The sequence below is a fragment of the Caballeronia sp. A2-2 genome (genome assembly GCF_057612605.2).
Genome location: NZ_JBVFIR010000004.1, coordinates 57,672 through 115,342 on the forward strand (window position 1 = coordinate 57,672; position 57,671 = coordinate 115,342).

49 protein-coding genes (2 of these 49 cut by a window edge) are annotated in these 57,671 nt (G+C 60.0%); 40 read left to right on the plus strand and 9 right to left on the minus strand.

Annotated elements, in window-relative coordinates; all coding sequences use genetic code 11:
- The 3 genes from ACZCWR_RS31215 to ACZCWR_RS31225 form a co-directional block, all read left to right on the plus strand.
- On the plus strand, positions 1 to 16 hold the end of the coding sequence (locus tag ACZCWR_RS31215) for an AAA family ATPase (protein ID WP_487306547.1). The gene continues 1,187 nt to the left of window position 1, outside the view; only the last 16 of its 1,203 coding nucleotides appear in the window; its start codon lies off the left edge, out of view; it ends in the stop codon at positions 14 to 16.
- Positions 13 to 1,653, plus strand: a complete 1,641-nt coding sequence (locus ACZCWR_RS31220) for a cobaltochelatase CobT-related protein (RefSeq protein WP_487306548.1) — start codon at positions 13 to 15, stop codon at positions 1,651 to 1,653. Before ACZCWR_RS31215 ends, ACZCWR_RS31220 begins: the two co-directional genes overlap by 4 nt.
- Positions 1,654 to 1,724: 71 nt before the next feature.
- A complete protein-coding gene (locus tag ACZCWR_RS31225; RefSeq protein ID WP_487306549.1) occupies positions 1,725 to 2,492 on the plus strand; it encodes an SDR family oxidoreductase in 768 nt (255 codons plus the stop codon).
- A gap of 870 nt (positions 2,493 to 3,362) precedes the next feature.
- On the opposite strand, the gene ACZCWR_RS31230 is transcribed toward ACZCWR_RS31225, so the two are convergent.
- Positions 3,363 to 4,259, minus strand: a complete 897-nt coding sequence (locus ACZCWR_RS31230; RefSeq protein ID WP_487306550.1) for a LysR family transcriptional regulator — start codon at positions 4,257 to 4,259, stop codon at positions 3,363 to 3,365.
- Between the two features lie 195 nt (positions 4,260 to 4,454).
- Between ACZCWR_RS31230 and sdhC the strand changes: the two genes are divergently transcribed.
- The 7 genes from sdhC to ACZCWR_RS31265 all read left to right on the plus strand — a co-directional run bounded on the left by sdhC (position 4,455) and on the right by ACZCWR_RS31265 (position 10,467).
- Complete coding sequence (gene sdhC, locus ACZCWR_RS31235) at positions 4,455 to 4,865, plus strand: succinate dehydrogenase, cytochrome b556 subunit (protein ID WP_487306551.1); 411 nt, start codon at positions 4,455 to 4,457, stop codon at positions 4,863 to 4,865.
- 4 nt (positions 4,866 to 4,869) lie between these two features.
- Positions 4,870 to 5,238 carry a succinate dehydrogenase, hydrophobic membrane anchor protein gene (gene sdhD, locus ACZCWR_RS31240; protein ID WP_487304126.1) on the plus strand — a complete coding sequence of 123 codons (369 nt, stop codon included), beginning with the start codon at positions 4,870 to 4,872 and terminating at the stop codon, positions 5,236 to 5,238.
- A 4-nt stretch (positions 5,239 to 5,242) separates the two neighbouring features.
- Positions 5,243 to 7,018, plus strand: a complete 1,776-nt coding sequence (sdhA, locus tag ACZCWR_RS31245; RefSeq protein WP_487306552.1) for a succinate dehydrogenase flavoprotein subunit — start codon at positions 5,243 to 5,245, stop codon at positions 7,016 to 7,018.
- Positions 7,019 to 7,037: 19 nt separating this feature from the next.
- Positions 7,038 to 7,742 carry a succinate dehydrogenase iron-sulfur subunit gene (locus tag ACZCWR_RS31250; protein WP_031362534.1) on the plus strand — a complete coding sequence of 235 codons (705 nt, stop codon included), beginning with the start codon at positions 7,038 to 7,040 and terminating at the stop codon, positions 7,740 to 7,742.
- 2 nt (positions 7,743 to 7,744) lie between these two features.
- Entirely contained in the window at positions 7,745 to 8,026 is a 282-nt protein-coding gene (locus ACZCWR_RS31255; RefSeq protein ID WP_487306553.1) for an FAD assembly factor SdhE, read from the plus strand.
- A gap of 221 nt (positions 8,027 to 8,247) precedes the next feature.
- Positions 8,248 to 8,994, plus strand: coding sequence for a glucose 1-dehydrogenase (locus ACZCWR_RS31260; RefSeq protein WP_487306554.1), 747 nt, complete (start codon positions 8,248 to 8,250; stop codon positions 8,992 to 8,994).
- Positions 8,995 to 9,078: 84 nt separating this feature from the next.
- Entirely contained in the window at positions 9,079 to 10,467 is a 1,389-nt protein-coding gene (locus ACZCWR_RS31265) for an FAD-binding oxidoreductase (protein ID WP_487306555.1), read from the plus strand.
- Here ACZCWR_RS31265 and ACZCWR_RS31270 read toward each other — a convergent pair.
- Together ACZCWR_RS31270 and ACZCWR_RS31275 are read right to left on the minus strand one after the other, a co-directional pair.
- Positions 10,445 to 11,179, minus strand: a complete 735-nt coding sequence (locus ACZCWR_RS31270; protein ID WP_487306556.1) for a hypothetical protein — start codon at positions 11,177 to 11,179, stop codon at positions 10,445 to 10,447. The genes ACZCWR_RS31265 and ACZCWR_RS31270 overlap by 23 nt on opposite strands.
- Before the next feature lie 5 nt (positions 11,180 to 11,184).
- Positions 11,185 to 11,373, minus strand: a complete 189-nt coding sequence (locus ACZCWR_RS31275) for a hypothetical protein (RefSeq protein ID WP_487306557.1) — start codon at positions 11,371 to 11,373, stop codon at positions 11,185 to 11,187.
- Between the two features lie 190 nt (positions 11,374 to 11,563).
- Between ACZCWR_RS31275 and ACZCWR_RS31280 the strand changes: the two genes are divergently transcribed.
- On the plus strand, positions 11,564 to 12,421 hold the full coding sequence (locus ACZCWR_RS31280; RefSeq protein WP_487306558.1) for an MOSC domain-containing protein: 858 nt from the start codon (positions 11,564 to 11,566) through the stop codon (positions 12,419 to 12,421).
- Between the two features lie 854 nt (positions 12,422 to 13,275).
- Here ACZCWR_RS31280 and ACZCWR_RS31285 read toward each other — a convergent pair.
- On the minus strand, positions 13,276 to 14,592 hold the full coding sequence (locus ACZCWR_RS31285; RefSeq protein ID WP_487306559.1) for an MFS transporter: 1,317 nt from the start codon (positions 14,590 to 14,592) through the stop codon (positions 13,276 to 13,278).
- Positions 14,593 to 14,696: 104 nt separating this feature from the next.
- The gene (locus tag ACZCWR_RS31290; RefSeq protein ID WP_487306560.1) at positions 14,697 to 16,580 is read right to left on the minus strand and encodes a diguanylate cyclase domain-containing protein; all 1,884 of its coding nucleotides are present in this window, start codon (positions 16,578 to 16,580) and stop codon (positions 14,697 to 14,699) included.
- Positions 16,581 to 17,638: 1,058 nt separating this feature from the next.
- Here ACZCWR_RS31290 and ACZCWR_RS31295 point away from each other — a divergent pair.
- The 9 genes from ACZCWR_RS31295 (at position 17,639) to ACZCWR_RS31335 (ending at position 32,197) form a co-directional block, all read left to right on the plus strand.
- Positions 17,639 to 18,580, plus strand: a complete 942-nt coding sequence (locus tag ACZCWR_RS31295) for an FkbO/Hyg5 family chorismatase (protein WP_487306561.1) — start codon at positions 17,639 to 17,641, stop codon at positions 18,578 to 18,580.
- 371 nt (positions 18,581 to 18,951) lie between these two features.
- Positions 18,952 to 21,567 (plus strand): bifunctional glycoside hydrolase/polysaccharide deacetylase family protein, encoded by a 2,616-nt coding sequence (locus tag ACZCWR_RS31300; protein WP_487306562.1) that lies wholly within the window; start codon positions 18,952 to 18,954, stop codon positions 21,565 to 21,567.
- Positions 21,557 to 25,378 carry a tetratricopeptide repeat protein gene (locus tag ACZCWR_RS31305; protein WP_487306563.1) on the plus strand — a complete coding sequence of 1,274 codons (3,822 nt, stop codon included), beginning with the start codon at positions 21,557 to 21,559 and terminating at the stop codon, positions 25,376 to 25,378. Before ACZCWR_RS31300 ends, ACZCWR_RS31305 begins: the two co-directional genes overlap by 11 nt.
- Positions 25,379 to 25,410: 32 nt before the next feature.
- Positions 25,411 to 25,953 (plus strand): penicillin-binding protein activator LpoB, encoded by a 543-nt coding sequence (locus ACZCWR_RS31310; protein ID WP_487306564.1) that lies wholly within the window; start codon positions 25,411 to 25,413, stop codon positions 25,951 to 25,953.
- Between the two features lie 30 nt (positions 25,954 to 25,983).
- Complete coding sequence (locus ACZCWR_RS31315) at positions 25,984 to 27,351, plus strand: PelD GGDEF domain-containing protein (protein WP_487306565.1); 1,368 nt, start codon at positions 25,984 to 25,986, stop codon at positions 27,349 to 27,351.
- Positions 27,344 to 28,354: a hypothetical protein gene (locus ACZCWR_RS31320; RefSeq protein ID WP_487306566.1), complete on the plus strand. Its 1,011-nt coding sequence runs from the start codon at positions 27,344 to 27,346 to the stop codon at positions 28,352 to 28,354. The genes ACZCWR_RS31315 and ACZCWR_RS31320 overlap by 8 nt, the downstream gene beginning before the upstream one ends.
- Complete coding sequence (gene pelF, locus ACZCWR_RS31325; RefSeq protein WP_487306567.1) at positions 28,351 to 29,964, plus strand: GT4 family glycosyltransferase PelF; 1,614 nt, start codon at positions 28,351 to 28,353, stop codon at positions 29,962 to 29,964. The genes ACZCWR_RS31320 and pelF overlap by 4 nt, the downstream gene beginning before the upstream one ends.
- Positions 29,964 to 31,337, plus strand: coding sequence for an exopolysaccharide Pel transporter PelG (pelG, locus tag ACZCWR_RS31330; RefSeq protein ID WP_487306568.1), 1,374 nt, complete (start codon positions 29,964 to 29,966; stop codon positions 31,335 to 31,337). Before pelF ends, pelG begins: the two co-directional genes overlap by 1 nt.
- 20 nt (positions 31,338 to 31,357) lie before the next feature.
- Positions 31,358 to 32,197 (plus strand): endo alpha-1,4 polygalactosaminidase, encoded by an 840-nt coding sequence (locus tag ACZCWR_RS31335; RefSeq protein WP_487306569.1) that lies wholly within the window; start codon positions 31,358 to 31,360, stop codon positions 32,195 to 32,197.
- 823 nt (positions 32,198 to 33,020) lie between these two features.
- On the opposite strand, the gene ACZCWR_RS31340 is transcribed toward ACZCWR_RS31335, so the two are convergent.
- From ACZCWR_RS31340 to ACZCWR_RS31350, 3 genes are all read right to left on the minus strand, one after another.
- Positions 33,021 to 33,977, minus strand: a complete 957-nt coding sequence (locus tag ACZCWR_RS31340) for a Csu type fimbrial protein (RefSeq protein ID WP_487306570.1) — start codon at positions 33,975 to 33,977, stop codon at positions 33,021 to 33,023.
- A 63-nt stretch (positions 33,978 to 34,040) separates the two neighbouring features.
- A complete protein-coding gene (locus ACZCWR_RS31345) occupies positions 34,041 to 34,928 on the minus strand; it encodes an SDR family oxidoreductase (protein WP_487306571.1) in 888 nt (295 codons plus the stop codon).
- A 98-nt stretch (positions 34,929 to 35,026) separates the two neighbouring features.
- Positions 35,027 to 35,980 (minus strand): oxidoreductase, encoded by a 954-nt coding sequence (locus tag ACZCWR_RS31350; protein ID WP_487306572.1) that lies wholly within the window; start codon positions 35,978 to 35,980, stop codon positions 35,027 to 35,029.
- A gap of 172 nt (positions 35,981 to 36,152) precedes the next feature.
- Between ACZCWR_RS31350 and ACZCWR_RS31355 the strand changes: the two genes are divergently transcribed.
- From ACZCWR_RS31355 to ACZCWR_RS31430, 16 genes are all read left to right on the plus strand, one after another.
- A complete protein-coding gene (locus tag ACZCWR_RS31355) occupies positions 36,153 to 37,547 on the plus strand; it encodes an MFS transporter (protein WP_487306573.1) in 1,395 nt (464 codons plus the stop codon).
- 17 nt (positions 37,548 to 37,564) lie between these two features.
- Entirely contained in the window at positions 37,565 to 38,359 is a 795-nt protein-coding gene (locus tag ACZCWR_RS31360; protein ID WP_487306574.1) for an N-acyl homoserine lactonase family protein, read from the plus strand.
- The gene (locus ACZCWR_RS31365; RefSeq protein ID WP_487306825.1) at positions 38,359 to 39,129 is read left to right on the plus strand and encodes an SDR family oxidoreductase; all 771 of its coding nucleotides are present in this window, start codon (positions 38,359 to 38,361) and stop codon (positions 39,127 to 39,129) included. Before ACZCWR_RS31360 ends, ACZCWR_RS31365 begins: the two co-directional genes overlap by 1 nt.
- Positions 39,119 to 40,468: an MmgE/PrpD family protein gene (locus ACZCWR_RS31370; RefSeq protein WP_487306575.1), complete on the plus strand. Its 1,350-nt coding sequence runs from the start codon at positions 39,119 to 39,121 to the stop codon at positions 40,466 to 40,468. Before ACZCWR_RS31365 ends, ACZCWR_RS31370 begins: the two co-directional genes overlap by 11 nt.
- A 32-nt stretch (positions 40,469 to 40,500) precedes the next feature.
- Complete coding sequence (locus ACZCWR_RS31375; protein WP_487306576.1) at positions 40,501 to 41,418, plus strand: NAD(P)-dependent oxidoreductase; 918 nt, start codon at positions 40,501 to 40,503, stop codon at positions 41,416 to 41,418.
- Positions 41,419 to 41,441: 23 nt separating this feature from the next.
- Positions 41,442 to 41,771, plus strand: coding sequence for an NIPSNAP family protein (locus tag ACZCWR_RS31380; protein WP_487306577.1), 330 nt, complete (start codon positions 41,442 to 41,444; stop codon positions 41,769 to 41,771).
- A 17-nt stretch (positions 41,772 to 41,788) separates the two neighbouring features.
- Positions 41,789 to 43,216: an aldehyde dehydrogenase family protein gene (locus ACZCWR_RS31385; protein ID WP_487306578.1), complete on the plus strand. Its 1,428-nt coding sequence runs from the start codon at positions 41,789 to 41,791 to the stop codon at positions 43,214 to 43,216.
- 42 nt (positions 43,217 to 43,258) lie between these two features.
- Positions 43,259 to 43,654, plus strand: a complete 396-nt coding sequence (locus ACZCWR_RS31390; RefSeq protein ID WP_487306579.1) for a carboxymuconolactone decarboxylase family protein — start codon at positions 43,259 to 43,261, stop codon at positions 43,652 to 43,654.
- Between the two features lie 36 nt (positions 43,655 to 43,690).
- A complete protein-coding gene (locus ACZCWR_RS31395; protein ID WP_487306580.1) occupies positions 43,691 to 45,040 on the plus strand; it encodes an MFS transporter in 1,350 nt (449 codons plus the stop codon).
- Between the two features lie 18 nt (positions 45,041 to 45,058).
- The gene (locus tag ACZCWR_RS31400; protein WP_487306581.1) at positions 45,059 to 45,976 is read left to right on the plus strand and encodes an NAD(P)-dependent oxidoreductase; all 918 of its coding nucleotides are present in this window, start codon (positions 45,059 to 45,061) and stop codon (positions 45,974 to 45,976) included.
- Positions 45,973 to 46,374: a cupin domain-containing protein gene (locus tag ACZCWR_RS31405; protein WP_487306582.1), complete on the plus strand. Its 402-nt coding sequence runs from the start codon at positions 45,973 to 45,975 to the stop codon at positions 46,372 to 46,374. Before ACZCWR_RS31400 ends, ACZCWR_RS31405 begins: the two co-directional genes overlap by 4 nt.
- Positions 46,367 to 47,125 (plus strand): carboxymuconolactone decarboxylase family protein, encoded by a 759-nt coding sequence (locus ACZCWR_RS31410; protein WP_487306583.1) that lies wholly within the window; start codon positions 46,367 to 46,369, stop codon positions 47,123 to 47,125. The genes ACZCWR_RS31405 and ACZCWR_RS31410 overlap by 8 nt, the downstream gene beginning before the upstream one ends.
- A 46-nt stretch (positions 47,126 to 47,171) precedes the next feature.
- On the plus strand, positions 47,172 to 47,846 hold the full coding sequence (locus tag ACZCWR_RS31415) for a GntR family transcriptional regulator (RefSeq protein WP_487306584.1): 675 nt from the start codon (positions 47,172 to 47,174) through the stop codon (positions 47,844 to 47,846).
- Between the two features lie 280 nt (positions 47,847 to 48,126).
- Positions 48,127 to 49,308: an acyltransferase family protein gene (locus tag ACZCWR_RS31420; RefSeq protein WP_487306585.1), complete on the plus strand. Its 1,182-nt coding sequence runs from the start codon at positions 48,127 to 48,129 to the stop codon at positions 49,306 to 49,308.
- Positions 49,309 to 49,388: 80 nt separating this feature from the next.
- Positions 49,389 to 49,838 (plus strand): DUF2231 domain-containing protein, encoded by a 450-nt coding sequence (locus ACZCWR_RS31425; RefSeq protein WP_487306586.1) that lies wholly within the window; start codon positions 49,389 to 49,391, stop codon positions 49,836 to 49,838.
- Complete coding sequence (locus ACZCWR_RS31430) at positions 49,831 to 51,138, plus strand: PQQ-dependent sugar dehydrogenase (protein WP_487306587.1); 1,308 nt, start codon at positions 49,831 to 49,833, stop codon at positions 51,136 to 51,138. The genes ACZCWR_RS31425 and ACZCWR_RS31430 overlap by 8 nt, the downstream gene beginning before the upstream one ends.
- A 10-nt stretch (positions 51,139 to 51,148) precedes the next feature.
- On the opposite strand, the gene ACZCWR_RS31435 is transcribed toward ACZCWR_RS31430, so the two are convergent.
- Entirely contained in the window at positions 51,149 to 52,444 is a 1,296-nt protein-coding gene (locus tag ACZCWR_RS31435; protein ID WP_487306588.1) for a sugar efflux transporter, read from the minus strand.
- A 976-nt stretch (positions 52,445 to 53,420) separates the two neighbouring features.
- Between ACZCWR_RS31435 and ACZCWR_RS31440 the strand changes: the two genes are divergently transcribed.
- From ACZCWR_RS31440 to ACZCWR_RS31455, 4 genes are all read left to right on the plus strand, one after another.
- Positions 53,421 to 54,971, plus strand: a complete 1,551-nt coding sequence (locus ACZCWR_RS31440; protein WP_487306589.1) for a UxaA family hydrolase — start codon at positions 53,421 to 53,423, stop codon at positions 54,969 to 54,971.
- Positions 54,972 to 55,050: 79 nt separating this feature from the next.
- On the plus strand, positions 55,051 to 56,343 hold the full coding sequence (locus ACZCWR_RS31445; protein WP_487306590.1) for an MFS transporter: 1,293 nt from the start codon (positions 55,051 to 55,053) through the stop codon (positions 56,341 to 56,343).
- A gap of 11 nt (positions 56,344 to 56,354) precedes the next feature.
- Positions 56,355 to 57,161 (plus strand): NAD-dependent epimerase/dehydratase family protein, encoded by an 807-nt coding sequence (locus ACZCWR_RS31450; RefSeq protein ID WP_487306591.1) that lies wholly within the window; start codon positions 56,355 to 56,357, stop codon positions 57,159 to 57,161.
- Between the two features lie 23 nt (positions 57,162 to 57,184).
- Positions 57,185 to 57,671: the 5' portion of an amidohydrolase family protein gene (locus ACZCWR_RS31455; protein WP_487306592.1), read on the plus strand. The gene runs 449 nt beyond the window's last position; only the first 487 of its 936 coding nucleotides appear in the window; its start codon is at positions 57,185 to 57,187; its stop codon lies off the right edge, out of view.

Genomic DNA, 57,671 nt, shown 5'->3' on the forward strand with positions numbered 1-57,671 from the left:
CGAACTCGACGCATGAACGCGCCACGCTCCGACCTGATGCTCACGCGGCTCGCGCGCGTGCTGACCGGCGAGCCGCGCATGGAAGTGACGATGAGCGCGGACGGTCCGCGTATCGAGCCGCATCGTATCGTGTTGCCCGAACTCGATCATGCTGATGATGATTTGCTCACCGGTCATCTCGACTTACTTGCAGCACGCGCGAAACATGGCGATTCAAGCATGATCGAGCATATCGCCGCGCCTATCGAACGGCGACTCGCGCAGGCCATCGATGATCGTCGCACATGCGGTTTGCTTATCGCGCGTTATGCCGGTGCACGCCGCTATATCGCGCGATGGCGTGAAGATGCGAGCGATGACATCGCGCATCGCTGGCAAGGGCTTGCATGGCGCGACAAGCTGCTGTGGCTGATCGAACGCGCGTTATGGGATGAAGCGCCTTCGCGTATCGAGCTTCATGAATCGCTTGTTGCTACCTTGCATGCATGTGAGACGCTGATCGACGCGGCGCGGCGTTCGCGCAGCACGGCAGAAAGCGTGGCGGCATCGCGTGCTTTGATCGCGCATGTGCGCGCGCTGGCATCGGATGGTGCCAACACGATGATGTTCACCGCCGACGCCGATGAAGCGCTCGACGCGGAAACCGTCACCAGTGATTTCGATGAAGACGTCACCGCGGCGCACGATCATTCATCGTCGGAGTCCGAAGCAAATGCCGATGCCACTGACGCAGGCGCGTTCGCCACCGATGAGGCGGGCCGTCCGCTGCGCTCCGAGCCGTTCACCACCGCGTTCGATCTCGTCACCGACATGACCGCGAAGGGCGATGCCATTGTCTGGCGCAATCTGCGCGCACTCGCCCGCGACGAAACCGCGCCGCTGAAAACGCGCCTCGAACGCGCGCTGCGCGCGGATGAACAAACGCACTGGCTACGCGAACAGGAACGCGGCACGCTGGACCGTCAGGCGCTCGTGCGGCTCGCGATTTCGCCCGGTTATCGCACGCCGTTTCGCGTGAAGCGCACCGCGAAGGGACGCGACACGGCGGTGACGATCTTGATCGATCGCAGCGGGTCGATGGCGGGCAAGAAGATCGAACTGGCACGACTGTGCGCGACCGCGCTAGCGGATGCGCTTGCTCAGTTATCCTTTCCTTGCGAAGTGCTGGGCTATAGCTCGGTCGAATCGCCTGAAATGCGCGCGCTTTACGATGCTGCGCTCGCGGATCAGACCGCGCTGCATCGCTTCAATCGCTTTGTCGAACGGCTGGATTTTGTCGTGTATAAACGCTTCGATTCGGCGGCGCTGGAAGGCTTGGCCGCGATCCAATGTGGTCACGAAAACCCCGATGGCGAAGCGCTCGCATGGGCGGCTGACCGCCTCATGCGCCAACGCGCGGCACGACGCATCCTGATGGTGTTGTCCGATGGCTTTCCCGCTACCGGCGACGGTCATCCCGTCGTGTTGCGCAACGATCTGCACGAACGCGTGCGCGAGATCACGCAGGCGGGCATCGAACTGATCGGCGTGGGCATTCTCGACGATGCGGTGGAGCAGTTTTATCCGACGAGTATCGTCGTGCGCGCGCTCCATGAACTCCCCGCACAAGCCTTCGATGTACTCGCCAAGGCGCTGCTTCAGACGCAATTTTGATCGCGTTGAATCGTCACCCATCCCACGTATCATCATCGAACATACCGAGTTTCTCCCATGAGGAATCACGCATGACCACGTTGTTCGATCTGAGCGGCCGCACGGCGCTCGTCACCGGTTCGGCACGCAGCATCGGACTTGCGCTCGCGCGTGGACTCGCACAAGCGGGCGCGCGCGTGATCGTGAACGGCACGCGCGCGGATACCGTCGATGTCGCCGTGCTGAGTCTGCAATCGCATGGCTTCGATGTGCGCGGACGCGCCTTCGATGTCACCGATGAAGCCGCCGTTGCCGCTGCGTTCGAAGCTTGGGATGCGGAAGGCGTGCAGATCGACATTCTCGTGAACAATGCGGGCATCCAGTTTCGCAAGCCGCTCGTCGAACTGGCGCTGGAAGACTGGCAGCGCGTGATCGATACGAACCTCACGAGCGCGTTCATCGTGGCGAAAGAGGCGGCGCGGCGCATGATTGCCCGCGGGCGGGGAGGCAAGATCATCAACATCGGTTCGCTCACCAGCGAAGGGGCGCGCGCGACTGTTGCGCCTTATACGGCTGCGAAGGGCGGAATCAAGATGCTCACGCGTGCTATGAGCGCCGAGTGGGGCGCGTTTGATATTCAGGCGAATGCAATCGGGCCTGGGTACATTCTCACGGATATGAACAAACCGCTTGTCGAGAACGAGAGCTTCGATGCGTGGGTCAAGAGCAGCAATCCTTCGAAGCGTTGGGGGAAGCCTGAGGAACTCGTGGGCGCGGCGGTGTTTCTTGCATCGGATGCGTCGAGTTATGTGAATGGGCAGATTATTTATGTCGATGGGGGGTGGCTTGCGGTGCTTTAGATTTTTTTGGCTTTTTTGTCTTTTGTCGTGCGAAGCGTCTCTCGTTTTTGTGCTGTTTATTCAGTAGCCGCCTCCCCGGCGGGGGGGTAACTTTCTTTGCTGCTGCAAAGAAAGTCACCAAAGAAAGCAGCTTTTTACCCCATGCACGATGGCTGGAGAGGGTTGGTCTGGATTAACGGATGCAGTGGCCGCAATCGGACTTCCCTCGGTTGGTTCGGTGCATTGGCAACCTAGCGATTACGCGCTCGAATCACTAACGCTTAGTGGACCGCATTCATTGTTTCGGCCATGCGCTACGCGCGCCGAGAGCGTAAGAACGGAATCCCGCAGCCTATAAGAGCCCAGCCACCTCACACCTCTCCGCAAGATTGCTATTCGGTCCTACCTTGGTTAGTGCTCCGACAAAAGGTGACTTGCGTTGGTGTGCGAGCTTTGCCCAGAAGCGCTTACCAAGGTTGGGCCGAATGGGAGAGGTGCGATGCGGTGTGATGTGGCTGGGCGCTGATACGCTGCGGGATTCCGTTCTTACATTCTCGGCGCGCGAAGCGCATGGCCGAAAGCATGAATGCGGGCCACTAAGCTAATAGAAATCGAGCGCGCAATCGCCAGGTTGCCTAAGCGGCTTGTGATGCGTGGATAGTCCTATTGCGGCCACTGTATCGTTAATCCAGACCACCCTCTCCCGCCATCGTGCATGGGGTAAAAAGCTGCTTTCTTTGGTGACTTTCTTTGCAGCAGCAAAGAAAGTTACCCCCCCGCCGGGGAGGCGGCTACTGCAATAAAGACACAACCAAGAGCAGCCCCTTCCACGAAAAAACAACAAAACCAAACAGATCAACTGCTACTGCCCACCCTAAAAACGCAAGCTTCCTATTGCATCGAAGAAATAAAAGGCCTCGCAGCATCAAGAAAATTCGCGGCCTTAGCCGAAGTAGTCTCGATACGCGAAGCCAACGCAAGCCGAATCGAAATCGGCTTGCTCGATACATCGTGATACACCACGCCTTCGACCTGAATCTGACACACCGAGGCAGGCACCAGCGAAACCCCAAATTCCGCCGCGACCAGATTCACCACTGACGATAACTGCGGCGCCTGCTGCCCGGCCACCGGCTCGAAACCGGCATCCCGGCAAGCACCGACGATCACATCATGCAGCGTAGGACTCGCTTCACGCGGCAGCATAACAAAAGGATCTTCCGCCAAATCCGCGAGATTGATCCTGCGTTTCTTCGCCAGCCGATGCGTGCCCGGCAGCACGACGCGCATCGGCTCCGTGGCGATGTAGTGAACCTGCACGCCCACCGGCGACTGACTGCCCAGCCGCACGAATGCGACATCGACGCGATTGTCATCGAGATAAGCCAGCAGTTGTGCCGTATTGCCTTCCGCCAGCGTGAGCGTGACGTTCGGATAAGCCTGCCTGTAAGAGCGAATCAGCTTGGACACGACCGGATTGAACGCCGCCGATCCGGTAAAACCGATATTCAGTTGTCCGATCTCACCACGCCCCGCGCTCTGCGCCTTTTCCACGGCGAGACGCGTGTCGGCAAGAATGCGCTTGGCATCCACGGCGAAAGCCTCGCCCGCTTCCGTCAATACGACGCCATGACCCGTGCGCCGAAACAACCGCACGCCGAGTTCGTCTTCCAGCGCGTGAATCTGCTGACTGAGCGGCGGCTGGCCGATGCCCAGCCTTTCCGCCGCGCGCGTGACATTGCGCTCATCGGCGACAGCGAGAAAGTAACGAATATGGCGCAGTTCCATGCGATATCTATAAAACGTATTTCAGAAAGACGTGATAGATATTGGACAGTATATCGAAGGCGCGACAAAATAGCGCCATCGCGCAGTCCGGGCGCCCACAATACATCGCTGCCCGAAGCTTTCAAGGCTTTCAGAGCCTAATCAAGGCAGCCCCTCGGAACGCGTACACGTCCTTTAAACGAAGGGGTCTGCTCAATGGCTGAAGCCGTAAAAAAACCACGGCCCGAATTCCGGAACATCGGGATCGGTCAATTATCGAAGTACCGTCTGCCGCTCGCGGGCAAGGTCTCGATCCTGCATCGGGTGAGTGGCTTGTTGTTGTTCGTCTCGCTGCCCTTCATTCTGTATCTGCTCGATCAGAGCCTGACGTCCGAACTGAGCTTCGACGCGTTCAAGGGCTTCCTGGCCAATCCCTTCATCAAGATCGTGACGCTGGTGTTGTCGTGGGCCTATCTGCACCACTTCTGCGCGGGCATTCGCTTTCTTTTGCTCGATACGCACGTCGCGGTGAACAAGGAAGGCGGCAAGCAGACCGCGTTGATCGTGCTCGTCGTGTCGCTGCTATTGACGCTTGCGATGGCCCTCAAACTCTTTGGACTCTTTTAAAAACATGACATCCCCCAACAGAGTCGGCCCCAAGCGCCTGGTGGTCGGCGCGCACTATGGTTTGCGCGACTGGCTCGCGCAACGCATCACGGCCGTGGTCATGGCCGTCTATACGCTCGTGCTGCTGTTCTGGTTCTTCGCCGCACATGCTTTCTCCTACGAAGGCTGGGCGGGCATCTTCTCGATGCAGTGGATGAAGCTCGCCACCTTCGTAGCCTTGCTGTGCCTGTTCTATCACGCGTGGGTAGGCATTCGCGATATCTGGATGGATTACGTGAAACCCATGGGCGTGCGCCTCTTCCTGCAAGTGCTGACCATCCTGTGGCTCGTGGGATGCGCCGGCTACGCCGCACAGATTCTCTGGAGAGTGTAAGAACATGGCTGCAATCAAGACTTCCTTGCCGCGTCGTCGTTTCGACGTGGTGATCGTGGGTGCGGGCGGCTCGGGCATGCGCGCCTCGCTGCAACTGGCGCGCGCGGGCCTGTCCGTCGCGGTTTTGTCGAAGGTGTTTCCGACGCGCTCGCACACGGTGGCCGCGCAAGGCGGCATCGGTGCGTCGCTGGGCAACATGAGCGAGGACAACTGGCACTACCATTTTTACGACACGATCAAGGGCTCCGACTGGCTCGGTGACCAGGATGCGATCGAATTCATGTGTCGCGAAGCGCCGAACGCGGTGTATGAGCTCGAACACATGGGCATGCCGTTCGACCGTAATCCCGATGGCACGATCTATCAGCGTCCGTTCGGCGGGCATACGGCGAATTACGGTGAGAAGCCGGTGCAGCGCGCGTGTGCTGCGGCTGACCGTACGGGTCACGCCTTGCTGCACACGCTGTATCAGCAGAACGTGGCCGCTAAAACGCATTTCTTCGTCGAATGGATGGCGCTCGATCTGATCCGCGACGCCGAAGGCGATGTGCTGGGCGTGACCGCGCTCGAAATGGAAACGGGCGAAGTCCATATCCTCGAAGGCAAGACGACGTTGTTCGCCACCGGCGGTGCAGGACGTATCTTCGCGGCATCGACGAATGCGTTTATCAATACGGGCGATGGGCTGGGCATGGCGGCGCGCTCCGGCATCGCGTTGCAGGACATGGAGTTCTGGCAATTCCACCCGACGGGTGTCGCCGGTGCAGGCGTGCTGATTACCGAAGGCGTGCGCGGTGAAGGCGGCATTCTGCGCAATTCGAATGGCGATCGCTTCATGGAGCGCTACGCGCCGACGCTCAAAGATTTGGCGCCGCGCGATTTCGTCTCGCGTTCGATGGATCAGGAAATCAAGGAAGGACGCGGCGTCGGTCCGAACAAGGACCATGTCTTGCTCGATCTGTCGCACATCGGTGCGGAGACGATCATGAAGCGCCTGCCGTCGATTCGCGAGATTGCGCTTAAATTCGCGAATGTCGATTGCATCAAGGAGCCGATTCCGGTCGTGCCGACCATCCACTATCAGATGGGTGGCATACCGACGAATATGCACGGTCAGGTGGTCGGTACGGCCAACGGTTACAGCGATCCGGTGAACGGCTTCTATGCGGTCGGCGAATGCTCGTGCGTCTCGGTGCATGGTGCGAATCGTCTGGGTACGAACTCGCTGCTTGATCTGGTCGTGTTCGGGCGCGCGGCGGGCAATCACATCATCAAGCATGCGAAGGAACTGAAGGAGCACAAGCCGCTGCCGGCCGATGCCGCCGACTTCGCGCTCGAACGCCTCGCGATGCTTGAACGCTCCACGTCAGGCGAATACACGCAGAACATTGCCAACGACATCCGCGCGACGATGCAGGCGCATGCGGGCGTGTTCCGTACGTCGAAGCTGCTGGAAGAAGGCGTCGATAAGGTCAAGGAACTCAGCGAGCGCGTGAAGCACGTGCATCTGAAAGACAAATCGAAGGTGTTCAACACCGCGAAGGTCGAAGCGCTGGAGTTGGCGAACCTGATCGAAGTCGCGCGCGCGACGATGATTTCCGCCGAAGCGCGCAAGGAAAGCCGGGGTGCGCATGCGCACAGTGATTACGAGCATCGCGATGACGAGAACTGGATGCGCCATACGCTGTGGTTCAGCGAGGGCGACCGCCTCGACTACAAGCCGGTGCAGATGAAACCGCTGACGGTCGAATCGGTGCCGCCCAAGGCACGCACGTTCTAAGGCGCGAGAGGAATACGAAATGGCTAAGAGAACCTTTGAAATCTATCGCTACGATCCGGACAAGGACGCAGCGCCCCGCATGCAGACGTATGAGATCGAGATCGATTCGCACGAACGCATGCTGCTCGATGCATTGCTCAAGCTGAAGTCGGTCGATGAAACGCTGTCGTTTCGCCGCTCGTGCCGTGAAGGCGTGTGCGGGTCGGACGCGATGAACATCAACGGCAAGAATGGGCTCGCGTGCCTGCAGAACATGAACGATCTGCCGCAAAAGATCGTGCTGCGTCCGCTGCCGGGTCTTCCAGTCGTGCGCGATTTGATCTGCGACTTCACGCAATTTTTTAATCAGTATCATTCGATCAAGCCGTATCTGATCAACGACACGCCGCCGCCGGAGAAGGAACGGCTGCAGACGCCGGAAGAACGTGATGAACTCGACGGTCTGTACGAGTGCATTCTGTGCGCGAGTTGCTCGACGTCGTGCCCGAGCTTCTGGTGGAACCCGGACAAGTTCGTGGGTCCGGCGGGCTTGTTGCAGGCGTATCGGTTCATCGCCGATAGTCGCGATGAAGCCACGGGTGAGCGTCTGGACAACTTGGAAGATCCGTACCGTCTGTTCCGTTGCCACACGATCATGAACTGCGTCGATGTCTGCCCGAAGGGGCTGAACCCGACGAAGGCGATCGGCAAGATCAAGGAATTGATGGTGCGTCGCGCGGTCTGACGATGAACGATTCGCCTGAACCATCACATCAGTCCGACCCGGCGCGTCGCGCGCGATTGCGCTGGCGGGCGCGGCGCGGACTGCTCGAAAACGATCTGATCTTCGAGCGGTTCTTCGCGCGCCACGAACACGATCTGAGCGATGCCGATGTCGGCGCGCTCACGCAATTGCTGGAGTTGAGCGACAACGAACTGATGGACCTGCTGCTCGCGCGGAAGGAGCCGGAAGGGGCGTTGGCCACAACCGATGTAGTGCGCGTGATCCACTTGTTAAGGAACGCTTAAATCCCCGCCGCGAAGCATCTTTTCGCGCATCCCATTCTTTGAACATCGCCCGGACAGCCGCGTTGCGCAGCGGTCCGGGCGATTGTTCGTCAAATCCCGCCAGTCAATTCGTGTGACGCCTCTTTATCGCAACGGGCGCGATGGCTACATTTTGATCCCTGAAGGCGCTGGTTTCGATGAGACCGGCATCACGACCGAATTCAACTTTCAAGGATCACATCATGAGCAAACTCGCGAACAAAGTCGCCGTCGTCACGGGCGCATCGAAGGGTATCGGCGCGGCGATTGCCAAGGCGCTTGCAGCGGAAGGCGCGGCTGTCGTCGTCAATTATGCGAGCAGCAAGGAAGGCGCGGACAAGGTCGTCGCGGAGATCACGAAGGCGAATGGCCGCGCGATTGCGGTAGGCGGCGATGTGTCGAAGGCAGCGGATGCGCAAGGCATCATCAACGCCGCTGTGGAAACGTATGGACGCCTCGATGTGCTCGTGAACAACTCGGGCGTCTATGAGTTCGGCGCGATCGAAGACATCACCGAAGAGCACTTCCACAAGCAGTTCAACATCAACGTGCTGGGCCTTTTGCTGACGACGCAAGCTGCGGTCAAGCATCTGAAGGAAGGCGCGAGCATCATCAACGTGAGTTCGCTCGTGACGACGATCACGCCTGCCACGAGCGCGGTCTATAGCGGCACGAAGGGCGCGGTCGATGCCATCACCGGCGTGCTCGCACGCGAACTCGGCCCGCGCAAGATTCGCGTGAACTCGATCAATCCGGGCGTGGTCATTACCGAAGGCACGCATACGGCGGGCATCGTCGGATCGGATCTGGCGAACGGTGCGCTCGCGCAAACGCCGCTCGGCCGTCTGGGCGAACCGGAAGATATCGCGACCATCGCGGCATTCCTCGCATCGGATGATTCGCGCTGGGTGACCGGTGAGCAAATCAATGCAGCAGGCGGCATGCGTTAAGCAGCACGAAAGCGTTATACGCGTCTCCATGGTTAGCGGCTAAACTGTCCGCTCGAACGATAACGACCATGGAGACGAAAGCACATGTCGGCAAGCGAATCTGTGAGCGCATTGCGTGAGGCGCTCGGTGCGGACATCGTGGCCTTGCCCGATGAATTCGGCGAGCGGCGCGTAGTCGATTGGAGCGGAATGCCGGGCGCGACGCCGCTTGCGGTGATCCGTCCGCGCACCACGGAAGACGTGGCGAAAGCGCTGGCGCTATGCACGCGTCATCGGCAACCGGTGGTCGCGCAAGGCGGACTCACAGGCCTTGTCGGCGGTGCGAATGCGCGTGGCGGTGAAGTGGCGTTAAGCCTTGAGCGCATGAACCGCATCGTCGAAATCGATGAAGTCTCGGGCACGATGACGGTGGAAGCGGGCACGCCGCTGCAAGTCGTGCAGGAAGCGGCGAGTGCAGCGGGCTTCTATTTTCCGCTCGATCTCGGTGCACGCGGCAGTTGTTCCATCGGCGGCAATCTGGCGACCAATGCAGGCGGCAATCGCGTCATCAAATACGGAATGATGCGCGATCAGGTGCTTGGCGTGGAAGCGGTGCTCGCGAGCGGCGAGGTCATTGGCGGGCTCACCAAGATGATCAAGAACAACAGCGGCTACGATCTTCGGCATCTGTTGATCGGCAGCGAAGGCACGCTCGCCATCATCACGCGCGTGGTGCTGCGTCTTCGGCCCAAACCTACCGCGACCGCTACCGCATGGTGCGGACTACCAAATTTCGATGCAGTCACCACGTTGCTCAGACACGCGCAGGCATCGCTGGCGGCGGGTGTTTCGGCGTTCGAAGTAATGTGGGCCGGTTATCACGATGCGGTCATCGCCAATCTCAGGCAACTGCGCGCGCCATTGAACGAGCGTTATCCGTTCTACGTGCTGCTGGAAAGCGTCGGCACAGACCCGCTTCGGCATAACGAAGCATTCGAGGAATTTCTCGGCGCGATGCTGGAACAAGGCATCGTTAGCGATGCGGCCATTGCATCATCCGAAAGCCACGCGCGCGATTTCTGGTCCATTCGCGATGCGCCCGGCGAGTATCAGCGCTTCATCCCCGATCGCGCGGAATACGACGTGAGCTTTTCCATCGCGCAAGTGGGCGATGCCGCGCAACGTTGCGAAGCGCGGCTGCGCGAACAATGGCCCGATGCGCTCGTGATGACATACGGCCATCTCGGCGATGGCAATATCCATATCGTCGTGAACGTGCCGGGCCGCGCGAAGCACGATCACGCGGATATCGACCGTGTGGTGTACGACGTGACGCGCGAGTTTCAGGGGTCGATCTCGGCGGAACATGGTATCGGCACGAAGAAGCGCGAGTTTTTGCCGCAAAGCAGGCGCGAATCGGATATCGCCGCGATGCGTGCGATCAAGGCCGCGCTCGATCCGCTCGGTCTGCTCAATCCGGGGAAGGTGGTTTAAGGCGGCGTGTGACGTTGCTGGCCCAGCCGAAGCCGTGAACGCAGCCTAGCGGATAGGGCGCGGCGAGCGTTAGCAAGGTGGATTCCATCATCGGAATGTCGGCGATGTGCCAGGTGTGACTCAGTTCGTGGAAGCAGAATGAGGCATTGGCGGCATCGAACAGCATGTCGTCGTTTGTTTCGATGCCCACATGAAGCAAGCTCGCACGCCGCACCTGCGCACGCAGCGCAGGCCACGCGTGCGGGCTTTGTTCCGCGTCCACGCTGAGGAACGTTTCGATGGCCGCGCCCAGCCCAAGCGGCGCACGCGACAACCCGATGATGATCCACAGCCCCGCATGCGCAATGCCGATATGCAGCTTCGCTTCATGCGACGCGACGCTCATGCCACCGTCCACGTCTTCCACGATTTCAATGCCGCGAGCGTCGATGCCGGTCACGCTTGCCAGAAGCGTTCTAAGCACCGCACGCTGCACCGCGAAGCGCTTGCTCGCCGGCGATTTCGCGAAGCGCGCCACGCGCGATGCTTCGTTCTTCGAAAGACTTGCCATCCCATCGGTTTTCGCCAGCCCCTTCCATTCGGGACGAAAACGCCAGAGGCAAACCGATCCTTCCTCGGCCAGAAGATGTTTCGTCTCCACGCGAAAATCCAGCGCATGCGCGATGAAGCGCGGCGCGAGCGTGCGTTGAAGAAGCGTTGTCCCTTCGATCATCGCGCTCATTGCAGATAGGTGACGCGGCGTTCGCGGTTGTGCACCGACACGCCTGCGTCGGAGAGCGTCGCCGCGAACCCGTGTGCGATATGCGATAGCCGCACGATTTCATGCGTGGAAAACCACGCGCGCACCGCGTCGGTAACCAATTGATCGCCGGCGTCGGAAAGGGCGGGACCGCGTAGTTGAAGCATGCCGGGACTCATCGTGTTCATCAGGACACAGATGATCGGCGAAATCGGCTCCAATTGCAAATCATTCGCATTTGCGAGGTTTCGTGTTCTTTGAATCCGTGCGTTTGGCTTATGCCATTCGGCCAGCTTGCGGTGGACTTTTCGGTGCGCGAAAATTGCATCCAACCTAGCTACGACAAGCCTTCTCACCATGCCGACAATCAGCGCGCTGAACGTTTATCCCGTGAAATCATGCGGTGGGATCGCATTGCCGAGTGCGCGTCTCACGCCGTTCGGCTTGCCGTGGGATCGCCACTGGATGGTGATCGACCACGACGGCACGTTCCTGTCGCAGCGCGAATTTCTGGCGATGGCGCGCATTCGTCCGCGCGTGACGGAAACCGAACTCGTGTTGAATTCGCCCGATGCCGCCACGCCGCTCGTCGTTCCGCTCACGCGTTCCGAAACACGCGGACGCATCGACGTGCGCGTCTGGCGCGACGAATTCCCCGCGCTCGACGAAGGCGATGCCGCCGCCTATTGGTTCTCCGCCATCCTCGGCGTGAACGCGCGCCTCGTGCGTTTCGCCGATGACGTCACGCGCCTGTCCAGCAAGAATTGGACGCTCGACACCGACGCACCCACGCATTTCTCCGATGGCTTCCCGCTGCTCGTCACGAACACTGCGTCGCTTGACGACCTCAACGCGCGTCTCGCGCAAAAGGGCGCGCCCGTCATTCCGATGGACCGTTTCCGACCCAACATCGTGTTCTCGGGACTGGGCGCGTTCGAGGAAGATTTCGTCGATACGCTCACGTTCGATGGCATCGTGCTGCGCATGGTCAAACCTTGCGCGCGGTGCCCGATCACGACGATCGATCAAACGCACGGCGTGCGCGACGAACGCTGGCCGAACGAGCCGCTCGACACTATGCTTGGCTTTCGCGCGAATCCACGCGTGGATGGGGGGGTGACGTTCGGGCTGAACGCGATCTGTATTTCGGGTGTGGGCGGCGAGCTTCGTGTCGGCGCGCGGGCGGAGTTTGAGTTTGCGTTTGCTGAAGACTAATCGAGTGTATTGGGTTGATGCTTGATTTAGCGGGATGGTTCTGTTCTTTTTGTTGTGCAATGGGCTGCTGCTGTTTGTGTCTTTATTGCAGTAGCCGCCTCCCCGGCGGGGGGGTAACTTTCTTTGCTGCTGCAAAGAAAGTCACCAAAGAAAGCAGCTTTTACCCCCATGCACGATGGCTGGAAAGTGTTGATCTGGATTAACAATGCAGTGGCCGCAATAGGACGTTCCACGCATAACAAGCGCTTAGGCAACCTTGCGATTTCGGGCTCGAATATGCAAGTCTTAGTGGACCGCATTCATTCATTCGGCCATGCGCTTCGCGCGCCGAGAACATAAGAACGGAATCCCGCAGCCTATTAGCGCCCAGCCACATCAAACTTCTCCGCAAGATTGCTATCCGGCCCTACCTTGGTTAGCGCTCCGACTAAGAGGTGACTGGCGTTGGGGTGCGCGCTTTGCCCAGAAGCGCTTACCAAGGTAGGGCCGAATAACGACATAACGGCAAGGCGGGCGATGGCTGGGCGCTCATACGCTGCGGGATTCCGTACTAAAGCTCTCGGCGCGCGCAGCGCATGGCCGAAAGCATGAATGCGGTCCACTTAGTCCAAAGGATTCGAGTGCGAATTCGCCAGGTTGCCCACACGCTCAACTCAACGAGGGACATCCTAACGCGGCCACTGTATCGTTAATTCAGGCAACACTTTCCAGCCATCGAGCCTGGGGTAAAAAGCTGCTTTCTTTGGTGACTTTCTTTGCAGCAGCAAAGAAAGTTACCCCCCCGCCGGGGAGGCGGCTACTGCAATAAAAGCCCAACCAACAAAAGCCCATTGCACGACAAATGCCGCCATCTACTAATCAATCGCCGCAGGCTCCTCCACCCGTTTCCGCGCCATAAACCAGTAAAACAACGCCGCACACCCCGCAATCGCGCCACCGATCACGAACGCCAGCGAATAAGACCCCGTCCGATCCACGATGAACCCCGCCACCACCGGCGAAAACGCGCCGCCGAAATATCCACCAAAGTTCTGAATCGCGCTGACCGAGCCAACCATCGACGGCGGCGCGATATCGCCCGCGAGCGCCCACGCGTTGCCGATAGTCGCCGCGATAAACGCAAGCCCGAGCGTCATGAGCACGAGCGTCGTCGTGATCGATTCCGTGAACGGCAGCGCAATGGCGCAGACCGCCGCGCCGATGGAGCCGCATACGATCAGCAAGCGCTTCGCGCCAATGGGCGACGCCCTGCCGCCATCCACGAGTTTCTGCGCAATCCATCCCGCGATGATCTCGCCGAGCGCGCCGCCGAACCACGGCACGCTCGCATAGAAACCCATCTGCGCGAAGCTGATATGAAAGCGGTCCAGCAGATAAAGCGGCAGAAACACGAGGAACAGATTCCACAGCCAGATCGCGCAGAAATAGCCGAGAATCATGCCCCACACGCTTCGATGCCGGAACAACGAGCCCCATTTGAGCGAGGTCGCCGTGAGCGAACGTTCATGCCCGCCGCCGCCCGCTTCGATATAGTCGAACTCGGCGCGCGAAAGCCGTTTGCTCGAAGCCGGATTGCGATACAGAAAGAGAAAAAGGAACGCGAACGCAATGCCCACCGCGCCCGTGACATGAAACAGCGAGCGCCATCCGAACGCGATCATCAGCGCGACGAGCAGCGCGGGCGCGAGCGCCGGTCCCCATTTCGATGACGAATCCCAGATGCCCGTGGCAAAGCCGCGTTCCTTCGCGGGAAACCAGGCGGCGGTGATTTTCGCGGAAGTCGGCCAGCACGGCGCTTCGCCGACCGCGAGCAGCATGCGCATCACGATCAGCCCGGAAACGGAACCGACGATGCCCGTGAGCCACGTCGCCACGCTCCACCAGATCATGCCGATGGCATACGCCTTCTTCACGCCGAAACGATCGATGATCCATCCCGCAGGCAATTGCATGACCGCGTACGTCCACGAAAACACGGTGCCCAGCAGGCCGATTTGCGTGCGCGTGAGGCCCAGGTCGTGAATCATGCCGGGCGCGGCAATCGACAAACTCGCGCGATCCAGATAGTTGATGATGCCGCCGATCACCAGCCAGATCAGCACGCGCCAGCGCACGTTCATGCCGACACCGGCGGCGGCGTGAGGGAAGGCGTTCGTCAGCTTGTCGTCCATCGTGTCTCCGCTTTTGGTTTTCATGAAACGCATGGTAAATCGTCTCATGAAGGCGCACATGACGCGCCGATTCCGTGCGGTGACCAAATAGTGGGGCGATCAGCCTACGCCGCCGTTGCCTCCTTCACGAGCGACGCGAACCGGAAGCCGTTGCGTCCCATGCGCTTGGCCTCATACATCGCGCGGTCGGCTTCTCCGAGCACCGCTTCCGCCGATGCCACGCATCCCGATTCCCGCATGGCAATGCCCACGCTCGCGCCGATCCGCGCCTTCACTGCGCCCAGATCGAACGTGCGCCCGACGGTACGGCAAATATCCTGCGCGATGCGGCTGCACGCGCTCGCCGAAGGAATGCCGCGCGCCAGCAACACGAACTCGTCGCCGGCGAGGCGGCACAGCAGATCGCTTGCGCGCGTGGTCTTGCGCAGACGTTGCGCGACTTGCCGAAGCAGTTCGTCGCCGACATCGTGACCGTGCTGGTCGTTGATGTTCTTGAAGCCGTCGAGATCAAGAAAGAACAGTGCGAACGGCACGTTGTCCGTACGCGATGCATCGACCGCGATGGCAAGCTGTTCCTGAAGCGCGCGGCGGTTGGGAAGGCCGGTCAATGCATCGAGCAGGACTTCGGAGCGCATCTGATCTTCGAACTGCTTGCGTTCGGTGATGTCCTGCGACATCACATAAAAGCCCACGACTTCACCGCGACTGAATTCGGGAATGTACGTCGCGTTCCACACGCGGCCCGGCGCGTGGTCGTAGATTACGTCCTCGTGCGTCACGCGCTCGCCACGCATCACGCGTTGCAGATAGGGCTGACAACGATCGTGCGACACCGCGCCGATGATCTCCCGCACGGTGCATCCGCGCAATGCATTGGGATCCTTACCAAATACTTCGCGATACACCTCGTTGTTGAAACGATAGCGCTGATCCGCATCGACATGCGCGATCAATACCGGCAGATTGTCCGTGATGGTCTGCAAGGCGGTGCGGCTGCTGGTGAGTTCGCACGTGCGTTCCAGCACGCGGCGTTCGAGTTCCTGCTGATAATCGTGCAGCACTTGCTCGCTGTTCTTGCGGCTGGTGATGTCTTGCATCACCGCGACGAAGTGCAGCGGCGCGCCGGTTTCGTCCCGAATGAGCGCCACGCTCAGATCGATCCACACCGTGCCGCCATCGCGACGGCGGTAACGCTTTTCCAGCGTATAAGTCTTGCGACGTCCGGCGATGAGTTCCGCCACGAGCTTGAGATCGGTAGGAAGATCCGCCGCGACGGTGATCTCCTGAAAGGTCATCGTGACGAGTTCATCGGCGCTATAGCCGGTTATTTCGCACAGCTTCGGATTCACCTCGATGAAGCGTCCGCTCAGTTCGACGATGGCCTTGCCCGTCGGCGTCTGCTGAAAGATGGTGTGAAAGCGCGATTCGGAGAGCCGCAGCTTGCGGCGGTCGGCTTCCTGCACTTCGCGCGTGTTGCGCGCGGCTTCGCGCTGCATGAGTTCGCGCTCGACTGTGGCGGCGAGATCGCACAGTGCGGCTTGCTCGCCGGGCGTGAGCGTGCGTGGTTTCGTATCGATCGCGCACAGCGTACCGAGCACGAGACCATCGCACGAGCGCAGCGGCGCGCCTGCATAGAAGCGGATATGCGGTGCGCCTGTCACCAACGGATTGCTCTTGAAACGTGCGTCGTCATGCGTGTCTTCGACGACGAGCAAGCGCTCCGAATGCACCGCGTGCGTGCAGAATGAGATATCGCGCGCGGTTTCGCACACGTCCAGACCCACGCGCGACTTGAACCATTGACGGTGTTCGTCCACGAGCGAAACGAGCGCAATGGGCACTTGCAACATTTGCGCGACCACGCGCGTGATGCGGTCGAACACTTCCTCGGGCGGCGTGTCGAGCACGGCGAGACTGCGCAGGAGGCGCACGCGCTTCGCTTCGTCGATTGGCAATGGCGCCGCGTGCCAAGTGTCGAAGTTGTTCAAGTCATCTCCTGCTTTCAGGCTGAATGGGTATGCGGGGTCGATGCTGTGTCGTGCAGTGTACGGGGACCTTGGGCAGTTCAATCCCACGATCAAGTGGTCGTTTTGGGCTTATTTCGGTAGGTTGTGTGCGGGTTTGTTGCGGTTTGAGTGCTGTCTACATGTCGTGCAAGGGGCTTCTCTTGTTTGTGTCTTTATTGCAGTAGCCGCCTCCCCGGCGGGGGGGTAACTTTCTTTGCTGCTGCAAAGAAAGTCACCAAAGAAAGCAGCTTTTACCCCCATGCACGATGGCTGGAAAATGTTGGTCTGGATTAACGATGCAGTGGCCGCAATAGGATGTTCCACGCATAACGAGCCGCTTAGGCAACCTCGCGATTGCGTGATCGAATCCTTTGATCTTCGTGGTCCGCATTCATGCTTTCGGCCATGCGCTGTGCGCGCCGAGAACGTAAGAACGGAATCCCGCAGCCTATAAGCGCCCAGCCACATCACACGTCCCCGCTAGTTTGCTATTCGGTCCTACCTCGGTTAGTGCTCCGATTAAAACGTGACTTGCGTTGGTGTGCGCGCTGTGCCCAGAAGCGCTTATCAAGGTAGGGCCGAATGACGACATAACGGCGCGGTGTGAGGTCGCTGGGCGCTGATACGCTGCGGGGTTCCGTACTAAAGCTCTCGGCGCGCGCAGCGCATGGCCGAAAGCATGAATGCGGTCCACGAAGACCAAAGGATTCGAGTGCGATATCGTTAGGTTGCCCACACGCTTAACGAAACGCGGGACATCCTATTGCGGCCACTGCATCGTTAATTCAGGCCACACTTTCCAGCCATCGTGCATGGGGTAAAAGCTGCTTTCTTTGGTGACTTTCTTTGCAGCAGCAAAGAAAGTTACCCCCCCGCCGGGGAGGCGGCTACTGAATAAACAAAACAAACAACAGCAGCCCCTTGCACGAAAGAACAACAAACCCAAATACGACAGCAAAAACAAACACTATCTCGTACGTCTAGTGCAGCAGCCTAAATGTTAGGATAATCCTCACTCGCCCACGCATTGGAGCAATCGATTGCATCTCTTAAAAGCCTATTTCGACGGCCCCGACAAAACCAGTTCCGGCATTCTAGGCCGCGTCGTATTAGGCGCAGAGAGCGGACGTCCGCTCATAAAAAACGGCGTGCCGACCTTGCCATTGAAAATGCGCGGCAACATGTTCTCGGAAGCATGGCTTTCGACCAGCGATATCCAGTCAGGCGCATCCGATGAACTCGTCTACGCCCACAACGACGAATTCCTCTTCTGCGCAGGCTTCATCCCACTGTCAGACCGCTACGACGCAGCGACTTACGATGCATATTCGAACGCCTTCGCGCTCGTTGCAAAGTTGAAGTTTGCAAGCATCTTCCGCATGTGGAACTTCATCCCGCATATCAACGATGCGAACCGCGACGGGTTGGAGGTGTATCGCGACTTCTGCCGGGGCCGCGCGTTGGCCTTCGAAAAGCACGGTGCGAAGATGCCTGCCGCGACCGGCATCGGTACATGGGGCGAGGGTGTGGGTTTCTGCTTTCTCGCATGCCGCGACAGCGAAGTGAAGCACATAGAGAACACGCGGCAGATGCCTGCATATGAATATCCCGCGCGCTACGGGCCAAAACCGCCGAGCTTCGCACGTGCAACGCTGCTCGCGAATTCATTGCTGTTCGTATCAGGCACGGCGAGCATTCTTGGACACGAAACCGTGCACGCGGGCAGCCTCGACAAACAATGGCAAGTCGCGGTCGATAACATCGCGCATCTCATCGGCGCAGAGGCTTACACGCTGCACGATCTCGACTACATCAAAGTGTATGTCCGCCACGCCGAAGATTTGCCACGCGTGATGGAATTCGCCCGCGCCGCGTTTCATGATGAAGCGAACATCCGCTATCTGAATGTCGATATCTGCCGCGCGGATCTGCTGGTTGAAATAGAAGGGATTGCGCTCAAGCGCGAACATCGCGCCCGCTAAAGGGCTAACGGAATCTCAAGCGAATTCTTTAGCCCATTCCCAAAAAATAAAATACTAAAGCGGAAGAATTTCGCCCTAAAGAAATGCCGCCAATGCCGATGGCCGCATCGCAAGAACAAACTCCCTAAAGTTATTGTGCCTTTTTGCCGAAAGTGGGGCTAACAAATCCGCGATTGCGGACACGCTGGCCCTGACGAACGGAAGGCAATCGCCGTCTTGATCGCGCAGAGCAAGCCAACAAAAAAATGCGGCATCTGGAAAGACGGGGATCTAAGGCTGTGCATCTGAAGACGTGGGACCGTGCGGGCGTCGCTTCGAACGCTTGCGCGCATGCTCGACGCGCGGGCAACCGACTCATCACACGCGCATGGATGGCAGGCTTGCTCGGCATGGCCGCGCTTACGTCCGTGCACGCGCAGACGATCCGGCCCAACGTGGCTTTCTTTTATGCGGCCAACGTGCCCGTCGATCAATTGCAGGCCTTCGATGCGGTGGTGATCGACCCGGCGCAAGGCTTCGATCCCTTGATGCATCCGCTCGCGCATACGACGTGGATCGCGCGCACCGACAGCACCGCTAGCGCCTCCGCCGACGCGTTCATCGCAAGTCAAATCGATCCTTTGTGGCGTCGCGGCTATCGTGGTTTTCTGCTCGACACACCGATCGCGCTTGCCGCCGCCACGCGTATCCGCGAGATGCATCCGAATGCGCGTTTGATCGCGAGCGTCACACAGGATGCATTACCTATAGCGAAATCGCTCTATGCATTCGTAAGCGATTCGCTGGTTCGCGGTGCCGATGAAGCCGAAGTCTCCGAATCATTACGTACGCAACGAATCGCGGCGGCGCAGGCTTTCATGCATCAAAGCGGCGTGCCGGTCGTCTCCATCGAGTATTGCACGCGCAGCGACCGTCAGTGCGCGCGTGACACGGCGAAGCGTGTCGTGGCCTCAGGCGTAGTCCCGTATGTGACGGACAAGGCGCGCGACATCGTCGGCATAGGGGCGATAGAAGTGCTGCCGCGCAGGATTCTCGTCGTACAGGATCGCAATACGAAAGACCCGCTCGATGCGAGCGTCGGCGTGCGCGATCTCGCCACGCCGCTCAATTATCTCGGCTACGACGTCGAATATGCGGACCTGTCCTCGCCGCTGCCCGATAACGTGACGCCCGACCGCTATGCAGGGATCGTCGCGTGGATGCAGCGCGGCGTGATTCCCGATGCGCCCGCGTGGCAGCGCTGGATCACCGCGCGCATGGCCGACCATGTGCCGGTCGCGTTTCTCGGCGAGTTCGGTTTCGATGCGGCCAACGCATCGTCCACGCTCGATCTGCAAGCGGTCAGCGCCACGTTGTCCGCGCCGGTCACCGTTGTGAAGCGCGATCCGATGATCGGCTTCGAGATCAACCCGAAGCCCGAACCGCGCGATTTGCTCGGCGTGCGCGTGGGTGCGCATGGACAATCGTTGCTACGGCTGTCCGCGAACGGAGAGCAAGTCGATCAGGTCGCGCTCACGCCGTGGGGCGGTTATGCGTTGAGTCCATACACGGTCGTTTCGCTCGACAGCATCGAACAGCAACGCTGGGCCATTCAGCCGATGTCCTTCCTGAAGGCCGCATTGCGCCTTCAGGACATGCCTTCGCCGAGCGTCACGACAGAGAACGGACGACGCCTGCTGATGTCGCACGTCGATGGCGACGGCTTCGCTTCGCGCGCCGAATTTCCCGGCCCGGATTACTCCGGCGAAGCGCTCTATCAGCAGATTTTCACGCGCTACAAGGTGCCGATGACCTTATCCGTCATCGAAGGTGAAGTGGGTCCGGCGGGACTGCACAAGGACATCTCGCCGCGTCTGGAGACCATCGCGCGCAAGATGTTCGCGCTGCCGTATGTGGAGATCGGCACGCACACGTATTCGCATCCGTTTCAGTGGGAACAGGTCGATGGCAAGACCGGCGCGCAACTGGATCGGGGCGGCGGCGATGCGGCTTTCTCGCTCGACATTCCGGGCTATCACTTCAATATCGATCGCGAGATAACCGGGTCGATCGATTACATCAACACGCGTCTTGCGCCGGCCGGAAAGAATACCGTGCTGCTGCAATGGTCGGGCGATTGTCAGCCGCCGGGCTTCGTCGTGCGCAAGGTTCACGAAGCGGGCGTGTATGACTTCAATGGTGGCGATACGGTCATCACGAAGACAAACAATAGCTGGACCGTGATTGCGCCGATGGGTGTCGACAAGGGTAAAGACGCCTATCAGGTCTATGCGCCGAATCAGGACGAGAACGTCTATACGAACGACTGGAAAGGGCCGTTTTATGGCTTCACGCGCGTGCTCGAAACGTTTGACATGACCGAGCGGCCGTATCGCTTCAAGCCCATCGATATCTATTACCACATGTATAGCGGCACCAAAGTGGCTTCGCTGCGCGCGCTCGATCAGGTGTTCACGACGACGCTGAAGCAGCCGGTGTTGCCGGTGTATGTTACGGAGTACATCCGCAAGGTGCTGGATTGGCGCAGCTTCGCGGTGGCGAAATCTATCGGCGCGCAATCGGATGAATGGATCGTGCGCGGCAATGGCGAAGTGCGTGAGTTGCACTGGCCGCAGACAACGAAGCCCTCGCTCGATCATGCCGATGGCGTGACCGGTTTCGCGGGTGGCCCGGATGGCACCTATATCCATATCAATGACGGCAACGCACGATTCTCAATTGGCGATGCATCGTCATCCTTACCGTTCATCGGCGAAGCAAATGGCTTCGTGCGCAATTTCAAACGCACACCGCACGGCATAAGTTTCGAGTTCGCGGGTCACTATCAACCGTTCGTCAAACTGGCGAACGCGCGCCAGTGCAAGGTCACGGTGGATGGCCGCGCGTCGAATGCGCATGCGGACGGCGCGTTGCTTCGTATCGATACAACAGCCGATGTCGGCCCGACAATGAACTACAAGCCGGTGGAGGTCGATTGTGGTCGCTAATCGTCCTCGCATCGCGCCTTCGTGGCTGGTCCTCCTGCTTGCGGGCGTGGTGCTCGCCGCGTTGTGGTTCATGCATCCGCGCGACGGCCTGAAAAGCCGCATGACATCGACCGATGCACCGAGCGAACTGAGCATCGCTTATCTCGAAGCATGGCTGCGTGTGCAGCCCGATAATCCCGAATTGCTCGCGGTGCTCGGCACGCAATACGAACGCCTTGGACGCGATGACGATGCAAGCCGCATCGCCGCGCGCATGGACGCCATGCCGGGCGAACAGACGCATCGGACTGCCATGTTGTTGCGTATCAAGGTGCAGACGCGCGCGGCCTTCGCGTTCAACGAGGGCGATCCGCGCCGCGAAGCCGCGCTTGCTCGCCTTCGCGCTCAACTTGCCGATGCAGCGGCGCTGCAATGGTCGAATGCCGATCTGCAAATGCTCGCTGAATCGGCGGCTGCCGTGAACGCGCAGCAACTCGCGGGACAGCTTTACACGCGTCTGGCCGCGCAGGATCAGACACAGGCCTCGCGATGGAATCGTGAAGTGGTGCGCTTCGCCATGTATGGCGGCGACTATCGTGGCGCGGCGAGTGGTTGGTTCCGCCTGCAGGCAAGCGCCGATACGTTCGATGCGCAACGTCAGTGCTTCATCTCCGGCATCCGCGCGTTGCAGTCGGGCAATCTGCTGGACGAAGCACTCGCCGCTGCGAAACAGCATGGCGATGCATTCACACGCGACCGGCAGACGCTTGTCGTGTTGCTGAATCTGGCGCGTGCGGCGCATCGGCCGGAATTGGTCGATCGATATGCGAAGGCGTTGGCAGGCTATGCGCAGGCGCAGCCTCAGGGTGGCGGCAATGTACGTCTGGTAAGCGCGCGGCAAACGCAGTACATGTACATGGATGGTCCGGTCGCCGTTTCACACAGACACGTGCTCCGCGTTGCGCTCAATTCAGATGACGACACCGCGAACCTCGTCTATCAATCCTTCCTCGAATCGGGCGATTTACCGAACGCGCAGCGCGTTGCATCAGAGCAAGTAGAAAAGAACCCGCGTTCCGGAACATGGACGCGCCGCCTCGCGCAGATCGCCGAATGGAACCATGCGCCGGCGCTTGCGCTCAAGATGTGGCTGGCCTACGCCGAAGCGACCGGCGATGTAGAAGGCTGGCGCAACGTCATGCGCCTCGCGCCCATGCTGAATGACGACGACGCATATGTGAAGTCATTGGTCCATGCTTCGGATGCCTCACCAAACGATCTAAAATTGATCGACTCGGCCGTCGCCGCCTACGAGCGTCTCGGCCGTCCCGACGATGCCCTCGCGTTCCTGCGCAACCGTGATCGCGGTGCATCGGATGAAGCGGTGGACTGGCGCATCGCGCAGCTTTCCGAGCGTGCCGGCCACGATGACGATGCGCTCGCAGCCTATCGCAAACTGAGCCAGCGCGACCCGAACAACGTGCTGTATGCGCTGCTGACGTCGAGCCTGCTGTATCGTCACGGCGACTATCAGCACGCGCTCGATGCGCTGCTCGTGGCGCGCAAGGGCGCGAAGACCGACGACACGGTGTATTGGCGCAACGTCGCGCAACTTGCGCGCCTGCTTCAGCGCGACGATCTTTCGAACGATGCGTACAAGCACATGCTGGCGAGCCGTCACACGACGCCTGAAGACCTCGCAGGCATGACGTATTTCTATAACAGCTATCCGGTCGATGCCGCGCGCACCGCCGAGCTGCAATTCAAGAGTGATCGTTCGCAGCGCGCGTTGTCGAGCGCCATCCACTATTACACCGATGCGGAGCAATACGATCGCGCAGGCACCTTGCTCGCCAGTCTCACGCCCGACGAAACCGCCGCCGCCGAGAACGATCCCGACTTTCTGCGCGTGCGCGCGGAATACTATCGGCAGATCAACCGTCCGCTCGATGCACTCGCCGACCTGCAACGCGCAGTCGCCATGCGCGGCGCGACGCTCGACTTGCGCGCCGCGTTGTTGTGGACGCTCGTCGATTACGGCACAGATGCTCAGCTAAACGAAGCAATGGCCCCGTGGCGCGACGACGCCGCGACGGAACCCATCATGTGGGGACCGCTCGCCGCCGCTCTGATGCGTCAAAACAAGCCGGAAGCCGCGCTCAAGTATCTGCGCTTGCAGGCTGCGTCGATGTCGCGCGACCCGCTCTGGCTGCTGACCTATGCCGAAGCTCAGGAGATGGCGGGCCACGTCGAACGTGCGCGCTGGATTCGCCGCAACGTGTGGCGTCAGTTGCAGCAGGACGAAGCGGATATTCGCGCGAACGGCAAGAACGCGACGCTCGTGCTGCGCGCCCGCTCGATGCAGGACAGCGACACGCGCGAGCAAATGCTGGCGCGACGCGTGACCTTGGCATCCATCTTCGAGAACGCGGACGTGTCCAAAGCATTCCTGATCGATTTGCTCGACAGCGATGCGGGACGAAAGGACAACGTGCAAGTCAGTCGCACGCTATTGGGCGATACGGCAGGGCTGCCGCCCGTTCAGATGACGAAGGTCTCTTCGCAGCAGACGCAATTGACTTCGGCCGTTGCGCGAGATGTGGCGCTCGCCTGGACCGTATCGCGCGAGGCGAACCCGCTGGCGAAGCGCTGGCTTGCGCGTCAATACGCTGAAACGCTCGTCGAGCCTTCGGAGCAAATGATCGCGATCGCACTTGCGGACAACGACAAGCCGGAAATGGAACGTCTGCTCGATAAGCAGGACGTGCGTCTGCCAATCTATAACCGGATCGATGCATCGATGGCGGTGGATCGTCCGGGTGCTGCAGAAAACATCGCATTTCAGGGCTTAGAAGGCGCGCCCGACGATGCGGAACTCCACGCACGTCTGGTCGAGAGCGCCATGCTGTGGCCGCAATCGCTCGATGCGAGCGTGACGAGCTACGTCGAACATCCGCTCGATTACATCGAGCAGACGCTTGCAGGCAGCATCAAATTCGCGGATCACTACATGGTCGGCGTGAATGGCGTGCAGCGCTTTCAGCATTCGACCGATTCGACGCAGCTTGTCAACGTGCCTTCGGTGGATCGTTCGGTCGATGTGTTCGCTCGCCGCCAGACCTACGACACTGCATTCATGGTCACCGCAGGCCGCCGCGAAGCATTGGACAGCTTCACGAGCCTCGCGCTCGATGCCGAGTGGGGACGAAATTCGTCGTTGTCGGCGTCGATCAGGGCAGGCCGCAATCAGACCGCGCGCGAGTCGCAGGCGCTGCTCGTCGGGGGCGTGAAGGACAACGTGGTCGGTGTTTTGACGTATCGCCTGACGCAGAATCTCTATGCGATGGGCAGCGTGGAAGCGGACCGCTTCTACAGTCAGGCCCGCAACTATCTCGGCAGCGGCATTCTGTCGAGCGGCGAGATCGGCTACAAGCTGCGCACGAACTATCCGGACTACACGCTTCGACTGATCGGCGCGCATGGTGCCTATGGCGCAAGCGGCAGTGCGGATGCGCTCATCTCGCGGCTCATTCCCTTGAGTGCAGGTCCGGCCGATTCGGGCACGTTCATTCCGAAGTCGTACTCGCAATACGGTTTGTTCTTCGGCTTCGGTAACGATCTGATCGAACAATACACGCGCGCATGGCGGCCGTTTCTCGACGCAGGCGTGATGCACGACTCGAATCAGGGCTGGGGTCCGGAAATCAGTTTGGGTCTTGCTGGCAGCGTGTTCGGCGGCGATCACGCAGCGCTTTATTTCTCGCATCAACGCGTCTCGCGTGTGGGCACGCCTGTGACCCAGATCGGCGCGCATTATAAATGGTATTTTTGATTCGGATAGCGAATCGTCGGGGAGTTAGACTCATGAAACACATCAAGAAGATTGCCTGCACGGCGGCGGTAACGGCTCTTGCCATGGCATTGAGCGCATGCGGCACGGTTCGGCAGACCGCTACCGCGCCTTCGCTTTCGAATGGCGACAAGCTCGCGGTGTTGTCCATCGCCAATTACACGGAAACGCCGGATGCGGGGCATAGCGCGGAATCCATCGCGGCCAACACGCTGCGCGCGGGCGGTATCGCGGACGTGCGCATCGCGCCGTCGGAGACAAATCGCAATGCGTTGTTCGATACGGCCCAGCGCGCCGACAGCGGCAAATCGCTCGAATGGGCGCGTGCGCAGAATGCGCGCTACGTGCTGACCGGCGCGGTGGAAGAGTGGCGCTACAAGACGGGCGTCGACGGCGAGCCGGTGGTCGGCGTCACCTTCGAACTGATCGATGTATCGAATGGCGCGGTGGTCTGGAGCGCAACGGGCACGCGCACCGGCTGGAGCCGTTCGGGTTTGTCGAGCGTCGCGACCACGTTGATCGCCAGCGTGCTTTCGCCCTTGCAGGCGCGTCAGTAATCACGCAACACTATAAAAAAGGAACAGGCCGTGAGCACCGCAGCCGTGGAAAACAATCCGGGCGTGTCGAAACGCCAGGCGCAGCCGTTCGGGAATCTCGGACGTTTGCGCCGCTTGCTCGCGCCCGCGGTGGCGCGGCCTTATGCCATCGTCGAAAGTGTCGTGCTCGTGCTGGTCACGCTGATGATCGCGCATTGGATCGATGCAGACGATCCCTTGCTGCTGCGTGGCGGCTTTCCGTGGCTGTGGCTCGTGCCCTTGCTTGTGGCCCTGCGCTACGGCACGCTACTCGGGCTGTTGGCGGGCGGCATCATGCTGGGCGCGTGGTCGCTGGCTTATCCGCACGCTGTGTTTCCCGCGCTGTATTTCGCGGGCGGTTTCTGCCAGACCATTCTCGGCGGCCATTTCGGCGATACATGGGGAAGCCGCGCCGAGCGTTCGTCTGCATTGAACGATTACCTGAATGACCGGCTCGTCGCGCTTACCAACAGTCACTATCTGCTGCGCTTGTCGCATGAGCGGCTTGAGAAGGATTTGCTGTCGCGTCCTGCCACGTTGCGCGATTCGATCACCGAACTGCGAAGACTCGCGGTGGATAGCGATGCGACGGCAAGCGCAGGCGGCCTGCTCGAATTCGTCGCGCAAGCATGTCAGATCGAAGTGGCGGCGCTTTATCCGGTGCACAACGGCAAGCTCGGCGCTGAAGCCGTCGCGCATATCGGCGATGCCTTCACACTCGACCCGCGCGATGAAATGGTGACGCACGCGCTCGAAAGGCAAAGCGTCGCACACCTGAAGGATGCCGACAGCATCGCGCCATCGAGCCAATATCTCGTATGCGCGCCGCTCGTGTCCGCCGATGGCGAAACGCGCGGCATGCTCGTCATCAAGCGCATGCCGTTCCTGTCGCTCAACTTCGACAACCTGCAACTCCTGCTCGTGCTGCTGTGCTACTACGCGGATGGCGTCGAACATTCGTCGTTCGTGCAAGGCGTGCTGGATCATGTGCCGGATTGTCCTTCCGAATTCGCGCTCGATCTTGGACGGCTCACGCGTCTTCAGCGCAAGGCGGGTGTGGCATCGTCGCTCGTCGCACTGGTGTTTCCGCGCGATGAAGCGGGCGATTCGCTATTCGAGCATGTCATACGCCGCCGTCGTTCGCTCGATGTCATGTGGCCCGTGCAGACCGCGAAACAATCCGTACTGCTGAACCTCATGCCCGCGACAGATTCGACCGGTATCGATGGCTATCTCGCGCGTATCGAAGCGAGTCTGCTGGCGCAGTTCAATATCGATCTGGAAAGCGCGCGCATCGGTGTGCATACGCTGCATCTCGAAGGCGATGAACCGGGCGCGGCGCTCGAACGTCTACTCAAGCGAAGCGGCCTCGATGTCTAAGATCCGTTCCATTCTCGTCAGCGGCATCGCGGCCATCGTCGCGGTTGTCGTGCAATACGTGGCGCTCGTGAGCCTGTTCGAGTACACGGGCACGGGCGATCCGTTGCTGCGCTTCTTCGCCATTCAGGCGTTGGCGGCGTTGGCGGAAGCGGTCGCGCTGCGTGGCTGGTTGCCGGTGCGCTATCGCGAACCGCGTCGCGTGGCGCTGCTTTTCGTATGGCTCGCCTGCACGTTCGTGCCGCTGCTCGGTGGCGTGGTCGTGCTTGTAAGTTGCATCTGGGCGGCGGTGTTTCCCGGTGGCGAGAAAGGCCGCGATCTCGATGATGTACCGCGTCCGCAGTTCGTGACCTATCTCGTGTCGCGCGTGCAGCATGGTGGCGGTGCGCGCTTGCAGGCGCGTCTTGCCAATACGCAGGTCGCGCCCGCCGATCGTTTGTCCGCGCTCGTTGCCATCCAGAACATGCCGATTCGAACCACCGGCACGCTACTGCGCGAGTTGCTCGCCGATCCGCTCGAAGATATTCGTCTGATCGCATATGGCACGCTGGATCATGCGGAGAACGAAATCATGCAGAAGATCTTCCAGACGAGCAAAACGCTGGAAGCCACCGGTAACGAGAGCGAACGCGCCGCGCTCAACCGCATGCTGGCCGAACTGTATTCGGAGCTGGTTTATCAAAATCTCGTGCAGGGCGAAGTTCGCAAGCACACCATCGAACAAGCCGACCGTTACGCACGTATCGCGCTGGACGCCATGCCCAACGATGCCGCGATGTGGCTCACGCGCGGCCGTCTTGCATTGGCGAACGGCTTGCCCGATGACGCGCAGGAGCGCATCCAACGCGCGCTTGAATACGGCTTCCCGCGCGACCGTCTGGTGCCGTGGCTCGCCGAAGCCGCCTTCCTGCGCGGCGATTTTCCGCTCGTCAAGAAACTGCTTGCATCGCTGAACAACGCGGCGACGCTGCCCACGCTCAACCCGGTCGTGAAGTATTGGTCATGATGAAAGAACTCCCGAACCTCCGCGCCGCCGATGCCGATGTCTGCCTCCTGCTCGAAGGCACGTTCCCGTTCGTGCGTGGCGGCGTATCGAGTTGGGTCAATGAAATGATCCGCTCGTATCCGCAGACGCGCTTCGCCATTGTTTTCATCGGTAGCCAGAAGCAGGATTACGCTGGCGTGGCGTATGCGTTGCCCGACAACGTGGTGCATATCGAAACGCATTACCTGTACGAACCCGTCGTGGCAGATGCCCGGCCGCGTTCGGTCGAAGGCGATGCCGCGGCATTCGTGCGCTCGCAACAGTTGCACGATGCACTGCGCGATCCACGCAATGGCCGCGATGCGGGCGCGTTGCTCGCGGACATGATTCCCATGCTCGGCAGCGATGGCGCGCTCAACGAAGAGCACTTCCTGACGAGCCGCGCCGCGTGGCATCAGATTGCCGATCAATACGAAAAGTACTGCACGGACCCTTCGTTCACGGACTATTTCTGGACCGTGCGCATCATGCACAAGCCGTTGTGGCAACTTGCGCGCGTGGCGGAAAACCTCTTGCCTGCGCGGGTTTATCACACGGTATCGACCGGTTATGGCGGCTTCCTCGGCGCATTGATGCACTATCGCACGGGACGTCCGCTGCTGATCTCCGAGCATGGCATCTATACGAAAGAACGCAAGATCGATCTTTTGCAGAGCCAATGGATTCGCGACAATCGCGGCGTGTTCGAGCGCGATATCTCGCGTGTGAGTTACTTCCGCGAATTGTGGGTGCGCTTCTTCGAGGCTATCGGCAAGCTCGCGTATGACGCATCGGACGACATCATCGCGCTGTATGAGGCGAACCGTCAGCGGCAAATCACCGATGGCGCGCGCGCCGAACGCACGCAATGCATTCCCAATGGCATCGATGTCGATGCACTCGCGCCGCTGGTCGCCGAGCGCAAGCCGCGTGCGAACAAGGTGGTCGCCCTCATCGGCCGCGTGGTGCCGATCAAGGACATCAAGACGTTCATTCGCGCGATCTTTATCGCGTCGCGCAGCATGCCGGATCTCGAAGGCTGGATCATCGGGCCGGAAGAGGAAGATCCAGCTTATGCGCTCGAATGCCGCGCGCTGGTGGAAAGTCTCGGCCTGTCGCGCAACCTCAAGTTCCTGGGCTTTCAGCGTATCGACGAGATGTTGCCGCAAGTAGATGTGATCGCGCTCACGTCGATCAGCGAAGCGTTGCCGCTCGTCGTGCTCGAAGGCTTCGCGGCGGGCGTGCCCTCCATCACGACGGATGTGGGCTCGTGCCGTCAGTTGATCGAAGGCGTGGACGCGGAAGACCGCGCGTTGGGGTCCGCAGGTGCGGTGGTGCAGATTGCCGACCCTGCGGCATTCGCGCAAGCGGTCCTCGCCTTGCTTGCCGACGACGAGCGCTGGCACGCCGCGCAACAGGCGGGCCTCGCCCGTGTGCGCCGCTATTACACGAAGAAGCAGATGATCGACCGTTATCGCACGCTGTACGAGCGTTTGTCCGCCATGCCGGATCGCGCCCGCAACGATGTGACCGCCGGCGCCGCGCGTTGCCCGATGCATCAAAAGCGTCGTGAATTGCAGGAGACACGCTAATGGCCGGAATCGGATTCGAACTGCGCAAGATCATGCGCCGCGACACGCTCGCGGGCGTGGCGCGCGCTTATGCGTATGCGGGATTGATCAGCTCGGGGCCGCTTATTCTGTCGATATTCGGCATCCTGATTATCGGCCTGATCAGCTTGACTTCCGTCATACCGACATTCGCCATCGTGCAGTTTCAGGTATCGGTGACTTACCTCATCGCGCTGAGTCTGATATTGACGGGTCCGCTGCAACTCTCGTTCACGCGCTTTATCTCCGACCGCCTGTTCGAGAAGCGAGACGACCTCGTGTTGTCGAACTATAACGGCGTGGTGCTGGTGTCGTCGGTGCTCGCGAGCGTGGTGGCGGTCGTCGCGATGCTCGTCGGCTTCCGTGATGAACCGCTCTTATATCGCCTGTTGATGGTGACGGGCTTCGTCGTCGTGAGCAATATCTGGATTGCGGTGATCTTCCTGTCGAGCGTGAAGCAATACCGGCAGATTTTGATGGTGTTCGCGGTGGGCTATGCGTGCACGGTCTGCCTTGCGCTGGCGCTGAACGGGTATGGACTCGTCGGCTTGCTCGGCGGCTTTGTCGCGGGGCATATCGTGTTGCTGGCGGGATTGTCGGGGCTGATCTATCGCAACTACCGCAGCGAACGTTTCGTGTCCTTCGAAGTGTTCGAGCGGCGTTATGCGTATCCGAGTCTGGCGCTTGTCGGGCTGTTCTTCAACATCGGCGTGTGGCTCGACAAGTTCATGTTCTGGTATTCGCCGGGCACGGGCACGCGTGTGATCGGGCCGCTGCATGCATCGGTGATCTACGACATTCCCATTTTCATTGCGTATGTCTGCGTGATGCCGGGCATGGCCACGTTTCTCGTGCGCATCGAGGCGGATTTCGTCGAGTACTACGATGCCTTCTACGATGCCGTGCGCAATGGCGCGACGCTGCGTCATATCAACGAGATGCGCGACATGATGGTGGGCAGCGTACGCGCGGGTCTCTATGAAATCATCAAGGTGCAGACGGTGGTGCTGCTTTTCATCGTCGCGTTCGGTGAGCGCGTGTTGGAATTGCTGGGCATTTCGCCGCTTTACATGCCGCTTCTTATCGTCGATGTGGTCTCGGCGAGTCTTCAGGTGTTGTTGCTGGGGCTGCTCAACGTGTTCTTCTATCTCGATGGAAGGCGAGTCGTGTTGAGACTGACCGGTGCGTTCGTGGTATTGAACGGCGTGTTCACGGGCATCACGCTAAGGCTCGGGCCGGACTTTTACGGCTATGGCTTCGCGCTTGCGTTGCTGGTGGTGACGGTCGGTGCCGTGAAGGTGCTGGATCGCAAGTTCCTTTCGCTCGAATACGAAACCTACATGCTGCGCGGTTGATGAAACGCTCGACACTCCCCATGCTCATGCGCCATGTCAGCCGTTTCATGCGGTTGGCGGTGCTCTCCATGTTCGCCACGCTCGCGCAGGCGCAGAATGCGGCGGCGCCGTCCGTGGTGCTTTATTACGGCGCGAATCCGCCAGTCGATGAACTGGCCGCGTTCGATGTCGCCGTCATCGAACCGGATTCGGGCTTCGCGCCGCGTGCTCATGCGCAAGCGCATGCGTTCTGGTTCGCGTATGTGAGCGTGGGTGAGGTCAATCCTGAGCGGCCGTATTTCAAGGCTATGCCGTCCGCGTGGATGCCGGGTAGGAATGGGGCGTGGGCATCGCATGTCGTCGATCAGACTGCTGCGGGTTGGCCCGAGTTCTTTGTTAGCAAGGTCATTGCGCCGTTGTGGAAGCAGGGTTATCGCGGCTTCTTTCTCGATACGCTCGATTCCTATCAACTGATCGCAAAGACGGATGCGGCACGTGCTGCGCAGGAAGCGGGGCTTGTGAAGGTCATACGGTTGATCAAGGCGCGTTATCCGCAAGCGAGGCTTATCTTCAATCGTGGTTTTGAGGTCTTGCCCCAAGTGCATGATCTTGCTTACATGGTGGCGTTTGAGTCGCTGTATCGCGGATGGGATGCGAGTAAGCAACGCTATGCCGAGGTGCCGCAAAGCGATCGCGACTGGTTGATGATGCAGGTTTCTATTATCCGCGATCGATACAGGCTTCCGGTGTTGGCGATCGATTATTGCGATCCTGCGGATAGGGCTTGTGCTGCGGATACGGTTGCGCGCATTCAGAAAGATGGCATTGTGCCGTATGTTACGGATGGCGCGTTGATGACTGTGGGGAGGGGGCCGGGGTAGGGGCTGCTGTGTTTTTGTCGTGCAATTGGCTGTTGGTGTTTGTGTCTTTATTGCAGTAGCCGCCTCCCCGGCGGGGGGGTAACTTTCTTTGCTGCTGCAAAGAAAGTCACCAAAGAAAGCTTTTTACCCCATGCACGATGGCTGGAGAGGGTTGGTCTGGATTAACCGATGCAGTGGCCACAATAGGACTGTCCACGCATAACGAGCCACCTAGGCAAACTAGCGATTGCGCGCTCGAAGAATCAACGCTCAGTGGACCGCATTCATTCAATCGGCCATGCGCTGCGCGCGCCGAGAAAGTAAGAACGGAATCCCGCAGCCTATCAGCGCCCAGCCACCTCACGCTTCCCCGCAAGATTGCTATTCGGTCCTACCTTGGTTAGTGCTCCGACTAAAAGGTAACTGGCGTTGGTGTGCGCGCTTTGCCCAAAAGCGCTTTCCAAGGTTGGGCCGAATAACGACATAGCGGTGACGTGTGATGTGGCTGGGCGCTCATACGCTGCGGGGTTCCGTTCGTACATTCTCGGCGCGCGAAGCGCATGGCCGAAAGAATGAATGCGGTCCACTAAGACAAAAGGGTTTGAGCGCGTAATCGTTAGGTTGCCCACGCGCTTAACCGAACGTGGGACATCCTATTGCGGCCACTGTATCGTTAATCCAGACCACCCTTTCCAGCCATCGTGCATGGGGTAAAAAGCTGCTTTCCTTGGTGACTTTCTTTGCAGCAGCAAAGAAAGTTACCCCCCGCCGGGGAGGCGGCTACTGAATAAAAAGCACAAAAAAGAGAAGCCCTTTGCGCGAAAGAAAAAAAATCAAACCACAGCTAATACGTAATCGTCGCAATCACCGTATCGATATAACTCCCCGCTGGCTGACTAACCTGCGGCACAATACGTCCATAAACAGGAATATTCTGCGTGTTCCCATTACCCACGCCCGCATACGCCGCAGTGCCTGCGCTCCCATCACCCCAGGCTTTGGTAAACCCCGTATCCTGATAGAGCTGATAGCTCACCTGATTACTTCCACCGCTCCGCGTCATGAACCGCTTGGCGACAGTCGCGCTCGTGCCACTACCAGCCGAAAGCGTGATCGAATACGGCGCAGTATTAGTGCAAGCCACGCTCAATTGACCATTCGCGGTGATGGTGGATGTCAGCAACCCCGCCGTGCCGAAGTTGATATTGGTCGCGCTGATAGTGCAATCGTTGATGACGCTCGCCTGAACGGTGAACGAAAGCGCTGCCGGATTCGCGGTCAACGATGTACACGAAGGCGGACTGGACAGCAGATACGCCTGATAGGTCACCTGCGCCTGCGCGCTGCCTGTAAAGGTCGAGAGATAAGTCCCTGCAACAAGGGACGTCTGCCCCGCAGGAATGCGCCCGTATAACGTCACGTTCGTCGTATAGGTCGTAAGCGCGGTGAGCGGTATGTCGATGTTGATCGGTGCATACGCCGCGGTGCGCGTGCCCCAGATGTTGGTGCCCGCCGAATCGGAAAAGAGGTTGTACTGCAACGTATTGGTGCCGCTCGCAAGCACGCGCGGCGCATACGACGACCCCGCGCTTCCGGTGCCGATATTCACGCATACACGCATCGGCAGATTGATAAGGCCGGTACACGTCACCGCGACGGTGCCCGTGGCCGTGGCGGCGGAAGTGGTGGCGGGAGAGATGGACCCGAAGTTGATGCTGGAGATGGTCACGCCGCACGTCTGCGCTTGCGCGGGCGCGCATCCCATGAACCATATGAAAAGCAGGACGAGCGCGATGCGCAAGGCGGTTTCTCCTGTTGAATCACCGCATACTAACGCACTCGTCGCACTTATGGCTTGAGTGCGTCAGGCAAAACGCCCTTGCGCCAAGTCTTCAAGCAAAGTCGGACCGGTCGGCCGCCAACCTAGCCGCGCTTGCGTCAACGCGCTCGATGCGGGCATGTCGAGGCCGACGAACATCGACATCCAGCCGAAGTGAGCCTGTGCTTCTTCCGCGCTCAGGGAAACGACAGGCAGCTTCAGGCCACGCCCCAACGCTTCCATGATGTCCCGGCTGCGCACGCCTTCCTCGCCGACCGCGTGATAACGCGCGCCGGGCAGCGCCTTTTCGAGCGCCAGACGATAGAGACGCGCCGCATCGCTGAGATGGCCTGCGGGCCAGCGATTGCCGCCATCGCCAACATAAGCGCATACGCCTTTTTCGCGCGCGATGGCGACGAGCGGCGTGATGAGCCCTTGTTTCAAGGGGTCATGCACTTGCGGCAGACGCATCACCGACACATTGATGCCGCGTTCGAGCAACGCCTGCCCCGCGAGTTCAGACGCGATACGCGGGTTCGGATGGTGCGGATTGAACACATCTTCCGATGCAGGTTCGCCATGCTCGCCGCTGCCTATTCCGGTCCCCGAAGTAATCACGAGCGGACGATCCGAGCCCGCGAGTGCCTCGCCGAGCGCCGCAATCGCGCGCTTGTCTTTCTCGCAGTTTTCGATAAAGCGCGAGAAGTCATGATCGAACGCGACGTGGATCACGCCATCCGCCTTGGCCGCGCCGCTGCGCAAACTTTCCGTGTCCTCCAGCGTGCCGCGATGCACTTCCGCGCCTGCCTGCTCCAACGCGTGCGCGCCCGCATCCGAACGCGTCATGCCGATCACATGATGACCCGCTTCGATAAGCTCAGGCACGACCGCCGAGCCGATGAAACCCGTTGCACCTGTCACGAAGATACGCATAGGAAGCCTCCTGTCCTTTGAACGTCACCGGGACACTATGGCTTCGAATACGGCCCTGTTGAAGTAGTGACGTTATCGTAGTAAACGGACTAACAGGATCAGGACAGGAAGGGTAGGGATGTCAGCGCTTCGCAAGTTTGCCAGAGGCGCGCGGCATCGGCTTCGTTGCGCGCCTGCGGTGCGATTTTCGCCGGTCCCACGCGTTCGCCACGTGCTTCGAAAAGACCGAGCGGACCGTAATAGCCTCCGCTTACGGCATCCGGCGCGGTGGCCGCATGGAGCGTGGGCAACGCGCCTTCGAAATCGCTATTCAGCACGGTGCCGATGAACCCGCGCAACGCGGCACGCACCGCACGACTGAATGCGGTCTGGTCGCTGCCGAACAGATTCGTGCTGGCGACGCCCGGGTGCGCGGCAACCGACATCACGCGCGAATGCGCCGAACGCAAACGCCGGTCCAGTTCGAACGCGAACATGAGATCCGCGAGCTTCGATTGGCGGTAAGCGCGCATCGGCCCATAACTGCGCGTGGACTGAAGATCGTCGAATTCGATCGCGCCATGCTTGTGTGCAAGTGATGCAATGGTCACCACGCGCGGCGCTTCGGATGAAGTGTCGGCCGCCATCTCCAACGCAGGCATCAGTAACGCCGTCAACGCGAAATGACCGAGCACGTTGGTGCCGAACTGCAACTCGAAACCATCGGCGCTTTCGAGCCGTTGCGGCGGCGCCATCACGCCTGCGTTGTTGATGAGCAGATCGAGCGGCCGACGTTGCGCGAGTTCTTTCTCGGCGAACGCACGCACGGATGCAAGACTCGAAAGGTCGAGCAAAGCCAGTTGTGCACGTGCGCCCGGCACCTCGCGTTGCATCCGATTCAACGCATCGGCACCGCGACGTTCATCGCGGCATGCAAGCACGATCTGCGCGCCATGCATGGCCAACACCGCCGCCGCGTGATAACCAATGCCACTGTTCGCGCCCGTGATAACCACACGCCGTTGCGTCTGCGAGGCAATGTTGCCCGGTGTCCACTGTCTGCCTGAATTCATGATCGATTGGAAGTAAGAGTCAGCAGCCAGCCTACCATTGCCACAAGAACGAGCGTCTTGACGGATTGTATGACAGGAATATAATCAGGCCGTCTGATGATGGTGAGATTCGAAGCGTTTTGTAAGGACAACCGCTTTCATAAAAGCAGAAGAATCCCGGAGACACATCAAGATGCAAGCAACAGCGAACGTAGGCGCACGCCTGGACGGGTTGCCGTTATCCCGGTTTCACTGGCGCATCCTCGGCCTCATCGCCGCGGGCATGTATTTCGATTCTTTCGACATCTATATCGCAGGCACCGTGCTTGCCGCGCTGATTCACAGCGGCGAGTCCACGTTGAGCCTCAACGCATCGTTCGTCGCGGTCACCTTCGTCGGCATGATGATCGGCGCATGGCTTTCCGGCATTCTCGGCGACCGCTTCGGTCGGCGCTTCTGCTATCAATTCAATCTCGCCATATACGGGTCGATGTCGATCGCCGCCGCGCTCGCGCCGTCGATCTACTGGCTCATTGCCTTTCGCTTCATGATGGGTATCGGCATGGGTGCGGAGATTGTCGTGGGGTACGGCACGCTGAGCGAGTTCATTCCCGCGACGTGGCGCGGACGCTTCGGCACCATCCTCAATCTCATCATCAATACGTCGCTGTTTCTTTCGACGTTTCTCGGCTGGCTGATCGTGCCGCATTTCGGCTGGCGGCCCATGTTCGTGATCGCGGGATGTGGCGCGCTGTTCGTGTGGTTCCTGCGCAAGTCGATGCCGGAGTCGCCGCGCTGGCTCGCAAGCCAGGGGCGCACAGAGGAAGCACGTGCGCTCGTCGAACGTATCGAGGAGGATTGCGGCGTGGCGCCGGGAACGACTGCCGCGCTCGAAGAAACACGCATGCCGCAAGGCTCCGAATCGAGGCTTGCCGATCTCTTCGACCGCCGATTGCTCACGCGCACGATCACGGCCATCGTAGTGCTGGTCGCGCTGTTCATCGTCAACTTTGCCTTTGTGAGCTGGATACCGACCTTTCTCGTGAAGCAAGGCCATAGCATGTCCAACTCGCTCGGCATCACGGCGCTGATGTTCGCGGGCGGGCCGCTCGGTTCGTTCATCGCGTTCCTGCTTGCCGAGCGTATCGGGCGCAAGTGGGGCATCGTGATTTTCTCGCTTGTTTGCGCGGGTTTCGGCGTGGCTTATCCGTTCGCGCAAACGGCGGTCGCCATCAGCGCGATCGGTTTCTTCATTACGTGCTGCATCTATGTGCTTTCTTCGCTGAGCGTGGCGAGTTACGTGCCCGAACTCTTTCCGACGCCGTTGCGCATGCGCGGTTCGGGGCTCGCGAATGCCGTGGGACGTGGCGTGAGTATCGGGGTGCCGTATGCGGTGGCGAGCGCTTATACGCGCTTTGGCATTGGCGGCGTGCTGGCGTTGATTGTCGGAACGCTCTTGATGCAAGCGCTCGTGGTCGGCATTCTCGGTGCCGAGACCAAGAGCCGTTCGCTTGAAGATATCGCGCAAGACGCGGGCAGTCCGATTGCCGAAGCAATCGAGAATGAACCCGCGCACGCCGTCAAATAAGCCTGGAGACAAGACACATGACCACGGAGAACTATCGAATCTACGCCGTCAAATACGCGCATTTCGAACGGCGTTCAGGCGACAACTTTCTCGGCGGCGATTCGCATGATGTGCCGATGCCGCTGGACTATTTCGTCTGGGCCATCGTCGGGCGCGAGCGGACTTTCATCGTGGATACAGGCTTCGATCAGGCCATGGCGGGCAAGCGCGGGCGCACCATCACGAATCCTGTCGATGTAGGCTTGAAGCGCATCGGCATCGAACCGGATGCGGTGCAGGATGTGATCGTCACACACATGCATTACGACCACGCGGGCAATGCGTCTTTGTTTCCGCGCGCGACCTATCACGTGCAGGACCGCGAGATGGCGTATTGCACCGGGCGCTGCATGTGTCATCACGCGTTGAGTCATCCCTTCGAACCGGACGACGTGAAGGCGATGGTCGGTCGTCTGTTCGATGGCCGCGTGCGCTTTCATGAGGGCGCATCGGAAGTCGCGCCGGGCATCACCGTGCATTGGGTAGGCGGTCATACGAACGGCCTGCAGATCGTGCGCGTGCAGACGGAACGCGGCTGGGTGGTGCTGGCATCCGATGCTTCGCATTTCTATGCAAACATGCAGGAGCATCGGCCATTTCCGGTGGTCTATAACGTCGGCGACATGCTCGCGGGTTATGAGACCGCGCATCGGCTTGCGGAATCGCCCACGCATGTGGTGCCGGGTCACGATCCCGCCGTGCTCGAACGCTATCCGTCGCATGATCGCGACACGCAGGGCTGGATCGTGCGTCTCGACGCCGCCGCACGATGATGACGCTCAAGGGCAAAGGCGCGCTCGTCACCGGATCGTCGGCGGGACTTGGTCTCGCGATGGCGACCGCGCTCGCACACGCGGGCTGCGCTGTCGTGCTGCATGGGCTGGACGCGCCCGAACATGTCACGCCCGCGCTGCAAGGCATTCCATCCGCAAGCTATATCCGCGCGGATCTCTCGACCGTGGCGGGCGTGGACGAACTCATCGATGAGGCGACGAATCGGCTCGGCACGCTCGACGTGCTCGTGAACAATGCGGTGGTGCGCCATTTCGCGAGCATCGACACATTTCCGCTCGAACACTGGAACGCGGCGCTCGCGGTCAATCTAACGGCTGCGTTGCGCGCGATACAACGGGTCTTGCCCGGCATGCGGGAGCGCCGCTGGGGACGCATCTTCAACATGACCTCGGTGTACGGCGCGCGCGGTGTCGCCAATCGCGTGGACTACGTAACAACCAAGACGGCGCTCGTCGGTCTCACGCGTGCCGTGGCGATGGAAACGCTCGATGCGGGCATCACCTGCAACGCGATCTGTCCGGGCTCGGTGCTCACGCCGAATATCGATGGCCGCATCGAAGCGCTGATGAACGAGCGCAAGCTCACGCGCGCGGAGGCCGAACGCGCGTTTCTCGCGGGCAAGCAGCCCACTGGAGAACTCGTGGAAGCGTCGCACGTGGCGGACATGGTGGTGTATCTGTGCAGCCCATCCGCGAGCCAGATCACGGGCACGACGATGCCCATAGAAGGAGGCTGGCTTGCAAGCTGAACACGATCTTCCGTCGCACGTGCTTGCGCGTTTCGTCGCGCGATCGCAATGGCAAGACGTGCCCGGCGATGTGCGGCATGAAGCGAAACGCGCGCTCGTCAATTACTTCGCGGTGGCGCTGGCAGCCGCGAACGAACCGACCATCGATGCGGCCATCGCCGTGCATGAACGTTTCAGTGCGAACCGCTCGGCGAGCCTCGTGGGCCGCGCAACGCGAACGGACATGCTCAATGCCGCCGCGCTCAACGCCGTGAGCGCGAACGTGTTCGATTTCGACGACACGCATATTCCGACCATCATCCATCCTGCCGCGCCTGTGGCCGCAGCGCTTTTCGCGCTCGCTGAAGACAAGGCGATGTCAGGCGAAAGCTTGCTGCATGCGTTCGTGTTGGGCGTGGAAGTGGAATGCCGCATCGGCATGGCGGTTTCGCCGGAACATTATCAGCGTGGCTGGCACATCACATCGACATGTGGCGTATTCGGTGCGGCCGCCGCCGTTGCAAAGGTGCTCGGGCTTTCGCAGGAGCAGATCGTATGGGCTTTCGGACATGCGGCGGCGCAGGCGGGTGGACTCGTGGAAACGTTGGGCACGATGGCCAAGAGCGTAAGCGTGGGCAACGCGGCGCGCAATGGCATTGTTGCGGCGTTGCTTGCGCAAGCTGGGTGCAACGGGCCGAAAGCGCCGCTCGAAGGCGAGCGGGGCTATCTGCGTGTGAGTGCTTCGCATGTCGAACTAAATGAATTGACCGATGAACTAGGTCACGCGTGGGCGTTGCGTGCGAATACGTATAAGCCCTATCCGTGCGGCGTCGTGCTCAATCCCGTTATCGACGCGTGCCTTGCGCTAAGGCGTAATACACGCTTCACGCTCGCGGACATCGAAGGTGTGGAGCTGACCGGGCATCCGCTGCTGCGAGAACGCACGGATCGTCCCGGCGTGCGCACGGGGCGGGCATCGCAAGTGAGCGCGCAGCATGCGGTGGCCGTCGTGCTCGCGCGTGGCGAAGCTGGCTTGCCGGAGTTCAGCGATGCCGCCGTTGCCGATCCCACGCTGGGTGCATTGTCCACGCGATTGCATTTCATCGACGATGCAGACATGCCTGTCGAAGCCGCGCGGGTATCCGTGCGACTGCGCTCGGGCGAACATTTCACGCAGCACATCGAGGCCGCGCGCGGCAGCCTTGGCGCGCCGCTCACGGACGCCGAACTCGCCGACAAGCTCGCCCGTCTGGCCGAATTCGGCGGCACGGGAATCGCACCGCGTCCGCTCGCGGAAGTCTTGTGGCGGCTCGACGCTGAACCGGACGCCACCGCGCCCATGAAGCTCGCGCGCCTCTGACTCATCTTCAACACTCGCATCGAGGATCGATCATGTCTCTTGCAGCAAGCGATAAAAGCAAAACGCCGCTGGGCTTCGTCGGCGTCGGCACGATGGGCCACCCCATGGCGCAGCGTTTGATGGAAGCCGGCCACCCGCTCGTCATATTCGACGCAGACCGCATCGCCGCCGAAGCACTCGCGCAAAGCGGGGCACAGGTCGCCGCTTCCGTGCGCGAAGTGGCAGACCGCGCGCGCATCGTGTTCACAAGCCTGCCGACGCCCGCCGTCTTCAAGCAAGTCGCGTTGGGCGCAGGCGGCATCGTGGAAGGCGAGAGCGTGAAGATACTCGTCGATCTGTCCACGGTCGGATCGCGCACGGAGAAGGAAGTTGCGGATGGACTCCTCGCCAAGGGCATCGAAACGGTCGATGCACCGGTGAGCGGCGGCGCGGCGGGTGCGAAGAAGGGCACGCTCGCGATCATGGCAGCAGGCAAGGAGACCGCGCTCGACGAAGTGCGCGCGCTTTTCGAAGTGCTCGGCCGTGTGTTCGTCGTGGGCGATACACCGGGGCAAGGACAACTGATCAAATTACTCAACAACATGCTTTCGTCGACGGCGCTCGCCATCACGTCTGAAGCATTCGTTGCGGGCGTGCGCGGCGGACTCGATCCTGAAACGATGATGTCGGTCTTCAATGCAGGCAGCGGCAAGAACGGCGCGACGCTCGACAAGTTTCCCAAGCACGTTTTGCCACGCACTTTCGATTTCGGCTTTCCTATCTCCAGTGTGTGCAAGGACATTGGCCTTGCAGTGGAGGAATGTCAGGCGCTGGGCGTGCAGATGTGGGTGGGCAATGTCGCGCGTCAGGTATGGAACAACGCCTTGATGCAGGACGGCACCGCGCGCGACATGACGGAGATCGTGCGTTATGTGGAGCGCTGGTCGTCGCGCGAGGGTCTTGATGATTGAAACACGATACTAAGGAGAACGTCATGCTCTACGAAATGCGCATCTATCACTGCGCGCCGACGCGCCTGCCCGCCTTGCTCGACCGTTTCAGCAACATCACGCTGGGCTTCTTCGAGAAGTACGGTATCGAGCAGGCCGGATTCTTCACGACGTATATCGGCGCGAGCAATCACTCGCTCACGTATCTGCTGAAGTGGAAAGATCTGGCCGAGCGCGAGCAGAAGTGGAACGCGTTTCAGGCCGATCCCGAATGGATCGCGAAGCGCGCCGCGACGGAGGCGGAGCGGCCCATCGTCGAGCGCATCGAAAGTCATATTCTCACGCCCACGGCGTTCTCCGCTGTCGGTCGCTGACTAACGGAGAAACGAACATGGCCCGCGAAAGCCAGTTCTTTATCGATGGACAATGGGTCGAACCGCATGCGCCGCGTTGGTTCGACATGATCGATCCTGCCACGGAAGCGCCGCATGGACGGCTCGCGCTCGGCGATGCACACGATGTCGATCATGCCGTGCAGGCCGCACGCCGCGCGCTTCCGTCATGGTCGCGCACGAGTGCGCCCGAGCGACGAGCATTGCTCGAACGTGTGCTGCGCATCTACGAGCGACGTCAAGATGAGTTCGCCGTGGCGATGTCGCGTGAAATGGGCGCGCCGATTGCATTTTCGCGCAGCGGGCAGACAGCGCGTGGGCCCGCGCATCTCAAGGCGCTCATCGAAGTGCTCGAAGGCTTCGAGTTCGAAACGCAGCAGGGCAGCACGCGCATCGTGCATGAACCCATCGGCGTGTGCGGACTCATCACGCCGTGGAACTGGCCGATCAATCAGATTGTAGTGAAGATCGCGCCCGCGCTGGCGGCGGGTTGCACGATGGTGCTCAAGCCCAGCGAGTATTCGCCGCTGAGCGCGCTGTTGTTCGCTGAAGTGCTCGATGAAGCCGGCACGCCGCCCGGCGTCTTCAATCTCGTCAACGGCGATGGTCGCGGCGTGGGCGATGCCATCGCGCGCCATCGCGATATCGACATGGTGTCGTTCACCGGTTCGACGCGGGCGGGCGTACTGGTTGCGCAAGCGGCAGCGGAGACCGTCAAACGCGTGGCGCAGGAGTTGGGCGGCAAGTCGGCCAACATCCTGCTCGACGATGTGGACCTTCAGGCTGCCGTCACGCGCGGCGTGGCCGCGTGTTTCACGAATTCCGGTCAATCGTGCTCGATTCCCACGCGCATGCTGGTGCCGCGTGCCTTGATGAACGATGCCGCGCAAATAGCGAAGCAAGCCGCCGAAGGCTTTCGCACCGGCGACCCGAACGACGAGCACACGCAGCTCGGGCCGCTCGTCAACGCGGCGCAATTCGAGCGCGTGCAGCGGTTGATCGAAAAGGGCATCGATGAAGGCGCGCGGCTCGTGACGGGCGGTGCGGGACGTCCCGAAGGATTGACGCGCGGTTACTACATCAAGCCTACCGTTTTCGTGAACGTGACGCGGGACATGAGCATCGCGCGCGAGGAAATCTTCGGACCCGTGCTGTCGATCATGCCGTATGACAGCGTGGATGAAGCCATCGACATCGCCAATGATACGGACTACGGATTGGCTGCTTACGTTCAATCCGCAGACCTCGCGCGCGCACGGGAAGTCGGCCGTGCATTGCGTGCGGGCGGCGTGCATCTGAACTATCCGTCGCCTGATTTTCATGCGCCGTTCGGTGGCTATAAACGCTCGGGCAATGGCCGCGAATGGGGCGAGGCAGGCTTGCGCGAATATCTGGAAACGAAGGCGATGGTGGGCTACGGCGTCTGATCGAAGCCAATCGAAACGTAATGCAAAGGAGAGGACGCGAACATGGACACCAACGAACGCTTCGACAAGGGTTTCGACAATCGCAAGGAAGTACTGGGCGCGGCGCACGTCGAGAAGTCATGGGCCAATGCCGACGAATTCAACCGGCCCATGCAGAAGTTCGTCACGGAAGCGTGCTGGGGCGATATCTGGGGCGATCGCACGCTTTCGTTCAAGACGCGCAGCATGCTGAACCTCGGCATGCTGACCGCCATGAGCCAGCATCACGAACTGGCCGTGCATGTGAAGGGCGCATTGCGTAACGGCGTGACGCAGGACGAGATTCGCGCCGTGCTCATGCAGGCGGGCATCTATTGCGGCATGCCGCTCGCACTCGCGGCGTTTCGCGTGGCAAGCGAGGCAATCAAGGCATACGAAGCGGAGAACGCGAAAGACTAGTTAAGTGGCATACCGCATAAAAACACGGAGACGACGATGAAAACCCTCACCGCATCGGACGTGATGGCGTCCGATAACGTGCAGTCGATCGAACAGAGAAGGCGCAACGCGATCAAGGGCGCGTTCTTCTCCGAGTTCATCGATATGTTCGATATCTATCTGCCGGTGGTGGTGCTCTCGCCGGTGCTCGCGTATTTTCAGCCGCCGCATCTGTCCAGCGGCATGGAGACGATACTTGCATCGCTCGTGTTCATCACGACGCTGCTCGGGCGGCCGGTGGGTGCGCTGCTGTTCGGCATGATCGCGGACCGTGTCGGGCGTCGCACGGCGTCGATCTGGTCGGTGTCGGGGTTCGGCGTGGTCACGCTGTTGATCGCACTGTTGCCGGGCTATGAAAGCATCGGCATTCTGTCGTACTGGCTGCTGGTGCTGCTGCGTTTCGTCGATGGCATTTTTCTCGGCGGCGGCTATACGGGTGCGATGCCGCTTGCCATCGAGTATTCGAAGAAGGCGCAGCGCGGCTTCGTGGGCGGGTTCATCATCGCGGGATTTCCGGCGGCTTATGTGACCATCAATCTGGTCGCCATGCTCATGTTTTTGCTGTTTCCGCTGCATGGCATGAGTTCGCCGTATGCGCAGTGGGGCTGGCGCATTCCATTCGTGATCGGTGCGGTGCTCGCGGGCGTGCTCGCGCTTTACTATGTTCATAAGGTATCCGAATCGCAGATCTGGGAGAGCGAAGCCGCGGACAAGAGCGACAAGGCGGAAAAGCTGCCGCTGACCGATCTGCTGCGCGGCAAGAGCGGACGCAACTTGCTTCAGGTTCTCGTGATGATGACGGGCTTCTGGCTCACGCAGAACATCATCACCATCTATCTGCCAACCGGTTTGCTCGTGAAAACGCTGCATCTCACCGGCTTTCAAATGACCCTCACGCTGATGGTCACGTACTTCGTGCTGTTCTTCAGCTATATCGCGTCGGGCATGATCGCGCAGCGCACGGGGCGGCGGCGATTTTTCATCGTGGTGGGTCCACTCATTGCAACCGTGGGCGCGGCGCTGCTCTACGTGCTCGCGAACAACGATGGTCTTTCGCTCACGACGATCATCACGCTGACGTGTGTGCTCGCGGTGCTGGTCACTTCGCCGTGGGGCGTGATCGTCACATACATCAACGAGCGCTTCGTCACCGATGTTCGCGCAACGGGTTTCGGCGTGGGCTTCAGTCTTTCGGTCATCATCCCATCGTTTTATGCCTTCTACATGAACTGGCTGAGTGCGCTGATGCCCTTGCGCATGACCTCGGTGGCGCTGCTCGTGCTGGGCGGCATCATCGGTGCGGTCGGCGCGGCGATGGGACCGGAAACAAAAGATGTGGACTTCTGATCGATAAGGATGACTGACATGAACAAGGAGCGAATCGGGTTTGTCGGCCTCGGCAACATGGGTGGCCGGATGACGAAGCGCCTGGTCGCAGCAGGCATTTCCGTGTGCGGTTACGACACGGCGAAAGACCGCGCGGAAGCAGTGGGCGCGCAAGCGGCCGCATCGCTCGCGGAGGTGGCGAAGTTCGCCGATGTCGTGATGATGTCGCTACCGGACAGCCACGTGGTCGAAGCGGTGATAGAAGGCGAAGACGGCTTGCTCGCGCATTGCCGCGAGGGACAGGTCATCGTCGATCTGAGCACGGCGGCGGCAAGTTCGACCATGCGGCTGGCCAAGTGCTTCGCCGAACGTGGCGTGCAATACATCGATGCCGGCATCTCCGGCGGCGCGGCGGCGGCCGACAAGGGCACGCTCACGCTGATGGTGGGCGGCGATCGCGCGACCGTCGATGCAATAGCGTGGGCCTTTGCGCCGATCAGCGCGAAGGTCGCGTACATGGGCGAAAGCGGTGCGGGGCATACCACGAAATTGCTGAATAACTTTCTCAATGCGGTGAGCCTCGCCGCGAGCGCCGAGGTGATGGTCGCAGGCAAGAAAGCCGGTCTCGACCTGCACGTTCTGCTCGATGTCCTCAACAGCAGCACGGGCGTGAACTTCGCCACGCTCAACCGCTTTCCAAAGATTGTCGATGGCGACTATCTCGAAGGCGGCCTGACGGGCAAGCTGATGACGAAGGACGTCATGCTCTACGTCGTGCGCGCGCGCGAACTCGGCGTGGCATCGCTCAATGCGGCGGGTCCGCTTGCGAGCTTTGGTCTCGGCACCGCGCTCGGTTATGGCGATGCCATCAGCAACCGCGTAGTCGACGCCATCGGCGACGTATCGGGCGGCGTGCGTCTTTTCGATCGATCCGCAAACAAGGAGAACGAAGCATGAAGGTTTTTCACGGCAGGGCGGAAGGCGGCAAGTCGGAGCGTCGCGGCGAGACCTTCACGGGCGAAGTGTGGGCCGACCCGGTGATGCCGCCGACCGATGGCGTCACCATCAACACGGTGATGTTCACGCCGGGCGGACGCACCTACTGGCATACGCATGAACGCGGGCAAATCCTACAGGTCACCGCGGGACGCGGCTGGGTCTGTCTCGACGGGGAGCCGCCGCGAGAGATCCGGCAGGGCGATATCGTGTTCATCGGGCCGAACGAGCGGCATTGGCACGGGGCGAGCGACAGCAGTTACATGGTGCATATCGCGACATCGCTCGGCAAGGCCGTATGGCTCGAAGAAGTGGCGGAGCAGGACTATCCGCGTGGATTGGAGTCTGTCGATGAATAGCGAGAGCGCTCGCATCAAGGAAGAATTCGTGCGCGTGCATGGCGTGTGGAATGCCGCGTGGGAAAGTATGTTGAGGCTGGACGCGGGCTTCGTCGCGGCTTATGTGGAGTTCTGCGGTGTGCCCGCGCGCCGCAATCGTCTCGATGACAAGACGCGCGCGTTCATCGCACTCGCCGCCGATGCCTGCGCCACGCAGTTGTGGAAACCGGGCGTGGAGCGGCATATTGCGCGGGCGCTTGAATTCGGCGCGAGTCGTGAGGAGTTGATGGAAGTGCTCGAACTAGTGAGCACCATCGGCATTCACACGAGTAATGTCGGCGTGCCGGTATTGCTTGAAGTGCTGGAGGAAGAAGGCTTGCGCGATGGCCCGAAGCCGCTCGACGAACGGCAAGGCATGCTCAAGGCCGCATTCGAAAAGAACCGTGGTTATTGGCATCCGACCTGGGAAGGCCTGCTCGAACTCGATCCCGATCTTTTCGAAGCCTATGTGAATTTTTCATCGGTGCCGTGGCGCACCGGCGTGCTCGCACCAAAGATCAAAGAGTTTATCTATTGCGCGTTCGATGCATCGGCCACGCATCTCTATGTGCCGGGTCTCAAGCTGCACATGCGCAATGCCCTGCGCTACGGCGCGACTGCGGAAGAATTAATGGAATTGCTGGAAGTGGTGAGCACGACAGGCATTCACGGCGCGGAGCTCGGCGCGCCCATGCTCGAGGCCGCGCTGGAAAAGCACGCCGGCGCGCGTTAGCGGTCCGCTATGATGACGGGTATGTTTGTCGGACGGGAAGACAATAATGTCGACTGATTTGGGTTTGGTGCGGCCGGAAACGCTGCGGCATCAGGTTGAAAACGCGCTGCGCAAGGCCATCATGACGGGGCGTTTTGCACCGGGCGCGCGGCTGGTCGAGCGCGAGCTTTGCGAGACGCTCGGCGTGAGCCGCACGTCCGTGCGTGAAGCGTTGCGCAAGCTGGAAGCGGAAAAACTCGTGCGCAACGTGCCGCACAAGGGGCCGGTGGTCGCGGTGATGTCGCGCGACGAAGCGCACGAGCTGTATGCGTTGCGTGGCTTGCTGGAAGGCTTCGCCGCGCATGAATTCGCCACGAATGCGAGCGATGAAGCCATTTCTCGTTTCGGCGAAGCGGCGAAGGAACTGCGCGCGCAGGCCACCGCGCAGAATCGCGACGGCGTACTCGATGCTAAAACCGCGCTATACGATATCCTGCTCGACAGTTGCGGCAATACGCTGGTCAAGGAAATATTGCATAGCCTGTATTTGCGCATTAATTTGCTTCGCGCCACTTCCTTGATGCATCCCGACCGATTGCCCGCCAGCTTGAAGGAAATCGACAAACTCTATAAAGCGATCAAATCGCGCGACGCGGAACAGGCACAAGCCATTGCGCGGCTGCACGTGGCGAATGCGGAAAAAGCCGCCATGCGCATGCTGGAAGCGGACGATACGTTCTGAAAGCCCCTGAATTCAAGAATCTGCATGCGCTGAAAATTGCGCGCTTAAGCGCTAAAAATAACGATATCCAGAGCAATCGCATTTATTTTGCATTTTTTTTGTAAGACAATTGATGCTGGTCAAGAATACTTTTCTCTGACACTCTAGGCACTTATCGTGGCGCAGTGGCCTTGCCCACTCGCCGGCTTTCCTTCTATCCATTGCTGCGCGCCATGTCCTTGAGTTCACCGGGCATTTGCGCTGCCGACATCCACCTGTCAACGCAACGGACACGCAATCCATGTCAAATTCGAGCGCCAGCACGACCACCTCTCTGACAGCGGACCGGCCCATCGAGGCCCTGACCGGACTCAGAATCTTTCTTGCCTTGTGGGTTGTCACCCGGCATCTGTTCCATTCTTTCGGCGATCCCGCATTTTTCGATCTGGGCGCATCCGTGGCGCTTTTCGATAAAGGCTATATGGGCGTGGACGGTTTTTTTATTCTGAGCGGCTTCATTCTGGCTTACAACTATGCCAGCGGACGTGCGTTCAGTTACCGTGACTTCATCAGCGCGCGTTTTGCACGTGTTTATCCGGTGCATATCGTCTGTCTGGTGGGCGCGGCGGCCGTCATTTTTTTCAAGGAACATCATCTTCACAAACATATCATCGGCACGGATCAAAACACGTGGACGGGTCTTGCGCAGAACATCGTCCTGCTTAACGCGTGGTCGATGAACACCATCACCGGTTGGAACGATGTAGCGTGGTCGGTCAGCGCCGAATGGTTTGCTTATGTGTTCTTTCCGATATTCGTGCTGCTCGTGCCCGCGCGCAATCGCGTGCTTGCGCTGATCGCGTTACTGTTGCCCATTGCCGCATTGGTGTGGCTCGAATGGCGCTCGCCCGATCATCTTTCGCTGCCGGGCGGCCTTAGCCGGCTCGTGCCGGAATTCTATGCGGGCGTGCTGCTGTGCCGCATCAGAAAGCTCATGAACTTCGCTAATTTGCCGATCATCTCGGGCCTCGTGGCGCTTGTGCTGATCAACGTAGGCGTGGTGGTGAACAGCGATGCGTTGAGCGTGGTCGGGCTGGGCGCACTCGTCTTTGCGCTGTCCTCGCGCGCGGATCTGCTGACACGTCCCCTCTCTTTAAGCTGGGTGGTTTATCTCGGCGAGGTGTCGTACTGCATGTACATGATCCAGCGCTTCCCGCTGGATATCCTGTCCTTCGCGAGAAAGAACGTCACGGCCATCGGGCATCTGCCACAAGCGGTTCAGTTCGTCGTGTACATGGCGGCGCTGACAGGTGGCGGGATGCTGGTTCATCACCTCATCGAAACGCCTGCGCGACGGTGGATAAATCAGCGCTTGCGGCATCGTCAGCATAAGCAGGCATCGAACGATGATGTCGCCGGTGTCAGCTTCTCTTTCACGCCGGATGCCTCTGAGCGACGGCTGTCGCGTGAAACTCACGAGTAAGCACGAATAATCGAGGCATGCCGCAGGCATGAGTTGTGCGAAAGCCTCTGCATTCGCAGTCGTTTGCAGAGGGTTTCGCCATGTCTACCGTCTCTCCCGCCTATCGTTATCGCTCCCGATTCGCCACCGCCATTTTCGACTGGCTGAATCCTATTCCGTACGGCCTCTTTGTCGGCACGCTGATCTTCGACATTGTCTATGCGATCACGCGTAACGTGTTCTGGGGCAAAGGCGCGGCATGGCTCGTGACAGCGGCGCTTCTGTTTGCGATCGTTCCGCGCTTCATCAATCTCGGGCATGTATGGATTGGGCGACAGCGCGTGGTCAGCAGACGCGAGAAGCTCGACTTCTGGCTGAACCTCGTTGGTATCGTTGCGGCCATCATCAATGCATTCGTGCATAGCCGCGACGCGTATGGCATGGTGCCGCTCAATGTGATTCTTTCCGTGGTGACGGTGTTCTTCCTGAGTCTCGGTCAACTCGTGCTTGCGTTCGACAAGTTCGGTCACGGGGAGAACCGCCATGAATAAGCTTATCTCAGGGCTTGTGATCGCAGTCTTCATTAGCGGATGCAACGAACACGCTGTGTACGACGCGGAACATCAGGCCGGCGCGAACCCGCCCATGCCGGCCGCACGCAATTTCCTCGCACCGCCGATGCAAGTGCCCGAATACGTGGGATGGCGCAACGGCGAAATGCCGAAGGTCGCGGATGGTTTGAAGATCGAGAGGATTGCTTCCGGACTGGTGCATCCGCGCCAAGTCTATTCGCTGCCCAATGGCGATATTCTGGTGGCCGAATCCAATAGCCCGGACAAGGAGGCCGTCACCACGCCCAAGCAACTCATTGCCGGATTGATTTCGGGCCGCTCAGGCAAGAAGGCGAAGGGTGCGAATCGCATTACGTTATTGCGCAAGCGAGGCGATGGAAGCGGGGAATGGGACAAACATGTATTCATCGATCATCTGCATTCGCCTTTTGGCATGCAACTGGTGGGCGATACGCTTTACGTCGCGGATACGGATGCGATTCTTAAGTTCCCCTACAAGACTGGTGAAACGAACATCGCGGAAAAGGGAGTGGAACTCACCGATTTGCCGGACACGGTGAACCATCACTGGACCAAAGCGCTGCTTGCAAGTCCCGATGGGAAGAAACTCTATGTAGGCGTGGGGTCTAACAGCAACGTGGGCGAGAACGGTCTGGATGTCGAGTACCGGCGCGCGAACGTTCTTGAAATCGATGTGGCAACGGGCGGCAGCCGCATTTACGCGGCGGGTATTCGCAATCCAACGGGTCTGCAATGGGAACCGCAAACCGGACAGCTTTGGGCCGTCGCCAACGAGCGCGACGAAATAGGCGCGGACCTCGTGCCCGATTATCTGACCTCGGTGCATGAAGGCGCGTTCTATGGGTGGCCCTATAGCTACTACGGTCAGCATGTCGATCCGCGCGCGCAGCCGCAGCGTCCCGATCTTGTCGCCAAGGCGATCGCGCCGGATTACGCGATTGGATCCCACGTCGCGCCGCTTGGCCTGACCTTCTATACGGGGAGCAATTTGCCTGCGCAGTATCGCGGGGGTGCGTTCATCGGCGAGCATGGAAGTTGGGATCGCTCGCCGCTTTCGGGCTATTCGGTGGACTTCGTCACGTTCGATCACGGCAAGCCCGTGGGCGCGCCGAAGCATGTCGTGACCGGCTTTGCATCGAGCGATGAAAAGGAACTCTATGGCGCGCCCGTGGGCGTTGCGCAGGACCGCGACGGCGCGCTCGTGATCGCGGACGATGTAGGCAACACAGTATGGCGCGTGACCCGGGCGGGAAGTTAAGCCGTAGTGCTTATCGAAATGCTTGCCGCCGCGTCTTGAGCCATCCCCACACGCGCGCCGCGATCAACCTGTAAGGCGGATTGGCGAACAGGAGCAGCGAGCCTAGCGTGAGGCATCCGCAAACGAGGAACGTGCCGCGATAACCGAGCGCGGCCACGAGCACGCCGGACAGGACACCCGAGAGAATCGAGCCGACGCGCGATGAATTGAAGAACAGCGCAGTCGCGGCGCCGGGCGTACGGGGCATGAGGTCTTGCATGTAGGTCATGCCGAGACACGACGTGACGGCCACCACGAAGGCGTTGAATGCCTGCATCGGAATGAGAAAGGTGATGCTTTGCGACGATGCCACCGCCACGAAATAGACCATGTGCACTGCCGCGCACGATGCGAGCCACTTTTGCTTGGACAGACGCGCGCCCCGTGCGCCGAGCCAGAGCATCATCGGGATTTCGAGCAGTGCGCCCAGGCCAAGCATGATGGATACGTCTATGCGCGAGCCATGCATGCCGTGTACGACGTAGAGCGGCAGCACGATCATCGTTGCATTCGCGGCGAGTCCGATGAGCGTGAGCGCCACTACCGAACGCCAGATCTCCGCGCGCGATCCTTGCACGCCTTCGTGCGGTGGCGGGGTTTCATCGGACTCGGGCGCGGTGACTTCGAGCAGTGTGGACGGGTCGCCAGCGTAGTGTGCGGGCGCGCTGTGCGGATCGCCTTTCGGCGAATCGTGCATGCGCCAGACGATTGCACCGCACGCCGCGAAGCATGCTGCCGCGAACAGGAACAGTCCATGAAAACCGACGCCTGCAAGCACGAGCGCGCCCACGGACGGCCCGAATACCCACGCCATTGAGAGCACCGTGCGCAGTGTGGCGAGCGCGAAGGCGCGTTCGCTTGCGTCATCGACGGGTAGGGCTGTGCGCGCGAAGGAGAACACAAGCGACATGGCGGCGCCGCCGGCGCCTAGAAATGCAACGCCGATTGCCACCAATGCGGAATAGTTGCGCACCAGGCACAGCAGGATGAAACCTAACGCTGAAGCGATTAATGCCGACAACAGCAATTCGCGGTGATGTCCGCGGCTATCGGACCATTTACCTGCGAGCGCGCTGGCGACCACGCCGCTGGCCGCGATCAGCGTCATGAAGATGCCGAGTTGAAGTGGCGTCATGTCGGCTTGTTCCACGCTGAATAGCGATAGATACGGCGCGGTGAAGGACATGGCTACGCCGAGCATCAAGGTTGCGGCGGATAAGGGAACGAAGAACGGGATTTTGGTGAGGGTGAGGAGGCGGGTGTTCATGCGGAGGGGGATTTTTTGCTGTGGTGGTTATGCCGAGGCGGGGCTTATTATGCGCTGCATTTTGGTTGTGGGCTGGTGGTTTTTCGTGGAAGGGGCTTCTGTTGGTTGTGGTGTTTATTCAGTAGCCGCCTCCCCGGCGGGGGGTAACTTTCTTTGCTGCTGCAAAGAAAGTCACCAAAGAAAGCAGCTTTTTACACCATGCACGCTGGCTGGAGAGGGTTGGTCTGGATTAACAATGCAGTGGCCGCAATAGGACTTGCCACGCATAACGAGTCGCTTAGGCAACCTGGCGATTGCGCGCTCGAATCCTTGAGTCTTAGTGGATCGCGCTCATTCTTTCGGCCATGCGCTTCGCGCGCCGAGAACGTAAGAACGGAACCCCGCAGCGTATGAGCGCCCAGCCACATCAAACTACATCGCACCCATCCCATTGGGCACTACCTTGGTTAGCACTTCCATAAAGCGACACACCGAAAGCGTTAGGCTTTGCTCGAAGTGCTGACTAAGGTAGGGCCGAATAGCAAAAGAGCGGAGAAGCGTGAGGTGGCTGGGCGCTGATACGCTGCGGGATTCCGTTCTTACGTTCTCGGCGCGCGCAGCGCATGGCCGAAAGAATGAATGCGGTCCACTAAGACCAAAGGATTCGGGCGCGTAATCGCTAGGTTGCCTAAGCGGCTTGTTATGCGTGGCAAGCCCTATTGCGGCCACTGCATCGGGTAATCGAGACCAACCCTCTCCAGCCATCGTGCATGGGTTGAAAAGCTGCTTTCTTTGGTGACTTTCTTTGCAGCAGCAAAGAAAGTTACCCCCCCGCCGGGGAGGCGGCTACTGCAATAAAGACACAACCAACAGAAGCCCCTTCCACAACAAACCAACGCCCAAGGAAACATAAAAATTTCTTGCTTCTCAAGCAAACCATTCCAATTCCCCACCTCGTACCATAACCGGAGCGTGCAAACCAGCCAAAAACAACCCCATGATCGAGCAGAACGAAAAGACCACAACGGGTCCGACGATCCGCCTCCACCCCAACGACAACATCGTCATAGCCCGCACCGACGTGCCATTCGGAACCCTCATCGATGCAACGCAAGACATAAAGAGCCGAAGCCAGATCACCGCAGGCTACAAAATCGCCACGAGGCAAATACAAAAAGGCGAACCCATCCGCAAATACAACGTGGTAATTGGCTTTGCAGCAGCAGAAATTCCGGCGGGCACGCTCGTCCACAGCCACAACGTGGAATTTCGCGATTTCGACCGCGACTACGCCTACAGCCGCGATTACCAAGCAGTCGAAATGCTCCCCAAAGAACGCCGCGCCACATTCGAAGGCATCGTGCGCGCAGACGGCAACGTGGCCACGCGCAACTACATCGGCATTCTGGCGACAGTGAATTGCTCGGCCACGGTCGTGCATAAAATCGCGGAATGGTTCACGCCGGAACGGCTCGCGGATTATCCCAACGTAGACGGCGTCGTGGCCTTCAGTCATTCGATCGGCTGCGGCATGGAGATGAGCGGCGAGCCCATGGCGCTTCTGCGCCGAACCATGGCCGGCTACGCGCGACACGCGAATCTCGCGGCGGCATTGATCGTCGGGCTGGGTTGCGAACGCAATCAGCTGCAAGGTCTGCTCGATCAGGAAGGCTTGTCTCCGAACGCTCGTCTGCATACGTTCACCATGCAGGAGACCGGTGGCACGCGCAAGACGATCGAGGCGGGCATCGAGGCCGTCAAGGCGCTGCTGCCAAAGGCTAACGACATAAAACGCAGTACCGTCGATGCAAGCCATCTGAAAATCGGCCTGCAATGCGGCGGCTCGGACGGCTTCTCGTCGATCAGCGCGAATCCCGCGCTCGGCGCCGCAATGGACATGCTCGTGCGGCATGGCGGCACGGCCATTCTGTCGGAAACGCCCGAGGTCTACGGCGTCGAACACACGCTCACCTGCCGCGCCGTGACGCGGGAAGTCGGCGAGAAACTCGTCGAACGCATTCGCTGGTGGAAGGACGCGTATTCGGTGGGCCGCGACGTGCAGATCAACGGAAAGGTCAGTCCCGGCAATCAGGTGGGCGGCCTCGCGAACATCTTCGAGAAGTCCATCGGCTCGTCGATGAAAGGCGGCACCACGCCGCTGATGGAGGTCTATCGTTACGCGGAACCGGTCACGCAACATGGCCTCGTCTTCATGGATACGCCCGGCTTCGATCCCGTATCTGCAACAGGGCAGATCGCAGGCGGCGCGAACCTGATCGCCTTCACGACAGGACGCGGCTCCATGTTCGGTGCGAAACCCGTGCCCTCGATCAAGCTCGCCACCAACACGCCGATGTATCGACGTCTCACCGAAGACATGGATTTGAATTGTGGCGCGATTCTCGACGGCGAAGCGACCATCGAGAGCATGGGGCAGGCGATCTTCGATGTACTGCTCGCGACCGCATCCGGCAAGCGCTCGAAAAGTGAATTGCTCGGGCTGGGCGATCATGAATTCGTGCCTTGGCAAATTGGCATCATGAGTTGATTTCTTAGCACTAAAACAGCATGACCTTCGGCGGCCGAAGGATGCAGGCCGCTTCATAAAACAAGACTCAAGGAGACGTATGAAGCACGGCAAATACCGCTATGTGGTCGCGGGCCTGCTATTCACGGCCGGCGCGATCAACTACATGGACCGCGCGGCGCTCGGCATCGTCGCGCCTATCGTGGGCAAGTCGCTTGAGCTCTCACCGTCGCAACTCGGCATTATCTTCAGCAGCTTCTTCGTCGGCTATTCGATCTTCTCGTTTCTCGGCGGTTATTTCGCGGACAAATGGGGCACCGTGCGCGTGTTCACGTACGCAATGGGACTGTGGTCGATCTTCTGCGGACTGACCGCGGCAGCGACGGGCTTCGTCTCACTGTTGCTGTGCCGCGTGTTTTTCGGCATCGGCGAAGGTCCGATGAGTTCGAATACCAATCGCACGATATCGAACTGGTTTCCGCGTCACGAAACCTCGACGATGATCGGCTTCACGTTCTCCGGTCAAACGCTTGGCAATGCGATCGCTGGGCCGGTCGTCGGGCTCATCGCGTATGCCTTCGATTGGCGCACGTCGTTTATCGTGATCGCGGTGCTCGGCTTTCTGTGGCTCGGATTGTGGCGCATCTTCGTGACGGACAAGCCCTCGCAAAACGCGCGCGTGAATGACGATGAACGCCGCCTGATCGACGAAAGCCGCGCGGTGGCCGAAGCGGCCAATGTCGAGGACGACGGCATGACGCTAGGCGCATATCTTCGTCGTCCGAGCACGCTGGCGCTCGGTGCGGGCTTGTTCGCCGTGAATTACACGCAGTACGTATTTATTTCTTGGCTGCCGAGCTATCTCACGAACGTGATGCATCTGGAGTTGAAGCAGATGAGCATCATCACGTCGATTCCGTGGATATGCGGCGCAATCGGCTATTTCGGCGGCGGGCTGGTTGGCGACTGGATTTATCGTCGCATGGACGATCCCGTGAAGGCGCGCAAGCTGGTCGCGACCATTCCGCTCGCGTTGTCGGGCGTGGCCGTGTTGAGCATCACGTCCGCGACTTCGCTTGCCGCAGCGGTCGGGTTGATCGCGGCGGCGCTGCTGTTTCTCACGGGATCGTGCCAGGCCATCTGGGCGATTCAGCATGAGATCTTGCCGCTGCACCGGCAAGGGGGCGTGGGCGGTTTCATTCACTTTTTGAGTAATCTGTCCGGCATCATCGGGCCGGCGTTGACGGGCTTTCTCATTCAATACTTCGGTGGCTATCACAGCGCGTTTTTGTTCGGAGCGCTGATCGATTTCACCGGCGTCATCGCAATGGTGCTGTTCGTGCATAACCGGCGCGCGTCGCAACTCGGCGTCGCGAGCCAGCCTTTGCGTTGAGGAGAACACGCATGAAACGGGTTTTAATCACGGGTGCGGCGGGGCATATCGGACGCGCGTTGCGCGCGGGTCTTCAATCGCACTATGTCCTGCGTCTCGCGGATATCGCGCCGCAAGCGCCCGCGGGCAAGAACGAGGAAATCGTGCACGCGGATATCACGCGACCCGACGAACTTCGCGACATCATGCAAGGTGTCGATGCCGTGGTGCATCTCGCGGGCATTCCCGACGAAGACACATGGGAGAAGATCCGCGACATGAATATCGACGGCTGCTACAACGTATTCGAAGCGGCGCGGCAGGCAGGCGTGAAGCGCGTCGTGTTCGCGAGCTCGAATCATGCGGTGGGGTTTCATCGCCGGGACCGCATGATCGACGATAACGTTCCGCTCAGGCCGGATAGCCGCTATGGCGTGTCGAAAGTTTTCGGTGAAGCGTTGGGACGTCTTTATGCGGACAAGCATGGCATGTCCGTGGCGTGCATGCGGATCGGTTCGTTTCGTCCGGACGATATGCCGAGCGCGCCGCGTCATCTCTATTCGTGGATCAGCCATCGCGACATGGTGCAGCTAACGCGTTGCTGTCTGGATGCGCCGGATTATCACTTCGTGATCGTATATGGCGTGTCAGACAATGCGCGCAATCGTTGGAGCAATGCGAATGCGCGTGCCTTGGGCTATCGTCCGCAAGACGATGCGCAAACCCATGAGGCTCGGATCATGGCGTCGGGCGAGAAAGAAGATGAAACCGAAGCGCTTTTTCATGGCGGTTTCGGTTGTCTGGTGGAATTCGACGGAGATCCTTCGCGCATCAGTTGAAGGCATAAAAACAAGGAGACGACATGACGATGTTCGACGAGAAGCGTCGTAAAACGCTCAAGGCAATGGGTGCGCTCATCGCTTTGAGCGGATGCGCGCAGACACCGGCTGTTAAATGGTCCACTGGCACCGAACGCGCCACGCTCAAGATGCCGGTCAACGCAACCGACAGTCATCATCATATTTACGATCATCGCTATCCGTGGGCGCCGGAAGCCACGCTCAAGCCGGGCGATGCGACCGTCGACGATTATCGACAGCTTCAGGCGCGCATCGGCACGACGCGCAATGTGATCGTTCAGCCTTCGAGTTATGGCGTCGATAATCGTTTGTTGATCGAATCGATTGCGCGCTTCGACGGGCGTGCTCGAGGCATTGCGGTCGTCAATACGAGTGTCACGCAGGAAGAATTGATCGCGTTGCATCGAGGTGGCGTGCGAGGCATTCGCTTCAATCTCGCGCCGCCGGGCACGACCACGCTCGACATGGTGAAGCCGCTTGCCGCGCGTA

What these genes read in the sequence shown, in the direction of transcription:
- ACZCWR_RS31300 (WP_487306562.1), top strand. Translation starts at nt 18,952, where the DNA reads ATGGCAGGCTTGCTCGGCATGGCCGCGCTTACGTCCGTGCACGCGCAG.
- ACZCWR_RS31350 (WP_487306572.1), bottom strand. Translation starts at nt 35,980, where the DNA reads ATGAATTCAGGCAGACAGTGGACACCGGGCAACATTGCCTCGCAGACG.
- ACZCWR_RS31275 (WP_487306557.1), bottom strand. Translation starts at nt 11,373, where the DNA reads ATGCTTCAACTACGCGGTCCCGCCCTTTCCGACGCCGGCGATCAATTG.
- ACZCWR_RS31400 (WP_487306581.1), top strand. Translation starts at nt 45,059, where the DNA reads ATGAACAAGGAGCGAATCGGGTTTGTCGGCCTCGGCAACATGGGTGGC.
- ACZCWR_RS31435 (WP_487306588.1), bottom strand. Translation starts at nt 52,444, where the DNA reads ATGAACACCCGCCTCCTCACCCTCACCAAAATCCCGTTCTTCGTTCCC.
- ACZCWR_RS31445 (WP_487306590.1), top strand. Translation starts at nt 55,051, where the DNA reads ATGAAGCACGGCAAATACCGCTATGTGGTCGCGGGCCTGCTATTCACG.
- pelF (WP_487306567.1), top strand. Translation starts at nt 28,351, where the DNA reads ATGATGAAAGAACTCCCGAACCTCCGCGCCGCCGATGCCGATGTCTGC.
- ACZCWR_RS31365 (WP_487306825.1), top strand. Translation starts at nt 38,359, where the DNA reads ATGACGCTCAAGGGCAAAGGCGCGCTCGTCACCGGATCGTCGGCGGGA.
- ACZCWR_RS31415 (WP_487306584.1), top strand. Translation starts at nt 47,172, where the DNA reads ATGTCGACTGATTTGGGTTTGGTGCGGCCGGAAACGCTGCGGCATCAG.
- ACZCWR_RS31285 (WP_487306559.1), bottom strand. Translation starts at nt 14,592, where the DNA reads ATGGACGACAAGCTGACGAACGCCTTCCCTCACGCCGCCGCCGGTGTC.
- ACZCWR_RS31380 (WP_487306577.1), top strand. Translation starts at nt 41,442, where the DNA reads ATGCTCTACGAAATGCGCATCTATCACTGCGCGCCGACGCGCCTGCCC.
- ACZCWR_RS31310 (WP_487306564.1), top strand. Translation starts at nt 25,411, where the DNA reads ATGAAACACATCAAGAAGATTGCCTGCACGGCGGCGGTAACGGCTCTT.
- ACZCWR_RS31440 (WP_487306589.1), top strand. Translation starts at nt 53,421, where the DNA reads ATGATCGAGCAGAACGAAAAGACCACAACGGGTCCGACGATCCGCCTC.
- ACZCWR_RS31355 (WP_487306573.1), top strand. Translation starts at nt 36,153, where the DNA reads ATGCAAGCAACAGCGAACGTAGGCGCACGCCTGGACGGGTTGCCGTTA.
- ACZCWR_RS31250 (WP_031362534.1), top strand. Translation starts at nt 7,038, where the DNA reads ATGGCTAAGAGAACCTTTGAAATCTATCGCTACGATCCGGACAAGGAC.
- sdhC (WP_487306551.1), top strand. Translation starts at nt 4,455, where the DNA reads ATGGCTGAAGCCGTAAAAAAACCACGGCCCGAATTCCGGAACATCGGG.
- sdhA (WP_487306552.1), top strand. Translation starts at nt 5,243, where the DNA reads ATGGCTGCAATCAAGACTTCCTTGCCGCGTCGTCGTTTCGACGTGGTG.
- ACZCWR_RS31385 (WP_487306578.1), top strand. Translation starts at nt 41,789, where the DNA reads ATGGCCCGCGAAAGCCAGTTCTTTATCGATGGACAATGGGTCGAACCG.
- sdhD (WP_487304126.1), top strand. Translation starts at nt 4,870, where the DNA reads ATGACATCCCCCAACAGAGTCGGCCCCAAGCGCCTGGTGGTCGGCGCG.
- ACZCWR_RS31410 (WP_487306583.1), top strand. Translation starts at nt 46,367, where the DNA reads ATGAATAGCGAGAGCGCTCGCATCAAGGAAGAATTCGTGCGCGTGCAT.
- ACZCWR_RS31225 (WP_487306549.1), top strand. Translation starts at nt 1,725, where the DNA reads ATGACCACGTTGTTCGATCTGAGCGGCCGCACGGCGCTCGTCACCGGT.
- ACZCWR_RS31255 (WP_487306553.1), top strand. Translation starts at nt 7,745, where the DNA reads ATGAACGATTCGCCTGAACCATCACATCAGTCCGACCCGGCGCGTCGC.
- ACZCWR_RS31345 (WP_487306571.1), bottom strand. Translation starts at nt 34,928, where the DNA reads ATGCGTATCTTCGTGACAGGTGCAACGGGTTTCATCGGCTCGGCGGTC.
- ACZCWR_RS31265 (WP_487306555.1), top strand. Translation starts at nt 9,079, where the DNA reads ATGTCGGCAAGCGAATCTGTGAGCGCATTGCGTGAGGCGCTCGGTGCG.
- ACZCWR_RS31430 (WP_487306587.1), top strand. Translation starts at nt 49,831, where the DNA reads ATGAATAAGCTTATCTCAGGGCTTGTGATCGCAGTCTTCATTAGCGGA.
- ACZCWR_RS31320 (WP_487306566.1), top strand. Translation starts at nt 27,344, where the DNA reads ATGTCTAAGATCCGTTCCATTCTCGTCAGCGGCATCGCGGCCATCGTC.
- ACZCWR_RS31375 (WP_487306576.1), top strand. Translation starts at nt 40,501, where the DNA reads ATGTCTCTTGCAGCAAGCGATAAAAGCAAAACGCCGCTGGGCTTCGTC.
- ACZCWR_RS31220 (WP_487306548.1), top strand. Translation starts at nt 13, where the DNA reads ATGAACGCGCCACGCTCCGACCTGATGCTCACGCGGCTCGCGCGCGTG.
- ACZCWR_RS31270 (WP_487306556.1), bottom strand. Translation starts at nt 11,179, where the DNA reads ATGATCGAAGGGACAACGCTTCTTCAACGCACGCTCGCGCCGCGCTTC.
- ACZCWR_RS31420 (WP_487306585.1), top strand. Translation starts at nt 48,127, where the DNA reads ATGTCAAATTCGAGCGCCAGCACGACCACCTCTCTGACAGCGGACCGG.
- ACZCWR_RS31405 (WP_487306582.1), top strand. Translation starts at nt 45,973, where the DNA reads ATGAAGGTTTTTCACGGCAGGGCGGAAGGCGGCAAGTCGGAGCGTCGC.
- ACZCWR_RS31335 (WP_487306569.1), top strand. Translation starts at nt 31,358, where the DNA reads ATGCTCATGCGCCATGTCAGCCGTTTCATGCGGTTGGCGGTGCTCTCC.
- ACZCWR_RS31260 (WP_487306554.1), top strand. Translation starts at nt 8,248, where the DNA reads ATGAGCAAACTCGCGAACAAAGTCGCCGTCGTCACGGGCGCATCGAAG.
- ACZCWR_RS31395 (WP_487306580.1), top strand. Translation starts at nt 43,691, where the DNA reads ATGAAAACCCTCACCGCATCGGACGTGATGGCGTCCGATAACGTGCAG.
- pelG (WP_487306568.1), top strand. Translation starts at nt 29,964, where the DNA reads ATGGCCGGAATCGGATTCGAACTGCGCAAGATCATGCGCCGCGACACG.
- ACZCWR_RS31280 (WP_487306558.1), top strand. Translation starts at nt 11,564, where the DNA reads ATGCCGACAATCAGCGCGCTGAACGTTTATCCCGTGAAATCATGCGGT.
- ACZCWR_RS31230 (WP_487306550.1), bottom strand. Translation starts at nt 4,259, where the DNA reads ATGGAACTGCGCCATATTCGTTACTTTCTCGCTGTCGCCGATGAGCGC.
- ACZCWR_RS31360 (WP_487306574.1), top strand. Translation starts at nt 37,565, where the DNA reads ATGACCACGGAGAACTATCGAATCTACGCCGTCAAATACGCGCATTTC.
- ACZCWR_RS31425 (WP_487306586.1), top strand. Translation starts at nt 49,389, where the DNA reads ATGTCTACCGTCTCTCCCGCCTATCGTTATCGCTCCCGATTCGCCACC.
- ACZCWR_RS31390 (WP_487306579.1), top strand. Translation starts at nt 43,259, where the DNA reads ATGGACACCAACGAACGCTTCGACAAGGGTTTCGACAATCGCAAGGAA.
- ACZCWR_RS31450 (WP_487306591.1), top strand. Translation starts at nt 56,355, where the DNA reads ATGAAACGGGTTTTAATCACGGGTGCGGCGGGGCATATCGGACGCGCG.